The sequence below is a fragment of the Alphaproteobacteria bacterium LSUCC0396 genome (genome assembly GCA_041228345.1).
Taxonomy (GTDB): Bacteria; Pseudomonadota; Alphaproteobacteria; order Puniceispirillales; family Puniceispirillaceae; genus UBA3439.
Map to the genome: position 1 here is coordinate 1,295,001 of CP166131.1, position 57,671 is coordinate 1,352,671.

The 57,671-nt window shown below is 53.6% G+C and carries 55 protein-coding genes and 1 tRNA gene (2 of these 56 cut by a window edge); 23 read left to right on the plus strand and 33 right to left on the minus strand.

Annotated features, from left to right (window positions below):
- On the plus strand, positions 1-736 hold the 3' portion of the coding sequence (locus AB8881_06230) for a peptidoglycan DD-metalloendopeptidase family protein (protein ID XDZ64472.1). 683 nt of this gene lie to the left of the window's left edge; only the last 736 of its 1,419 coding nucleotides appear in the window; its start codon lies beyond the left edge, outside the window; the stop codon is at positions 734-736.
- Positions 737-838: 102 nt separating this feature from the next.
- Positions 839-1,603 (plus strand): MOSC domain-containing protein, encoded by a 765-nt coding sequence (locus AB8881_06235; GenBank protein XDZ64473.1) that lies wholly within the window; start codon positions 839-841, stop codon positions 1,601-1,603.
- Positions 1,604-1,686: 83 nt separating this feature from the next.
- On the opposite strand, the gene AB8881_06240 is transcribed toward AB8881_06235, so the two are convergent.
- The 7 genes from AB8881_06240 to AB8881_06270 form a co-directional block, all read right to left on the minus strand.
- Positions 1,687-2,370 (minus strand): DUF4167 domain-containing protein, encoded by a 684-nt coding sequence (locus AB8881_06240; GenBank protein XDZ62158.1) that lies wholly within the window; start codon positions 2,368-2,370, stop codon positions 1,687-1,689.
- 220 nt (positions 2,371-2,590) lie between these two features.
- On the minus strand, positions 2,591-3,580 hold the full coding sequence (gene prmC, locus AB8881_06245) for a peptide chain release factor N(5)-glutamine methyltransferase (GenBank protein XDZ62159.1): 990 nt from the start codon (positions 3,578-3,580) through the stop codon (positions 2,591-2,593).
- Positions 3,564-4,640, minus strand: coding sequence for a peptide chain release factor 1 (gene prfA / locus AB8881_06250; protein ID XDZ62160.1), 1,077 nt, complete (start codon positions 4,638-4,640; stop codon positions 3,564-3,566). Before prfA ends, prmC begins: the two co-directional genes overlap by 17 nt.
- 84 nt (positions 4,641-4,724) lie before the next feature.
- A complete protein-coding gene (gene hisS / locus AB8881_06255; GenBank protein ID XDZ62161.1) occupies positions 4,725-5,993 on the minus strand; it encodes a histidine--tRNA ligase in 1,269 nt (422 codons plus the stop codon).
- Between the two features lie 5 nt (positions 5,994-5,998).
- Entirely contained in the window at positions 5,999-7,135 is a 1,137-nt protein-coding gene (ispG, locus tag AB8881_06260) for a flavodoxin-dependent (E)-4-hydroxy-3-methylbut-2-enyl-diphosphate synthase (protein ID XDZ62162.1), read from the minus strand.
- Positions 7,136-7,429: 294 nt separating this feature from the next.
- A complete protein-coding gene (locus AB8881_06265; protein XDZ62163.1) occupies positions 7,430-8,641 on the minus strand; it encodes a RodZ domain-containing protein in 1,212 nt (403 codons plus the stop codon).
- A 203-nt stretch (positions 8,642-8,844) separates the two neighbouring features.
- Entirely contained in the window at positions 8,845-10,068 is a 1,224-nt protein-coding gene (locus AB8881_06270; GenBank protein XDZ62164.1) for an aspartate kinase, read from the minus strand.
- A gap of 71 nt (positions 10,069-10,139) precedes the next feature.
- On the opposite strand from AB8881_06270, the gene ubiG reads away from it, so the two are divergent.
- A complete protein-coding gene (ubiG, locus tag AB8881_06275; GenBank protein XDZ62165.1) occupies positions 10,140-10,892 on the plus strand; it encodes a bifunctional 2-polyprenyl-6-hydroxyphenol methylase/3-demethylubiquinol 3-O-methyltransferase UbiG in 753 nt (250 codons plus the stop codon).
- 44 nt (positions 10,893-10,936) lie between these two features.
- On the opposite strand, the gene AB8881_06280 is transcribed toward ubiG, so the two are convergent.
- Both AB8881_06280 and secA read right to left on the minus strand, forming a co-directional pair.
- Entirely contained in the window at positions 10,937-11,473 is a 537-nt protein-coding gene (locus AB8881_06280) for a DUF1178 family protein (protein XDZ62166.1), read from the minus strand.
- Between the two features lie 27 nt (positions 11,474-11,500).
- Entirely contained in the window at positions 11,501-14,122 is a 2,622-nt protein-coding gene (gene secA / locus AB8881_06285; GenBank protein XDZ64524.1) for a preprotein translocase subunit SecA, read from the minus strand.
- A 356-nt stretch (positions 14,123-14,478) separates the two neighbouring features.
- On the opposite strand from secA, the gene AB8881_06290 reads away from it, so the two are divergent.
- Genes AB8881_06290 through AB8881_06300 form a run of 3 tightly spaced genes read left to right on the plus strand, consistent with a single transcriptional unit; the run spans position 14,479 to position 17,013 of the window.
- Positions 14,479-15,348 (plus strand): peptidylprolyl isomerase, encoded by an 870-nt coding sequence (locus tag AB8881_06290; GenBank protein XDZ62167.1) that lies wholly within the window; start codon positions 14,479-14,481, stop codon positions 15,346-15,348.
- An 8-nt stretch (positions 15,349-15,356) separates the two neighbouring features.
- Entirely contained in the window at positions 15,357-16,595 is a 1,239-nt protein-coding gene (gene argJ / locus AB8881_06295) for a bifunctional glutamate N-acetyltransferase/amino-acid acetyltransferase ArgJ (protein ID XDZ62168.1), read from the plus strand.
- Positions 16,558-17,013 carry a (deoxy)nucleoside triphosphate pyrophosphohydrolase gene (locus tag AB8881_06300; GenBank protein XDZ62169.1) on the plus strand — a complete coding sequence of 152 codons (456 nt, stop codon included), beginning with the start codon at positions 16,558-16,560 and terminating at the stop codon, positions 17,011-17,013. Before argJ ends, AB8881_06300 begins: the two co-directional genes overlap by 38 nt.
- 24 nt (positions 17,014-17,037) lie before the next feature.
- On the opposite strand, the gene AB8881_06305 is transcribed toward AB8881_06300, so the two are convergent.
- Complete coding sequence (locus AB8881_06305) at positions 17,038-17,940, minus strand: methyltransferase domain-containing protein (GenBank protein ID XDZ62170.1); 903 nt, start codon at positions 17,938-17,940, stop codon at positions 17,038-17,040.
- Positions 17,941-18,086: 146 nt separating this feature from the next.
- Here AB8881_06305 and AB8881_06310 point away from each other — a divergent pair, with 146 nt between their 5' ends.
- From AB8881_06310 to AB8881_06320, 3 genes are all read left to right on the plus strand, one after another.
- Complete coding sequence (locus tag AB8881_06310; protein ID XDZ62171.1) at positions 18,087-18,848, plus strand: ComF family protein; 762 nt, start codon at positions 18,087-18,089, stop codon at positions 18,846-18,848.
- 144 nt (positions 18,849-18,992) lie between these two features.
- Positions 18,993-19,256, plus strand: a complete 264-nt coding sequence (grxC, locus tag AB8881_06315; GenBank protein ID XDZ62172.1) for a glutaredoxin 3 — start codon at positions 18,993-18,995, stop codon at positions 19,254-19,256.
- Between the two features lie 53 nt (positions 19,257-19,309).
- Positions 19,310-20,137 carry a carbon-nitrogen hydrolase family protein gene (locus tag AB8881_06320; protein ID XDZ62173.1) on the plus strand — a complete coding sequence of 276 codons (828 nt, stop codon included), beginning with the start codon at positions 19,310-19,312 and terminating at the stop codon, positions 20,135-20,137.
- A 20-nt stretch (positions 20,138-20,157) separates the two neighbouring features.
- Here the strand turns inward: AB8881_06320 and AB8881_06325 are convergent, their stop codons facing one another.
- The 5 genes from AB8881_06325 to AB8881_06345 form a co-directional block, all read right to left on the minus strand.
- The gene (locus AB8881_06325) at positions 20,158-21,114 is read right to left on the minus strand and encodes an acetyl-CoA carboxylase carboxyltransferase subunit alpha (GenBank protein XDZ62174.1); all 957 of its coding nucleotides are present in this window, start codon (positions 21,112-21,114) and stop codon (positions 20,158-20,160) included.
- Positions 21,115-21,229: 115 nt separating this feature from the next.
- Positions 21,230-22,177, minus strand: a complete 948-nt coding sequence (locus tag AB8881_06330; GenBank protein ID XDZ62175.1) for a tyrosine recombinase — start codon at positions 22,175-22,177, stop codon at positions 21,230-21,232.
- Positions 22,161-24,308: a hypothetical protein gene (locus tag AB8881_06335; GenBank protein ID XDZ62176.1), complete on the minus strand. Its 2,148-nt coding sequence runs from the start codon at positions 24,306-24,308 to the stop codon at positions 22,161-22,163. The genes AB8881_06330 and AB8881_06335 overlap by 17 nt, the downstream gene beginning before the upstream one ends.
- Before the next feature lie 73 nt (positions 24,309-24,381).
- The gene (locus AB8881_06340) at positions 24,382-24,519 is read right to left on the minus strand and encodes a hypothetical protein (GenBank protein ID XDZ62177.1); all 138 of its coding nucleotides are present in this window, start codon (positions 24,517-24,519) and stop codon (positions 24,382-24,384) included.
- On the minus strand, positions 24,516-24,695 hold the full coding sequence (locus AB8881_06345; protein XDZ62178.1) for a hypothetical protein: 180 nt from the start codon (positions 24,693-24,695) through the stop codon (positions 24,516-24,518). Before AB8881_06345 ends, AB8881_06340 begins: the two co-directional genes overlap by 4 nt.
- Positions 24,696-24,906: 211 nt before the next feature.
- Here AB8881_06345 and AB8881_06350 point away from each other — a divergent pair, with 211 nt between their 5' ends.
- From AB8881_06350 to AB8881_06365, 4 genes are read left to right on the plus strand one after another with little or no spacing between them, the layout of a single operon-like run.
- Positions 24,907-25,515, plus strand: a complete 609-nt coding sequence (locus AB8881_06350; GenBank protein XDZ62179.1) for a shikimate kinase — start codon at positions 24,907-24,909, stop codon at positions 25,513-25,515.
- A gap of 11 nt (positions 25,516-25,526) precedes the next feature.
- Positions 25,527-26,642, plus strand: coding sequence for a 3-dehydroquinate synthase (gene aroB, locus AB8881_06355; GenBank protein ID XDZ62180.1), 1,116 nt, complete (start codon positions 25,527-25,529; stop codon positions 26,640-26,642).
- The gene (locus tag AB8881_06360; protein ID XDZ62181.1) at positions 26,632-27,891 is read left to right on the plus strand and encodes an HlyC/CorC family transporter; all 1,260 of its coding nucleotides are present in this window, start codon (positions 26,632-26,634) and stop codon (positions 27,889-27,891) included. The genes aroB and AB8881_06360 overlap by 11 nt, the downstream gene beginning before the upstream one ends.
- Positions 27,892-27,909: 18 nt before the next feature.
- Complete coding sequence (locus AB8881_06365; protein XDZ62182.1) at positions 27,910-28,509, plus strand: DUF2889 domain-containing protein; 600 nt, start codon at positions 27,910-27,912, stop codon at positions 28,507-28,509.
- Positions 28,510-28,577: 68 nt separating this feature from the next.
- On the opposite strand, the gene AB8881_06370 is transcribed toward AB8881_06365, so the two are convergent.
- On the minus strand, positions 28,578-28,835 hold the full coding sequence (locus AB8881_06370; protein ID XDZ62183.1) for a BolA family protein: 258 nt from the start codon (positions 28,833-28,835) through the stop codon (positions 28,578-28,580).
- A 65-nt stretch (positions 28,836-28,900) separates the two neighbouring features.
- On the opposite strand from AB8881_06370, the gene AB8881_06375 reads away from it, so the two are divergent.
- The 3 genes from AB8881_06375 (at position 28,901) to cobT (ending at position 32,442) form a co-directional block, all read left to right on the plus strand.
- The gene (locus tag AB8881_06375; protein XDZ62184.1) at positions 28,901-29,476 is read left to right on the plus strand and encodes a DnaJ domain-containing protein; all 576 of its coding nucleotides are present in this window, start codon (positions 28,901-28,903) and stop codon (positions 29,474-29,476) included.
- A 35-nt stretch (positions 29,477-29,511) separates the two neighbouring features.
- Positions 29,512-30,519: a cobaltochelatase subunit CobS gene (cobS, locus tag AB8881_06380; GenBank protein XDZ62185.1), complete on the plus strand. Its 1,008-nt coding sequence runs from the start codon at positions 29,512-29,514 to the stop codon at positions 30,517-30,519.
- 72 nt (positions 30,520-30,591) lie between these two features.
- A complete protein-coding gene (gene cobT / locus AB8881_06385; GenBank protein XDZ62186.1) occupies positions 30,592-32,442 on the plus strand; it encodes a cobaltochelatase subunit CobT in 1,851 nt (616 codons plus the stop codon).
- 131 nt (positions 32,443-32,573) lie between these two features.
- On the opposite strand, the gene rpmB is transcribed toward cobT, so the two are convergent.
- On the minus strand, positions 32,574-32,861 hold the full coding sequence (gene rpmB / locus AB8881_06390; protein XDZ62187.1) for a 50S ribosomal protein L28: 288 nt from the start codon (positions 32,859-32,861) through the stop codon (positions 32,574-32,576).
- A 337-nt stretch (positions 32,862-33,198) separates the two neighbouring features.
- On the opposite strand from rpmB, the gene AB8881_06395 reads away from it, so the two are divergent.
- Positions 33,199-33,537: a ribbon-helix-helix domain-containing protein gene (locus AB8881_06395; protein ID XDZ62188.1), complete on the plus strand. Its 339-nt coding sequence runs from the start codon at positions 33,199-33,201 to the stop codon at positions 33,535-33,537.
- Here the strand turns inward: AB8881_06395 and AB8881_06400 are convergent.
- Together AB8881_06400 and AB8881_06405 are read right to left on the minus strand one after the other, a co-directional pair.
- A complete protein-coding gene (locus AB8881_06400; protein ID XDZ62189.1) occupies positions 33,503-34,615 on the minus strand; it encodes a quinone-dependent dihydroorotate dehydrogenase in 1,113 nt (370 codons plus the stop codon). The genes AB8881_06395 and AB8881_06400 overlap by 35 nt on opposite strands.
- Positions 34,615-36,255 (minus strand): lysine--tRNA ligase, encoded by a 1,641-nt coding sequence (locus AB8881_06405; GenBank protein XDZ62190.1) that lies wholly within the window; start codon positions 36,253-36,255, stop codon positions 34,615-34,617. Before AB8881_06405 ends, AB8881_06400 begins: the two co-directional genes overlap by 1 nt.
- Before the next feature lie 221 nt (positions 36,256-36,476).
- Between AB8881_06405 and AB8881_06410 the strand changes: the two genes are divergently transcribed.
- Positions 36,477-39,287, plus strand: coding sequence for an ATP-dependent DNA helicase (locus tag AB8881_06410; protein XDZ62191.1), 2,811 nt, complete (start codon positions 36,477-36,479; stop codon positions 39,285-39,287).
- A gap of 87 nt (positions 39,288-39,374) precedes the next feature.
- Here AB8881_06410 and groL read toward each other — a convergent pair whose 3' ends face one another.
- Positions 39,375-41,033, minus strand: coding sequence for a chaperonin GroEL (groL, locus tag AB8881_06415; GenBank protein ID XDZ62192.1), 1,659 nt, complete (start codon positions 41,031-41,033; stop codon positions 39,375-39,377).
- Positions 41,034-41,092: 59 nt separating this feature from the next.
- Positions 41,093-41,380 carry a co-chaperone GroES gene (groES, locus tag AB8881_06420; protein ID XDZ62193.1) on the minus strand — a complete coding sequence of 96 codons (288 nt, stop codon included), beginning with the start codon at positions 41,378-41,380 and terminating at the stop codon, positions 41,093-41,095.
- Between the two features lie 268 nt (positions 41,381-41,648).
- On the opposite strand from groES, the gene AB8881_06425 reads away from it, so the two are divergent.
- The gene (locus tag AB8881_06425) at positions 41,649-42,713 is read left to right on the plus strand and encodes a COX15/CtaA family protein (GenBank protein XDZ62194.1); all 1,065 of its coding nucleotides are present in this window, start codon (positions 41,649-41,651) and stop codon (positions 42,711-42,713) included.
- A 6-nt stretch (positions 42,714-42,719) separates the two neighbouring features.
- Here the strand turns inward: AB8881_06425 and aspS are convergent, their stop codons facing one another.
- The 4 genes from aspS to AB8881_06445 all read right to left on the minus strand — a co-directional run bounded on the left by aspS (position 42,720) and on the right by AB8881_06445 (position 46,627).
- Positions 42,720-44,492 carry an aspartate--tRNA ligase gene (gene aspS, locus AB8881_06430; protein ID XDZ62195.1) on the minus strand — a complete coding sequence of 591 codons (1,773 nt, stop codon included), beginning with the start codon at positions 44,490-44,492 and terminating at the stop codon, positions 42,720-42,722.
- 181 nt (positions 44,493-44,673) lie between these two features.
- Positions 44,674-45,693 carry a betaine--homocysteine S-methyltransferase gene (gene bmt, locus AB8881_06435; protein ID XDZ62196.1) on the minus strand — a complete coding sequence of 340 codons (1,020 nt, stop codon included), beginning with the start codon at positions 45,691-45,693 and terminating at the stop codon, positions 44,674-44,676.
- Positions 45,694-45,818: 125 nt separating this feature from the next.
- The gene (locus AB8881_06440) at positions 45,819-46,064 is read right to left on the minus strand and encodes a DUF1289 domain-containing protein (GenBank protein XDZ62197.1); all 246 of its coding nucleotides are present in this window, start codon (positions 46,062-46,064) and stop codon (positions 45,819-45,821) included.
- A 38-nt stretch (positions 46,065-46,102) separates the two neighbouring features.
- Positions 46,103-46,627 (minus strand): DJ-1/PfpI family protein, encoded by a 525-nt coding sequence (locus AB8881_06445; protein XDZ62198.1) that lies wholly within the window; start codon positions 46,625-46,627, stop codon positions 46,103-46,105.
- A gap of 394 nt (positions 46,628-47,021) precedes the next feature.
- Here AB8881_06445 and AB8881_06450 point away from each other — a divergent pair, with 394 nt between their 5' ends.
- Positions 47,022-47,837: a dienelactone hydrolase family protein gene (locus tag AB8881_06450; GenBank protein ID XDZ62199.1), complete on the plus strand. Its 816-nt coding sequence runs from the start codon at positions 47,022-47,024 to the stop codon at positions 47,835-47,837.
- 160 nt (positions 47,838-47,997) lie between these two features.
- Here the strand turns inward: AB8881_06450 and AB8881_06455 are convergent, their stop codons facing one another.
- Entirely contained in the window at positions 47,998-48,240 is a 243-nt protein-coding gene (locus AB8881_06455; GenBank protein XDZ62200.1) for a CDGSH iron-sulfur domain-containing protein, read from the minus strand.
- Positions 48,241-48,381: 141 nt separating this feature from the next.
- Positions 48,382-48,457: transfer RNA gene (locus tag AB8881_06460), tRNA-Gly, on the minus strand.
- A 329-nt stretch (positions 48,458-48,786) separates the two neighbouring features.
- Here AB8881_06460 and folE point away from each other — a divergent pair.
- On the plus strand, positions 48,787-49,431 hold the full coding sequence (gene folE / locus AB8881_06465) for a GTP cyclohydrolase I FolE (protein XDZ64525.1): 645 nt from the start codon (positions 48,787-48,789) through the stop codon (positions 49,429-49,431).
- Positions 49,432-49,502: 71 nt separating this feature from the next.
- Positions 49,503-50,948, plus strand: a complete 1,446-nt coding sequence (locus AB8881_06470; protein ID XDZ62201.1) for a TrkH family potassium uptake protein — start codon at positions 49,503-49,505, stop codon at positions 50,946-50,948.
- Here AB8881_06470 and AB8881_06475 read toward each other — a convergent pair.
- The 6 genes from AB8881_06475 to AB8881_06500 all read right to left on the minus strand — a co-directional run bounded on the left by AB8881_06475 (position 50,945) and on the right by AB8881_06500 (position 57,249).
- Entirely contained in the window at positions 50,945-51,538 is a 594-nt protein-coding gene (locus AB8881_06475; GenBank protein ID XDZ62202.1) for a hypothetical protein, read from the minus strand. The genes AB8881_06470 and AB8881_06475 overlap by 4 nt on opposite strands.
- Positions 51,539-51,721: 183 nt before the next feature.
- Positions 51,722-52,738 (minus strand): Hsp33 family molecular chaperone HslO, encoded by a 1,017-nt coding sequence (locus AB8881_06480; protein ID XDZ62203.1) that lies wholly within the window; start codon positions 52,736-52,738, stop codon positions 51,722-51,724.
- A 66-nt stretch (positions 52,739-52,804) separates the two neighbouring features.
- Positions 52,805-53,713, minus strand: coding sequence for an ornithine carbamoyltransferase (gene argF, locus AB8881_06485; GenBank protein ID XDZ64526.1), 909 nt, complete (start codon positions 53,711-53,713; stop codon positions 52,805-52,807).
- Between the two features lie 52 nt (positions 53,714-53,765).
- Positions 53,766-54,980 (minus strand): aspartate aminotransferase family protein, encoded by a 1,215-nt coding sequence (locus AB8881_06490; protein ID XDZ62204.1) that lies wholly within the window; start codon positions 54,978-54,980, stop codon positions 53,766-53,768.
- 209 nt (positions 54,981-55,189) lie between these two features.
- Positions 55,190-56,305 carry a 2'-deoxycytidine 5'-triphosphate deaminase gene (locus AB8881_06495; protein ID XDZ62205.1) on the minus strand — a complete coding sequence of 372 codons (1,116 nt, stop codon included), beginning with the start codon at positions 56,303-56,305 and terminating at the stop codon, positions 55,190-55,192.
- A gap of 41 nt (positions 56,306-56,346) precedes the next feature.
- Positions 56,347-57,249 (minus strand): ABC transporter permease, encoded by a 903-nt coding sequence (locus AB8881_06500; GenBank protein ID XDZ62206.1) that lies wholly within the window; start codon positions 57,247-57,249, stop codon positions 56,347-56,349.
- Positions 57,250-57,427: 178 nt separating this feature from the next.
- Between AB8881_06500 and AB8881_06505 the strand changes: the two genes are divergently transcribed.
- Positions 57,428-57,671: the 5' portion of a regulatory protein RecX gene (locus tag AB8881_06505; GenBank protein XDZ62207.1), read on the plus strand. 341 nt of this gene lie beyond the right edge of the window; only the first 244 of its 585 coding nucleotides appear in the window; its start codon is at positions 57,428-57,430; the stop codon falls past the right edge of the window.

Sequence of the window (57,671 nt, forward strand, 5' to 3'; positions counted from 1 at the left end):
CTTTTCAGTCGATTTCCAGCGTGAAGTTCGCACTGGCGACCGGTTTGAATTGCTCTATGAAGTGGAGCGTGACGGCATTGACGGCAAAATAATTGGCGGCCAATTACATTATGCAGGCCTGCTTCTCTCGGGCGAGCAATTGGGTTTCTTCCGCTACAATGGCGATAATGACGCGATTGGCTGGTATGATGAAAATGGCAATTCGGCGGCGCGAACACTGATTCGCACCCCAATTTCAGGCGCGCGCCTGTCGTCATCGTTTGGCCATCGCAAACATCCGGTTAGCGGCTTTAACGCGATGCATAAAGGTGTTGATTTCGCCGCGCCGCGCGGCACACCGATTATCGCCGCAGGATCTGGCGTGATTCGCGAAGCCGGGTGGAAAGGCAGCTTTGGCCGCTATATCCGCATTCGGCACAATGCGACCTATGATACAGCCTATGCCCACATGAGCCGTATCGCGCCTCATATTCGCCCGGGCACCCGCGTCAAACAGGGCGAAATTATCGGTTATGTTGGCTCGACCGGCAAATCAACCGGTGCCCATTTGCATTATGAAGTCATGGTCAATAACCGGCAGGTCAATCCGATGACAGTGCGCCTTCCAACGGGCGAGCGAATCAGTGATCAGCACCTCGAGGCCTTTAAGGCAACTGTTGCCGCGATTGACCGCGAAGTATTATCGCATGGCACAATCCGTTTTGCCGGTGCCGTTCCGGTGAAAAAGGCCCAATAGCGCAAAAAGCCAGCTTTCAGGAAAAATCTGTTTTGGCTTTTATGTCTCGCTTAATCTCGCCTAGCATCAGCCACGGACACTGACAACCAAAAGAGGGTCATCATGCAAATCCATACGCTTTGGCATTATCCGGTCAAGGGATTTGGTGGCAGCCAACTTGACAAGGCCGCCCTGACCGCAGGCGGCTATTTTCCCAATGATCGGCGGTTCGCCCTTTCGATTGGCGGCGATAAGATCGCAAATGCCAGCCCTGGAACATGGTTTCCAAAGGCGCATTTCCTGCAATTAATGTCACATGAGGCCATGGCCGATTATCACTGCCGCTTTACCAGCGATGCAACGCCGTCGCGTCTCGAGCTTTACCACCATGGCAATCTTTGTCTTTCCGTTGATCCGGAAAACCCTGACGATTGTCGCCGGTTTGAAGATATGTTTAGCGACCTCTTTGCCGATAAATTACGCGGACGGCCGCGCCTGATGCAGATGAACGAACAGGCCTATAGCGACCAGTCGGCGCCATTAATCAGCCTTGCCAGCACAGCATCACTGGCCGCTTTTGCAGCCGCCACCGGCACCAAGGCTGACAGCCGCCGGTTTCGCATCAACATCATTATCAATGCAGATGAAGCCTTTGCCGAAACCGGCCTTATCGGCCAGACATTACGCTGCGGTGACGCATTGTTGCTGGTAAAAGAACCCGTTGGCCGGTGCGCCGCGATCAATGTCGACCCGGCTACGGCACGGCGTAACCCAGATGATTATGTGCGGTTTATGCGGGCGCATTTTGGCCATAGCAATCTTGGCATTTTTGCCGAGGTGTTGAATGGCGGCACGATTAAAATCGGCGACGAGTTGCGCCCCGTTTAGGTCACCCGTTTGGGTCACCCGTTTAGGTAAAAAGACGGAGCCGCAAAACATATGGCAGAAAAATAATGGTCTCGCCGGCTATTTTAAGAGACTTGATCGCTATCTTGATCACTTTGAACAGCCTCGGCCAGCTGGGCTGGTGACAGATTCGTGCGGTCTTCTTCCGAAGGTTTCGCACCATCACTTTTAGCAGCGCCGTTTTTAGCAGCCAAGCGGCGCTTTTTTGGCGCAGGCTCATCCTGGGTACCATCAGCACCAGCGGCATTAAAATCAGCGCCATTCACGTCGGCACCATTCCCGTCGGCGCCATTCCCGCCCGCGCCATTGAAATCGACACCACGGGCATTGGCATGGCCATTTGCAGCCCCTGCTGCATCATTGGACTCGCCCTGATTATCACCCGTTGCACTGGCTGCCTCATTATCGGGTTTTGACGGCGACGAAACCTCGTCATCATCGACCTCAGCATTGGCCTGTTCCTGCTGGCGTTTGGTTTCAGCAACGCCAACAGCCGCTTGATGCAGACGAAAATAATGATCAGCAAATTGCGTGTACGCCTCTGCCGAAATCCGCTCGCCCGATGTCGCCGCGTCATGTGCCAGCGCCATATATTTTTCATGCAATTGCTGGGCATTACCACGCAGCTTTACATCCGGGCCATTCGATTCATACGAGGTGTTGCGGTTCGGCACATGATTGTGATTGCCGCTATTATTACCACGACGGCCACGACCACGGCCGCGTTTAGCGTTTTGAGGTTGTCTCATTTGGTTTAATACCACATTGGTTATTAACAACAATAATCGATAATTAAATTCATTTCGGTTGCGCTTAGTCTACCAACTAAACGTCGGCCCTAAGCCGATGCAAGCGATCCCATTTTCATTCGGAAAAGCGCTGGCGTTTCGGTGACCAGAGCCACCCCGCCGCGAACGACTGTACCATAACGTCGGGCTTGTCTGAATATCAAGCGAAATCTAACAGATTTTACATTTTAATTGAAAACTGCAAACAACGCGTGATGCCGGCTAGATCCTGATGGCTGTCGACAAGCCGGAGATTAACCTTTGCCGCCTCGGCCGCGACCATGTTTTCCTGTCCCTGACCAATTTCAACAAAGGCCGCGCCATGCGGCTTAAGCACTGCGGCCAGCCGCGGCAGCAAACCTTGCCAACAGGCCATACCATCACCGCCACCATCAAGCGCCAATGCCGGATCAAAGGATTTCACATCCACCGCCAAATCATCAATATCGCGGGTCGGAATATAAGGCGGGTTTGACAAGATCACATCAAACATCCCAAGCGGGCCAAGATCATCGGCAAAGCTGTGGCAGATAAATTCAGCACGATCAGCAAGCCCCAAACTTGTCGCATTCTCAACCGCAGTGACAAGCGCATCCGGATTGATATCAATGCCGATGCCGGTGGCGTTGGGCATCTCGGACAATAGCGCCAGTAAAAGACAGCCGCTTCCCGTTCCAAGATCAAGGCAGCGCAATGCTGGGGGGCGCAATCTACCGTCACGCTCTCCGTCACGCTCACCTTCACGGCCAATTTGGCGCCCAATTTGGTGATCATCGCGAACAATCGTACCCGCCCAGCCAAGCGCGACCTCGATCACGGTTTCTGAATCCGGGCGCGGGTCAAGCGTGGCAGCAGATAAAGAAAAGCGAAGTGACCAGAATTCACGCCAGCCACGGATCCGGCTAATCGGTTCACCGGCCAGACGGCGCGTCATTAAAGCTGCCAACCGCGCCTCGCCAGCTTCGGTTAACGGCGCAATATCCTCGTGCGGCAATACCGGCATATCACGCCCCAATGCCAACCCAAGAAGGCAACGCGCATCTGATTTTGCGCTGGCAATACCCGCCGCGGCAAGCGCCTGTTCTAATGGCTGCAGATTTTTACGAGCTTCGTATTTCAACGGCCGATCTGTCATGCCTTCGTCGATCTCACGTTCAGCTGCCTTCGGCAAGTCGCCGTGCCTGATCTTCTGAGACAAGGGCATCAACAACCTCGTCAAGCGCCTCACCAGCAATCACACGATCCAGCTTGTACAGCGTGAAATTAATCCGGTGATCGGTAACACGGCCTTGCGGAAAATTATAGGTGCGGATCCGTTCCGAGCGATCGCCAGAGCCCACCTGCCCCTTGCGTTCGGCGGCACGCTCTGCCTCCAAGCGGGCACGCTCAGCATCATAAATACGAGCCCGCAAAATCTTCATCGCCTTAGCCCGGTTCTTATGCTGAGATTTTTCATCCTGCTGGCTAACCACAATACCTGTTGGCAGGTGGGTAATCCGCACTGCCGAGTCGGTGGTGTTGACCGATTGACCGCCGGGGCCAGATGCCCGAAACACATCAATCCGCAGGTCAGATTCGTCAATCTGGATATCGACATCCTCGGCCTCTGGCAATACCGCGACGGTGGCGGCTGATGTATGAATCCGTCCGCCAGCTTCAGTTTCGGGAACCCGCTGCACCCGATGCACACCCGATTCAAACTTCAACCGCGCAAATACATCATTACCTGAAATGGTGGCGGTCGCTTCCTTATAGCCGCCAATGCCGGTTTCCGACACTTCCATCACCTCAAATTTCCAGCCATGCTTGGCCGCAAAACGCTGATACATTGAAAACAGATTAGCCGCGAATAACGCCGCCTCATCGCCGCCGGTGCCAGCGCGCACTTCCAAAATAGCGTTACGCGAATCATCCTTATCTTTTGGCAGGAGCAAAAGCTGCAATTGAGCGCGCGCTTCGGGAAGCTGGTCTTTCAGCAAATCCGCTTCAGCTTGCGCCATTTCCAGCATATCCGGATCGTCACCCGCCTCGTCGACCATTACCAGCGCCTCGGCCAGCTCAGCCTCGACCCTGCGCACCAGCTCGATTTGTTCGCAAACGGGTCGCAAGTCAGACAGCTCACGCGAAAATTGCGCTAGTTCGGCATTGTTCATGGTGGCCGAGTCTGAAAGTCGAGCCTCAACCTCCCGGCGGCGCTCTAATACTTTATCCATTGATGAGTCGAGGCTCATGCCAAAACTCCTTATCCGGTAATGTTGCAGTCAGTGAAAATTTGGCAGATCAAAACCACGGATGCCAGCCCGAATATTGCCGCGCTATGGCACCAAAAGGCTTTTGGCAATCGCCGCTGCCAGACCGCTGCTATCAGCGAGATCAAGCGGTTGTTCCTGCTGGCTGCCATCTTGAAGGTTGCGCAGCTGAACAATGTTGTTGGCCAGCTCGTCACTGCCCATAATCACCGCCATGCAGATACCGGCCTTATCAGCTTTCTTCAGCTTTTTGCCCATCGCGCCACTGGTCGGCAAATCAATATCAATGCCCGCATCGCGAAGCTGTTCAGCAAGCCGGAAGGCCGCCAGACGTGCCCCATCATCAGCCGTTATAATCGCCACTTTTGGGCTATTAACAGTGGCCGTCTCGACAAGCATCGCCAGCCGTTCAACACCAGCCGCCCATCCAACACCGGCAACCTGAGGCCCGCCCAGCATTTCAGCCAGCCCATCATAACGCCCACCACCCAGAACCGTGCCCTGCGCACCAAGCGATGTTGTGACAAATTCAAAGGCGGTATGACAATAATAATCAAGCCCGCGCACCAATAACGGGTCAAAAACCCACTTAACACCTGCCGCATCAAGTGCCGCCGTCAAATCAGCAAAATGCGTCTTTGACACGTCGCTCAGATAATCCTGCAATTGCGGCGCATTTTGTAAAATCTGCCGGTCGCCGGCGTCTTTAGAATCCAGAATCCGTAGCGGATTTACGGCGAGGCGGGTTTTGCTATCATCTGACAGTTGATCGGCAAATGTCTCAAGATAGGCAATCAGTGCCGCCCGATACGCCGAACGGCTATGCGTATCGCCAAGTGAGTTCAGATGAAGTTCGCAATCATCTAGCACACCCAATGCCGCTAAAAACCGCGCCCCACAGGCAATGATTTCAGCATCGGCAAGCGCATCATCAGGCCCGAGATATTCGACTCCTACCTGATGAAACTGGCGCATCCGGCCCTTTTGTGGCCGCTCATAACGGAACATCGGCCCGGCATAAAAATATTTCAACGGCAGGCTTTGGGTCAGCCCCCCCGAGATCATCGCGCGCACGACACCGGCGGTGTTTTCCGGCCGCAATGTCAGCATTTCGCCGCCTCGATCCGCAAAGCTGTAATTTTCCTTCGTAACGATATCGCTGCTCTCACCAAGCGGGCGCGAGAACACTTCGGAAAATTCGAAAATCGGCGTTGCCATTTCCTGAAATCCGTAAAGTGCCGAGGCTGCACGCGCCGCCTCGATCACCAAACGATGTTTGGCCATGCTATCGGGAAGAAGATCAGCTGTACCGCGGGCAGGTTGAAGTCGTGACATGAGCCTTAATCTGCTTTTATGCTTGGGTTGACGCCGCTTTTTGCAGCCTTTAATTCGGCAACACGGGTTTCGACAAGCGACACCACATGTTCGACAATATCACCATTTGACAGGCGGTGGTCGGCCATGCCTGACAGGTAAATCTGATGCGTTCCCTTGCCGCCACCGGTCAAACCGATATCGGTTTCCCGCGCCTCACCTGGCCCGTTAACCACACAGCCAATGATCGACACGGTAATCGGCATATCAATATGCTCGAGCCGATCTTCGATCACCTGCACAGTTTTGATGACGTCAAATTGCTGGCGCGCGCAAGACGGACAGGAAATCACCGTTACCCCGCGACGACGCAGGCCAAGCGATTTCAGGATTTCATAACCGACTTTGACCTCTTCAGTTGGATCAGCCGACAGCGATACCCTGATTGTATCCCCAATTCCTGCCCATAGCAGATTACCAAGACCAATTGCTGATTTGATCGTTCCCGCCCGCAGCCCACCAGCCTCGGTTATGCCAATATGTAGCGGGCAATCAATGGCATCGGCAAGCTGTTGATAGGCGGCCACAGCCAGAAACACGTCTGACGCTTTGACCGAGATTTTAAATTCATGGAAATCATTATCCTGCAAAATCTTGGCATGTTCGAGCGCCGATTCAACAAGCGCTTCGGGGCAGGGCTCGGCATATTTTTCCAAAAGATGCTTTTCCAGCGAACCCGCATTTACCCCAATCCGCATCGAGCAACCATGATCACGAGCTGCCTGTACAACTTCGCGGACCCGCGCTGCACTGCCGATATTGCCCGGATTAATCCGCAGGCAGGCTGCACCCGCCTCGGCCGCCTCAATGGCGCGGCGATAATGAAAATGGATATCTGCAACGATGGGAACTGGGCTTTGCGCACAGATGGTCTTTAGCGCGGCGGTACTATCCTCATCAGGACAAGACACCCGCACAATATCAGCCCCAGCCGCCGCCGCCGCATTGATTTGCGCCAAGGTGGCCGCTACGTCACTGGTCAGGCTGTTGGTCATCGTCTGAACCGAAATCGGCGCACCACCGCCAACCGGAACTGACCCGACCATTACCTGACGGCAGCGGCGACGCTCGATTGTTCGATAAGCCCGATAAGCGTTTGACACGGTTAAACTCCAAATTACGGCGCAATGAGCACCGGTTAAATATGCCCCATTCTATACCCTGTTCGGCCGCCAAGCGCCAGATCAATGCGTCACTTTAGTTTAGATGATAACAGCCACGAAAAACGGCGGCAGCGATCCTGAGTTCGGATGACACACGCCCAGACCAGCCACCAGCAGCATGATATGATGTAAGATTTGACCCCGCAACAATGCCTAGCGGCGATCCAGCGCCGCCAGATACTACCAAAAAAGTGAAGGGATAAAAAATTGGGGCGGTGAAAAAAGTGAGGGAGGCTATCGCACCTCACGCAATTTATCGGTAACAAGCGGCAGATCGCGCACGATTTCACCAATATCACCCAAGGCACGCGGCTTATCACTGCCGACCTCGATCGTCAATCCGCCCGCATTGCCGGTGGTAAGGTAAAGACGTTCATTGCCGCCAATCACCTGACTGTCGCCGGCCTGCATCAACTTGGCGATAACTTCTTCGCCGTTATCGCGCACAATTTCAACCCAGCTTGCGGTAACCGCACGAATTGTAATTTCTTGTGCCGGATCGCGTAAATTAGCAATCGCGGCATTTACACCCGGACTATCCACCGATAGATCAGCCGACGACGACGCAACCACAGCCCTAGCCAAACCGCCCGACAATGCCCGACCATTCGCGGGCCCTGAATTTGGGGCTGGCGTTTTCAGGGTAGCCTCGGCCACAATGGTGTTGTCAGCGTTATTTTCGCCAACTTGCACCGGTGTTTCTGCCAACGGTTTTTTTCCAAGAGACGTTGTTGCGGCTGGCGCTGGAGTGCGTGTGCTAGCCGGCGGTTTTGCCGCGCCCGTATCCGCGGGCAGTACCGGGCTTGTGGCGGCAGTGATGATTGGGGTTACGTCTCGCAAATTATCACCCCCGGCATCACCTTTGAGCGACGTTCCGGCCTGAGTTGAATCCTGAGTCGATTCCTGTCTGCGGTTAAAAAGCTGATCTTCCTGATGACTACTGCCTTTAATGGCGAGTGGCACAGAAAGCCCGCTAGCCCGCTCCCCACTGGCAATTTCAGCCGGCGCCATCGTACCCTGATCGGCCTGATCAGTGCCGTTCAGCCAATACCAACCACCATAACCTATGCCTGCAAAAACCAGCAGCATCGACACGATCGCCGGGGCGGACCGCTGCGGCGGCCGTGCTCCCATCGGCATCTTATATTCTGGAACCACTGTTTCTTCGCCAGCAATGGCCGCATAACGTGCCACCAGAGACAACGGATCAAGGCCAAGAAACTGGCCGTAGCTGCGCAAGAACCCCTTCACATAGGCAGGCGCTGGCAATTGATCAAACGCACCACTTTCCAAATGTGAAAGGTAATCACCTGAAATCCGCAGTTGCTGCGAAACATCAAGAATTTTGACGCCCTGACCACGGCGCGCAGATTTGAGCGTCGAACCTATCTGTTCGAAGCTGTCATTTGCAACCAACGGCTCATTTTCTGTTAGGTGAGCGCGCAAATAATGTCTCCACTTGGCGTTGAATAATCAAAAGCCACCAGATATTTTCGACAATTGCAAACAAAATCCTCATTTGCCAAATGATACATCTCAATCAGTCGTCTGATAACATTAAATTGTTACGAACTTGTTACGGTTCAGCATTTGCGCCGTTTACCACATAAATTCCGATTGATAAATATCAATTTAGTACCAGTCAGGCGTTAAATCTCGTCATCCAGCCCGTAGGCAGTATGCAAGCTTCGTACCGCCAGCTCGGCATATTCAGCATCAATCAAAACCGAGATTTTAATTTCGGATGTCGAGATAACATGCAGGTTCACACCCCTTGCCGCCAGTGTTTCAAACATGGTCTTGGCAACACCCGGTTGCGTTCGCATCGCCGTTCCAACAACCGAAATTTTCGCTACATTCGGCGAAGCATCAACCGATTCAAATTCAAGAAGCTCTTTAATTTTATTAATAATATCAACAGCTTTATTTAAATCAGCGCGGCAAACAGAAAAGCTGATATCAGTCTTTTTGACTGCACTTGATGCGCTTTGAACGATCATATCGACATTAACATGATGATCGGCCAGCGCGCCAAAGACAGCGGCCGCAACACCCGGCCGATCTGGCAGGCCAACGATTGTGATCTTGGCCTCATCTGGGCTGTAAGCAATACCGCTAATGGTTTCTTGTTCCACGACTGAATCCTCATTTACGACTAAAGTACCTGGTGCATCATTGAAACTTGAGCGCACCTGCAGATTGACATTATGGCGCATCGCCATCGCGACTGATCTCGTTTGCAAGACCTTGGCGCCAGACGACGCCATTTCCAGCATTTCTTCAAAGGTAATCCGGCCTAGTTTACGCGCTTTTGGTGCGATTCGCGGGTCGGTTGTGTAAACCCCGTCAACATCTGTGTAAATATCACAGCGATCAGCCTCCAGCGCCGCGGCAATCGCCACTGCTGACGTATCCGAGCCACCGCGGCCAAGCGTGCTGATCCGGCCATCCGGGCCAATGCCCTGAAATCCGGCAATGACAGCAACCTGTCCCTGTTTCATCCGCTGACGGATCGCACTGCCGTCAATCTCGTCAATGCGAGCAGCGCCATGCACGCTATCTGAGCGAATGGGCACCTGCCAGCCAAGCCATGACCGCGCATCAACCCCAATATTCTGCAACGCTATCGCCAGCAGACCAACGGTAACCTGCTCGCCCGTCGCGACAATCGTATCATATTCGCGTGCATCATGCATCGGGCCAATATCAGACGCCCAGGCAACAAGCTGGTTTGTTGTCCCCGCCATGGCCGAGACAACGACCGCCACCTCATGGCCGGCATCAACTTCGGCTTTTACCCGCTGTGCAACGTTGCGTATGCGATCAAGATCGGCCACTGAAGTGCCGCCAAATTTTTGAACAATCCGTGCCATTTGCTGTATGCTGTTTCCAATGAATATAATTTCACGCAGCTATAGCGATTACCAGCCGCCGGGGCAAGCCCATGATGACAACTGCAGACCAAACTGAGATTGATAATTTTGCCGCCCTATCCGACCAATGGTGGGATCAGCGGGGGCCGATGGCACCTTTGCATGCTTTTACGCCCATTCGGGTGGATTATATTTTACGGGCAATTGGTCGCTTCTTCCCGATCAACGCAGGCGGACAGCCCTCCAAACAATCAGCAACAAGGCCGTCATTGGCGAGGCTACGCATTCTAGATATTGGCTGCGGCGGGGGCTTATTGGCCGAACCGATGGCGCGGCTTGGCGCCAACGTTACAGGCATCGACGTCACGGCGCCCGCAATCCATGCCGCAAAGGCGCATGCCCAAACCATGCAGCTGGATATTGATTATCGTGTCATTACCGCTGAAGATCTCGCTGCGACTGGCGCTAAATTTGATGTGATTTACGCCTCAGAAGTGATCGAGCATGTGGCCGATCGACCGCTCTTTATCACGGCGATTGCCGAGATGCTGAACCCCGATGGCGTTGTTATTGTCACCACGATCAACCGCAGCCTTCCTGCCCTGTTATTTGCCAAGATCGCCCTTGAATATATTGTCCGGCTGGTGCCGGCTGGCACGCATGATCCGCGCAAATTTGTTAAGCCAGCCGAATTACGCGCCGAATTTGCTGCTGCCGGTATTCTGCTTGATGATATGACCGGTTTTGCCCCGCGCCCGGGCGGCGGCTTTATGCCGGTTGGATCACTGGCGGTGAATTATGCTGCCAGCGGTGGCTTTCGCTAGCGATCAAGCTGGCACAAACCGATCAAACCGGAACCGCGCGCCGCTTAATGTTCGGGCGGCAGCCACGGCATCGCGACAACGTCAATTCCCTCATCGGCAAGCTGCTCGCGCTCTTCGGCAGTTGATTGGCCGTAAATATTTTCGGCCAGACTATCGCCATAATGAATTTTGCGGGCTTCGGCGGCAAAATCGGTGCCAACGTCACGGCATTCGGCCTTGATCTTGCGCTGTAGCTGGCGCAATTGCGCCATTGCCTCGCCAAACGCAGCCGCAGTCATGGCGGCTTTTGGCGGCGATGTCGGCACCGGTTTTTGCGGGCTTGATGTTGCCGCACTTGGGGCCGCACCGTGGGCCGTGTTGGGGGCCGCACTGATTTGGGGCGGCGCCTCAATTGTGACAGGGTCGCGGCGGCGTTTTGGGCTTGCAATATTAGGCGTCATCAGCGCGCGACGAATTTTAGCGCTATCGCAAACCGGGCAGGTAACAAATCCGGCATTATTCTGCTCGTCAAACGCAGTGCTGGTTTGAAACCAGCCTTCAAATTCATGGGTCATCTCGCAGATCAATTGATATTTGATCATTTATTTGCTCTCACCGCCCCAGCTTGTTTAAAGGGCACCATGACAATGTTTGAATTTCTTGCCCGATCCACATGGGCACGGCGCATTACGCGACACCTTGCCGCCAGCTGTTGCAGCATTGCCAGCATTATTGCCAGCATTATTAGCTGGCGCAGCGCCTCGGCTGTCGGCATCTTCCGGTTGGCGGATTTCGACATGGGAGAGAACCATACTGGTAGTCTCACGCATCGTGGCCAGCATATTTTCAAACATCATAAAGGCTTCACGCTTATATTCATTTAGCGGGTCCTTTTGCGCATAGGCACGCAATGTGATGCCTTGGCGCAGCTGATCAAGCGTAAATAGGTGTTCTTTCCACTGCTGATCAAGCACCTGCAACAGCAAGTTCTTTTCCGCCATCCGCATGATATCAGGGCCAAGCCGAACCGCCTTTTCCGCCATATGCCGGTCGGCAGCATCAATCAACCGCGCTTCGATCTCAGTTTCAGCGATGCCGTCCTCGGCAAACCATTCAGCGATCGGTGCCTCGACACCCAAAACACGGCGGGCATCAGCATCCAGCGTTTCCGCATCCCACGCATCATGGTAGGAGCCAGCGGGGATGGCGCGCTCGACAATCAGAGCTGCCGCTTCATGGCGCATATCAACAACGGTTTCATGAACATCATCGGCGCGCATAATTTCCTTGCGCTGGTCAAAAATCACCCGGCGCTGGTCATTCATCACATCGTCATATTTCAGCAATTGTTTGCGGATTTCAAAATTGCGGGCCTCAACCTTGGATTGGGCCTTTTCGACGGCCTTGTTAATCCAGGGATGCATAATGGCTTCACCTTCTTCAAGGCCCAGCTTGACCAGCATACTATCCAGCTTTTCCGAGCCGAAGATACGCATCAGATCATCTTGTAGAGACAAGAAAAATTTCGACGCGCCCGGGTCACCTTGACGACCAGTCCGGCCGCGCAACTGATTATCGATCCGGCGCGATTCATGACGTTCGGTACAAATCACATAAAGCCCGCCAGCCGCCAGCGCAGTGGTCTTTGCCGCCTCAATTTCGGCAATAATCTTATCCCTTTGCTTGTCGGTGACAGTCTTGCCCGTTTCAGCCAGCGCAGCCAGCCGCATATCAAGATTGCCCCCCAGCTGGATATCAGTGCCGCGCCCAGCCATGTTGGTCGCGATTGTAACCGCTCCCGGCACGCCCGCATCGGCAATGATTTTCGCCTCCTCAGAGTGAAACCGTGCATTGAGAACCTGATGCTCGATTTTACGCTTTTTCAATTCGGCAGACAGACGCTCAGACTTGTCAATACTGATCGTGCCAACAAGAACCGGCTGTTGGCGTGACCGGCATTCAAGAATTAACGCAATCACCGCCTCGTCGCGTTCGGCGCTGGTGCGATAAACCTCATCATCATGGTCAATACGCGCAATATCGCGGTTGGTTGGAATTGCCGTGACCTCAAGGCTGTAAATCTCAGAAAATTCCCCAGCCTCGGTCATTGCTGTACCAGTCATTCCGGCCAATTTATCATACATGCGGAAATAATTCTGGAACGTAACCGACGCTAATGTCTGGTTTTCCGCCTGAATGGCAACGCCTTCCTTGGCCTCGATTGCCTGATGCAATCCATCAGAGAACCGCCGGCCTTCCATCGCACGGCCAGTGAATTCGTCAATAATGACAACCTCGCCGGCTTTCAGCATATAATGCGTGTCACGAGCAAAAAGCCGGTGGGCGCGCAGCGCCTGATTGACGTGGTGCAACAGCCCGACATTTTCAATGTCATAAAGCGTTGCCTCGCCAATCACACCATGATCGCGAAGCAGGGTTTCTGCATGCTCGATACCGGCCTCACTTAACGAGACACTATTGCCCTTTTCATCGAGATCGTAATCTTCTTCAACCAGCTGTGGGATGATTTGATTGGCAACCACGTAATGTTCTGAGTTTGTTTCGGCCGGGCCAGAGATGACCAGCGGTGTGCGCGCCTCGTCAACGAGGATCGAGTCAACCTCATCAACAATCGCAAAGTTGAAATCACGCTGCACCATATCATCGAGGCTGAATTTCAAATTATCGCGCAGGTAATCAAAGCCGAATTCATTATTCGTTCCATAAGTAACATCGCAGCGATACGCGGCACGGCGTTGATCATCATCAAGCCCGCCAGTAATACAGCCAACGCTCAGCCCAAGAAATTCATAGACCTGACGCATCCAATTGGCATCGCGCGAGGCCAGATAATCATTCACCGTAACCACATGAACGCCGCGACCATCAAGCGCGTTTAGAACCACCGCCAAGGTGGCAACGAGGGTTTTCCCCTCACCAGTTTTCATTTCGGCGATTTGTCCACGATGCAGCGCAATACCGCCCATCATCTGCACATCAAAATGGCGCTGACCTAGGGTGCGCTTGGCGGCTTCACGAACCAGTGCAAATACATCAACAAGATGATCATCCTTGTCGGCACCATCGGTAATCTTTTGCCGGATATCGGCAACCATCGCACGCAACGCGTCGTCATCAAGGCCGGTAAAATCGGCTTCACGGGCATTGATGTTCTGCACCACTGACTGCATGGCCTTAACCGCCCGATCATTCGAACTGCCAAACAGGTTTTTTGCAAAAGACCCAAACATCATAACTCCCCAGCCATTAGGCGAACGCACTGCCGGACGGCAGATATGAAGGCGGTGCAACAAGCACTTGATTGGACATAGGTATAGACGCGAATTTTGTCAATTGTTTGAGCGTTCTTTTCACATTTACCGCAACCACTGCAAAACCGGCACGACGCTGCAAACCCCCGTCTTTAACGGCGCGTAATCTTGGCGATTTTTCAAGCGCGGGCTTGCTCTTGGGTACTAGCTTCGTTAACACTAGATGGGGCGCATCAGTCACCAGAGTCCGCTGCGCCGGTTTTAGATTTTTCCCGATTGTACAGCGGCCCAGCTATGATTACCTTGGGTCAGCATCATTTAAAGAGGATTTACGCATGCGCAATGGTATTTTTGCCCGTCGGTTTATCACCCTGTTAACAGGTGCGGTTCTTTGTGCCGGTATCGGTACGACGGTTCATGCGAATGAGGGCGGTATTCCGGTTGGTACAGTCAATGGTGAAACGCTGTGGCTTGAGGATGTGATGCATCAGGCAGAACGCTTGCCCGATGAATTCCGGCAAACACCATTGGCCAATTATTTTGATCAGCTGGTCACCGATATGATTGATGCCCGCATTGCCGCCAATGCCGCGCGCGCAGCAAAGCATGACACCAAGAAGGATGTCGCCAGCGCGATGCGGATTGCCGCTGACCGTGTGCTGGCCGAATCATGGCTTGGCGAAACTGTCGCGGCTGAAGTTACCGATGCCGCGATTGAAAATGCCTATCAGAAATTTGTGGCTGACACCGCATCGCGTGAGCAGGTGACCGCATCACATATTCTTGTTGAAACCGAAGATGATGCCAAAGCCATCATCACCTCACTCGAGGGTGGTGCCGATTTTGCTGAATTGGCGAAAAGCAAGTCAACTGGCCCAAGCGGGCCGAATGGCGGGGCGCTCGGCACATTTGGCCGTGGCCAGATGGTGCCAGCATTTGAAAACGCCGCCTTTGCACTGGCCGATGGCAGCTTTAGCAAAACCCCGGTGCAGACGCAGTTTGGCTGGCACGTCATCAAGCTTGATAAAAAGGATGTTGCACCGGCCCCGACGCTTGAGGCAATGCGTGATCAACTCGTGCAAAATCTTTCAAGCCAAGCCCTTGGCCGTGTTCTTGAGGAATTACGTGCAAAGCAGGATATTAAAATCCGGAGCTTTGACGACATTCGCAAAGACGCTATGGCCACGGGCAACGCCAATCAATAGCCCCCGCCATGACCATATCTCCTCTAGCGCCTGAGCATTTTCCCGATCTACCCTCAATTGCCGGTATCGGACTTGCGACGGCAGCAAGCGGCATGCGCTATAAGGGCCGCGATGATTTGCTGCTAATTACGTTGGCCGCTGGCAGCACTGTTGCCGGGGTGTTTACCCAGTCCGATACGGCGGCAGCGCCGGTGATCTGGAGTCGGAACATTGCCGATACTGGACAGGCAACTGCAATCATCACCAATGCTGGCAATGCCAACGCCTTTACCGGCAGTCGCGGCGACACGGCTGTCAAAGAGATGACCAGCGGTCTTGCCAAGCATCTTGATTGCCCGGCTGACACCATCATGGTGGCGTCGACCGGGGTGATTGGCGAGCCTTTAGACACTGCGGCGATGCTGCCCCATTTTGCTGCACTGGTTCATGATGCGAACAGTGATGGCGCAAATGCCAGTTGGCATGTTGCTGCCAATGCCATCCGCACGACTGACACATTTGCCAAAGGCGCCCATGCGAGCTGTATGATTGACGGGGTTGCCATCACCATATGCGGTATTGCCAAAGGGTCGGGCATGATTGCGCCGAATATGGCGACCATGCTTGGCTATATCGGCACTGACGCGGCCTTGCCATCGGACGTTCTGGCACGGTGCCTGCGCAGCGCAAACGGTGATAGTTTTAATTCGATTACCGTTGATAGCGACACCTCAACCAATGACAGCGTTTTCCTGATGGCAAGCGGCATGGCGGGCAACCGGCGCATTGCCGATACTGATGATCCGGCGTTAAAAGATTTCCGCAAGGCACTTGCCGCGGTTATGAACGATCTGGCGATCCAGATTGTTCGTGATGGCGAAGGCGCAACCAAACTTGTCACCATCGATATTACCGGTGCCAAAGACAAGGCTACTGCCCGTAAAATCGGGCTTGCGATTGCGAATTCGCCGCTGGTCAAGACTGCGATTGCTGGCGAGGATGCCAATTGGGGCCGAATTGTCATGGCAATCGGCAAATTGGGGATTGGCATTCCGTCGGATGCTATCAGCATTGATATTGGCGGCTATAGCGTGGCGCGTGATGGAATGCGCGTTGCCGAATATAACGAAGCGCCGATTGCCGCCCATATGAGGGATCAGATGATTGATCTTGCGGTGTCGGTTGGCGATGGTCTTGGCGCGGCACGGGTGTGGACCTGCGATCTGACGCATGGCTATATCTCGATCAATGCCGATTACCGAAGCTAGGCCGACAATGCTGTTAGTAAGCGCGGTAGCGCTGGTCGATATTGATGGACGCGTATTGCTGGCACAGCGCCCCGAGGGCAAACCCATGGCTGGATTATGGGAATTTCCGGGCGGCAAAATCGAAGCCGGCGAAACCCCTGAATCCGCACTGATACGTGAACTCCGCGAAGAGCTGGGCATCGACACTGCCGAATCTTGCCTCGCGCCGCTAAGCTTTGCCAGCCATCATTATGAGGCCAGCGATGATCGGCAAGCGTTTCACCTGTTAATGATGCTGTTTGTTTGTCGGCGCTGGCAGGGCAGGCCGCAACCGATCGAAGGCGGTGCGTTAAAATGGGTTCGCCCGCAGCAGTTGCGCGATTACCCGATGCCCGACGCCGATATACCGCTGATTTCAGCGATACAAGACCTCTTATAGACGAACCGCTACAATGATCCCTTACTAAGGGCTGATTTCGGGGTCCTGTTCATTACCGCCAATCGCGCTGGCAAGGCGGCTGGTTGCTGATCCTGGCCGCAGCGGCTTTTGCTGGCTTTCATGCGGTGCCCAGCCGGTAAGGGTAATAATCTCGAAGCTGGCTGGTATAGATCCATCATCTAGACCAAATCGTTCTTGGTAAATTTCGGCCGCGCGCATGAAAACAGCACGCCTTGTCGGATGACGCAGCCGCCCTAGCATGGCATTTTGCTCGCCCATCCCGCGAAGGTCAGCCATCAGACGAAACAGGTTCGGATAGGTCACGGTCAACCGGTCGCTATCAGCCACCGGAAGCGCCAGACCAGCCCGCCCTAGCAGCCCACCAACATCCCTGATATCGGCCATCGGCGCACAGCGTGGGCTAAAGCCGCCGGTTATATCCTGTTCAGCCGCAATCAGCGCGGCACGCAATTCGGTGAGGCTATTACCGCCAAGAAGGTTAATGAGACATAACCCGTCGGGACGAAGCAGCTGCCGAATTTGCACAATCAGGCCGGGTAAATCATCAACCCAATGGAGGTTCAAACACGAAAAGACCGCATCAAAACTGCCCGCGGCAAATGGCAAATTGGCAAAATCATGAACGGCAAAGGGCTGGTCAGTCTGTGATGCAAATCCGGCCGCAGGGTCGCTTTGCAGCATCATGCCTATTTTTCCGGTTGGCGCCAGCTGCCGCAACAGCCGACCATCATGTGCGCCAAGATCAAGACACAGGTCAAAATCACGTCGCATCAGCTCAACCCGGTCAGCAAGGCGCAATGCGGCCTCATCCTTTAGAAACGCAAAATCGGCATAGGATGCGGCGGCCCGTTGCCGGTAACGGCGTTGGGCAAGTGGATCAAAGAGCTGTGGCATCGGATCGGTCATAATAAACGCATCTTTTAAGCGCTGGGCGCAAAACCGCAAGCGCTAAATAACCGCAAGATTGACCATAGGGGCGTGAACAGCTTTACCAATTCTTTACCATTTGCCAGCTAGGCTGAAGGTCAAAGCGTTTCATATGGAGGCCGCTGATGCCCTTTCGACAATGGTCCCAAAGCCCCGGTTTCGTCCGGCGGTATTCGGCGGCGATGCTTGATCTTTTATTGCCGCAACAATGCCCGTTATGCAGGCGGTTTTGCTTTGATAACGGTCTCTGCGCTGAGTGCTGGAGGGAACTGGTTTTCATCACCCCGCCATTATGCGGCTGCTGTGGGCGGCCGCTTGGCTATGCCATTGGTGATCACCTGTGCGGTGCCTGTCTGCAAACGGCGCCGCCGTTAACTGAAATCCGCAGTTGCTTTGTCTGTAATGACCAGTCACGAAAATTAATTCTGAAATTCAAACATGGTGATGCGTTACATCTGACCCCGCTTTTTAGCCGGTTTCTAAAGATGCATTTCACCACGTTAGCACAGGCCAATCATCTGGTTGTGCCCATCCCTTTGCACGCAAGGCGATATTGGCACCGGCGCTATAATCAGGCGGCCGAGATGGCACGGATGCTGTGTTGGCATCATGACCAAGATGCGTTTTGCCCGGATATATTAAAACGGCCAAAATCAGGGCCATCCCAAGCAGGCCTTTCCCGTCACCAACGCCAGCGCAATCTGGCCGGCGCCTTTTCTGTGCCAACGGCCAAGCGTGACCGCCTAGCGGGGCAACTGGTGCTGTTGATTGATGATGTAATGACCACTGGTGCCACCCTCTATGAAGCGGCGCGAACATTACGGCGGGCCGGCGCTGGGCAAATTCGCGCTCTGGTGCTGGAGCGTGTTCTACGAGATAGCCTATAACCGTGATACCCCCTCTTTCAGGCGCTATTTTTTAACAATAGAACACTATGAAATGCACCGCATTTTGCGGTATAATATGGCTGTTTCAAAATCCAAATTACCAGATTGCTGCACCCGATCAAGGCGGCGTCCCGTGAGGTGAAAATGGCAAAAGTTGAAATCTATACGGCAATGGCCTGTCCATTTTGCAGCCGCGCGGTGAAATTGCTGAACGCAAAGAATATCGTCTTTGAAGAAATTGACGTGACGTTAAGCTCGGCCAAACGTCAGGCGATGCAAAGCCGCGCCAATGGCAGAACATCAGTGCCGCAGATATTCATCAATGATGACCATATCGGGGGCTGCGATGATCTGTTCGCGCTAGATCAGGCCGGCCATCTTGACCAGCTGCTCGCAGCCGCGTCCTAGCCCGCCATGGTGCCAGCAATCATGTTTAGCCCCGATTATGTCTAGCCCCAATTATGTTTAGTGTTGCCGCAGTTCAATATTGCTCGAGCGACAGCGCCGAAGAAACATTGACGCGCATCCGTCCATTGATTGTTGCCGCCGCACAGCAGGCCAGATTTATCACCCTACCAGAATGCGCCAGCTATCTTGCCGCCAGCCGTGAACAATTAGCGACCCATGCCGAATGGGAAGATGACAGCTATAGCCAGCGATGGCTGGCTGATACGGCAAAACAGCTTGGCATCTGGCTGTTGGCCGGATCGTTAATGATGCGCCGACGCGATGACAAACGATTGGTCAATCGCGGCCTGTTATTCGGACCGGACGGCAGACAAATCACCAGCTATGACAAAATTCATATGTTTGACGCCAATGTTGGTGATGGCAAAACCTATGAGGAATCGGCCAGTTTTACCGCTGGCAACTCGCCGGTCATTGCGATGATTGACGATATGCCTGTTGGCCTAAGCATTTGCTATGATCTGCGGTTTCCGCATCTTTACCGACAGCTTGCCCGTGACGGCGCCAAGCTGTTAATGGTGCCAGCGGCTTTTACCGCTGTTAGTGGCAGGGCGCATTGGCACGTTCTATTGCGCGCCCGGGCGATTGAAACTGGCTGTTTTATCATTGCCCCGGCCCAATTTGGCACGCATGCCGATGGGCGGCAGACCTATGGGCATTCGTTGATCGTCAACCCATGGGGCGAGATTATTGTCGAGGCTGATGACGGCGATGCAGTAATCGCCGCAATGCTTGATATCGATGAGGTTGATAGGGCGCGTCGGGCAATCCCGTCACTGCAAACCAATCCTGTGATCGGGACAACCCGTCTAATCAAATAGACATTGCCCTCCGAAAAGGATCAATCAAGGCCGTTATCGCCAATCCGCATATATTTATCGTTACGATCCGCGATTAGCGCGGCCGCATCCATGCCAGCCATTGACGAAAGCTGCGCGGCAAACGCATCGCCAAGCGCGTCAATCGCCACCACCGGATCACGATGCGCCCCGCCAAGCGGCTCGGTCACGACCGCGTCAACAACCCCAAGCTTATGCATCCAGTCGGATGTGATGCGCATCGCCTCGGCGGCCTCACGCGCATGATCCGCACTGCGCCATAGAATTGACGCGCACCCTTCGGGGGAAATAACGCAATAGATTGCATGTTCATACATCACAACCCGGTTCCCAGTTGCCAGCGCAATCGCACCGCCCGAACCGCCCTCGCCAATAATTGCCGCAACCATCGGCGTCGGCAATTTCAAACAGGCGCGGATGGCACTGGCAATCGCCTCGGCCTGACCGCGTTCTTCAGCACCGCGCCCGGGATAGGCACCGGCAGTGTCAACAAAGCTCAGCACCGGCAGACCATAACGGCCGGCCAGATCCATCAGCCGCGCCGCCTTGCGGTACCCCTCGGGTCGCGCCATGCCAAAATTGCGCTTAATCCGTTCTTCGGTATTGGTGCCTTTTTCGGTGCCGATAACCATAACCGACTGACCCCGAAACCGCGCCATTCCACCAATAATAGCATGGTCTTCGGAAAAGTTACGATCGCCGGCAAGCGGCGTGAAATCGTCAAAAAGCTGATCAAAAATCGTGCGGATTTTTGGCCGGTCAGGGTGGCGTGCAACCTGCACTTTTTCCCATGCGCCAAGCTTTTCATAAGTTTGTTTTAATTCCCGCTCGATACGGCTCTGCAATTTGCCAATTTCATCGGCAATATTGATGCTGCCATCGTTACTCATATGGCGAAGCTCTTCTACCTTTCCCTCGAGATTGGCAATCGGCTTTTCAAAATCAAGAAAATGTCTCATTCAGGAATCATTCCATTCTTTATTTGGCCACTTTGTATTTGGCCACTCTAAATCCGCCAGATGCGCATTTCGAATTGCCGTACGGGTTCGGCGTGATTTTTAAAACTGGCGTAGTTTACCGATCTTGACGGCGACTGGCAAGCGGATGCGCCGTTGACACCAATCCGGCCAGCCGGTCGGGGCGGCTAGCGGTATAGATTTGTGTTGTTGAAATATCAGCATGGCCAAGCAGGCTCTGCAAACTTCGAAGGTCGGCGCCCCGATTTAACATATGCGTCGCAAAGGAGTGGCGCAGCTTATGCGGGCTTACCCGCGCCGCCTCGATACCCGCCGCCAGCGCCAGTTTCTTTAGCATCTGGGCAAATTGATGCCGGGTCATGGCCGTGCCATCATTGGCCGGAAACATCATGTCGGAAAGCACAAAAACATCAGTCTCATCACGGCATTCAAGCCAACGTGCCGCCGCCGCCCGCGCCGTATCGCCAAGCGGTACCACGCGTTCCCGCCCCCCTTTACCGGTTACCAAAATGGTTTCAGGGTTGCGCCGAAACTGCGCCACCAGCAAGCCAACCAGTTCCGAAACCCGCAATCCGGTTGCATAAAGAATTTCCAGCATAGCAAGTGCCCGCAAGGCCGCCAGATCAGGCGTCATCGCCGCCGCCGCCTCAAGCAGCCGGATAATTTCACCCTCGCTAAGGCTTTTTGGCAGCGCGGCAGGCAGGGACGGATTGTCAATCCAGCGGGTCGGGTTATCCGCCCTGATGCCATCCTCGACCGCCCATCCCATAAATTGCCGCAAGGCGCTAAGCCGGCGCGCGACCGACCGCGGGGATAGCGCGCGCTGATGCCACCAAACGATTAGCTTTCGCAACGCATCTGCGTCACAGGTTGCAAGATCGCTATCGATGCGCTGAAGGCCGGTCTGGCAATCCATTAAATCCCGCCGATACGCCGCCAGCGTATTTCCCGACGCCGCGCGCATGGCCGAGATTGCCTGCAAGAAGCCGTCGATTAACGGGTCGCCATTGGCGGCGGTTTTACCAGTCCTAGCTTTGCGTGCCATCCGGTACCATTGCAGCAAGCTGCTGCAGCAGATGTGCGACGACAATCTCTTGTGCAAAGCCCTTGGCGACTTCATTTTGACCAATCATATCAAGCGCCCGAATGACCGCTGCAAGATCAGCCGGATTAACTTTATCAAGCGGCAAATCGTGCAACAGCCACTGTGCCAGCAAGATTGTTTCAGCAACATGACGGCTTTCCGCCGCCGCCATAACCGCCTTTAGTAACAATGGTGGCAATCCGATAAAGGCCTGTTTAGGCTCGGGCTCACCCTTGACCAGATCAAGCCATGCCTGATCTTCGATGGCCACGCCGGTCGCCTCGAGAACTGGCAGCATATGCCACAGTTTCAGGCCGCCGATTGCCGCCGCATCAACCGCACCATCAGACAGGCCACGCAATAATTCAGCCACCTTGAGCGCATCGCCATTGCCGGCAAAAGCGGTTAGAGTTGAGGTGTCTCTTGGCTGATTTATCGCCAGCATAAACGCCATTTTTGGCGCAACATCCAAATCGTCGAACCGCATATTTGCAGCCACCGCCTCGTCGGCAAGCGCGTTCCGCACCAGCTCGGCATATAGCGGCAGCAGAACAGCGCCGTTACCGGCAGCAATCTCGGCCTTGAACGCCTTTGCGACCAGCGCCAAACGGTCAGATCGCGTATCCGCATCAAGCGCGCGCCATGCCAACGCCGTGGTCAGTGCATCGGCCCTTTCATCCAGACGCGCCAATGCCAGTTGCGCATCATCCGCGCCCTGTCCGGCATTGCGCCATAATTTACCGGCTTGGCGATGCGTAATTAACCCACGACGCAACCCGTCATAGGTTGAAACCATGCGTGCATCCGGCCCCAAAAACTTTAACTTCATGATGGTTTCGGCCATCTGCTTTGGCAAAACAGCCAACCCCTCCAGCGGGATCGGCCGGTTCGCCACATCCATCAGCACAATATGCGCCGAGTCCAATTTTGCCGGATCAATCACATTCGCCGGAGACTTGTTCAGAACCTCGTCCACCAGACCAAAGAAAATGGGATCATCAACACCGTTTGCCGCCAGAATATCAGCGCCAAATCTTGCCCCAACAACATTGCCCTGAACCGCCTGACAGATCACATTTGACTTGTGCCAGAACGGATCCATCGTTTGCGTGACCTGACGGCTGACAATTTCACAAGCAGCAACATCATCACGAACCATCAGATAATGCTCGGTCAACCAACGCCGCCAGTCGGCCCATTTATCTGCCTCGGGAAGCTGGGAAACAAGCAAGGCAAGGTCGCCAGACCGGCCACCATTTGCCAGAAAAGCCAACCGTGCCTCAACCAGATCGGCCGCAACATTATTCGCCCCGCTTGGCGGGATTGATTGCCGCGCCACGACCTCATAAGCAAGCCCACTGATCACCTGTGAATGGCTGGCAACCGCTGCCTTTTGCAGCAAAAACACTGCATCACGCGCCGATGTGCCGCGCCAAATCAAGCTGTCGAGCTGGCGATTGCCGGTATTGCCAACACCGATTGCAGCAAGCCCGACATCAGAAATTTTCCGGCGGCCAATTTTCGCACTGCCATAAGGATCATTTACCACTGAGAGGTCGCTATTCGGCGACGGGTCGGTTTCCCCAACCGATGCCGGTATATCGGTCTTTAAATCATCGGTCGCCTCGTTTTGGGCACGGTTTAGAGCGTCATTTTCTTGTTCGCTCTGATCCGGTATCAGATCTCGCAATTTACCATTATAAGCATCCGCGCGACCAATAATCGCCGGTTTTGCACCCCCCTTATTAAGGTCGGTACTTGAGGCATTATTTGGCGACATTGCGAGGTTAGATCCTTCCCCGGCATCACTGGGCTGTTTAGCCCCTTCGCGTTGGTCTAGGCCTTCAGCGTTCACGGCCTGATCAACGGCTTGATCGATACTGATCGGGGTATCTGTTCCGGGTGTGGGGGGTATCGACAGTAAATTAACCGGCTCGTTCTGCTGCGCGGCGGCTGGTGTAGCTACCAAGGTTACGGCCAGCGTCATGGCCAAAGGGATCGCCGGTGTCCAGATGAGGGATAAACCCAGCCAGCCGGCTGTCAACATGCCGAGGCCGCGCATATTTTTTGCGCGCATCTCTTTTGCGGGCATTGGCGCCGCGCTCAAATTAGTATGAAAAAAAGACCCCGGCCCGGATAAATGGCGCGAATATGGGGAATTTGACTTATTTTGGAAGCGTTTCATTCGAAATAACCTTGTTAATAGCAACCGTCGGGGCGGGAATTTGCCAATTCGACAAAACAACAAGACCGACCGCGGTTAGGCCAGTCAAAACAAAAAACAAAACTGCAAATCGTGTCATTTCATCCCCATATTTTCTGGCTGGCCTGTCATTTTGGCCCCGCCCATTTTGATCACGCCCATTTTGATCACGCCCATTTTGGTCACGCCACTAATTTGGACCACACCACTAATTTGGATCATTGCGTATCGTCCCGATAGCGCCCAGTACCTGATGTTAAGCGGCGTTGATGCCATGATTAATACAACCATTGGCTGATTTGGCCCGTCGCCTATACTGGTTTTAGAAACCAAGCTTCAGAAACAAGGTATTTATGACAATATTATGTCGGCAATTAGGCAAAGTCACAAGCCACCTCATATTTTCGTTCGGCTTTTCATCAAATCTTGACTGATCAGACTGCTTATTTTATTCCCCTTGGCCTGTTGCATTGTTATGATAGCCGGCATGGAACCAACGCCAAAACCATCGGTTAATCAAGGACACCAAAAGCCCAGCCCCGCGGCCAAACTCGGCAATAGCGTTGCTGCCCGACTTGACCGACCTGTGGCACTTGTTGGCCTTATGGGAAGCGGCAAATCAGCAGTTGGTCGGCGCACGGCCAAAATGCTTGGACTAAATTTCGAGGATAGTGACAAGCATATCGTCAAAAATACCGGCATCAGCATCGCTGAAATTTTTGAGCTGGCAGGCGAGACAAAATTCCGTGAAATGGAGTTAAAAACGATCAGGGCTTTATTGTCAGTCCGTCCGCAGATCGTCGCCACTGGCGGCGGCGCCTTTTGTCACGGTATGACTGCAAAATTGCTGTTAGAGACTGCATTAGTGGTATGGTTAAAGGCACCACCCGAAACATTGTTATCACGGATTGGCAACACCAAATCGCGGCCTTTGCTGCATAATGACAACCCGCTGGCAACCTTGACACGACTGAACCAGCAGCGTTCACCCTATTATGAAAAGGCACATATCCATCTGGATACTGACGGTTTATCAACACATAAGGCGATGATGGCGCTGCTGCACGCGCTTGACAGTCATCTGCCAAGACAGTAGGTCACTGGAATATGCAACAGAAAACACTAACCGTGGGTCTTGGCGATCGCGCCTATGACATCATCATCGGCGCTGATCTGATTGATCGTGCTGGCAATATGCTTGGCCCGATTGCGGCCAATCGCCATATTGTCATTGTCAGCGACAAAACCGTTGCGGCGCTTCATCTTGACCGGCTGACAGCCGGGCTAAAACCCGCCGCGCGTCAAATTGATCATTTTGAAATCGCCGCCGGTGAGGCCAGTAAATCCATGCAGGTGCTAGCACGTCTGCTTGATGATATTCTGGCAGTCGGAATTGACCGGTCAGTAATGCTGATTGCCTTTGGCGGCGGCGTTGTTGGCGATCTTGCCGGCTTTGCCGCGGCAAGCCTGTTACGCGGCGTCGATTTTGTACAGATTCCAACCAGCCTGCTAGCCCAGGTCGATAGTTCAGTTGGCGGTAAAACCGGCGTCAATGCGGCAGCGGGCAAAAACCTGATTGGCGCCTTTTATCAACCAAAGGCCGTGCTTGCCGATACTAGCCTTCTGGCCAGTTTGCCGCCGCGAGAGCTGCGCGCGGGCTATGCCGAAGTGGTGAAATACGGGCTGTTGGGCGACGCCAAATTTTTTGACTGGCTAGAGATCAATAATGCGGCAGTGCTGGCACTAGACCCTGATGCAATCATGCACGCCATCTACACTTCCTGCCTTGCCAAAGCGCGGATTGTTGAGGCTGACGAGCGCGAGTCTGGTAAACGTGCTTTACTCAATCTCGGGCATACATTCGCCCATGCCTTTGAGGCCGAAGCTGGCTATAATGGCAGCTTGCTTCACGGCGAAGCCGTTGCCGCTGGCATGGGGTTAGCGTTTGAGCTGTCGGCTGATCTGGGATTTTGCACAGCTGCTGATGTGGCAAAATGCAAGGCGCATTTGCACGCCGTTGGACTGCCTGCGGGTCAGGCTGATCTTAGTGCGGGCAATGCCCCAGCATCGCAATTGATTGACCATATGAAACATGACAAGAAAATGCGCGACGGCCGGATGTATTTCATTCTTGCCCGCGCGATCGGTGACGCATTCGTAAGCGGCGACGTGCCGCCAGATGCGGTTAAAACGCTGCTGCAACGAGGTGAAAATGGCGTCTAGCCTGTGGCTTTTAGCCCTCATTATCATCCTGTTGATCCTCGCATCGGCATTTTTTTCCAGCGCCGAAACGGCACTGACCGCGGCATCAGACGCCCGCATGCGCCAGCTTGCCAGCAAAGGCAATGATCGGGCCCGTATCGTCGAGGCGTTGCGCGCCGACCGTGAAGGCCTGATCGGCTCGATTCTGATTGGCAATAATGCCGTCAATGTTCTTGGCTCGGCATTGGCGACAAGCATTGCGATCTCGCTGTTTGGCGAAGGCGGCCTTGTCTGGGCAACCATTGCCATGACCGTTTTATTGGTCGTGTTTGCCGAGGTGATGCCAAAAACCTATGCCTTTACCTATGCCGATCAATATGCGTTGAAGATTGCGCCGGCCCTGCAATTGGTCGTGCGGCTGTTAAGCCCGCTTTCGCTTGGCCTGCGGCTGCTTGCCAGCCAGATGATCCGGCCGCGGCTGGACGATGATCATGACCGTGAAGAAGAATTGCGCGGATTGATTGAATTACAGGGCAGTAACGGTAATGCCGATGACCGCGAACGCAAGGCAATGTTGTCATCGATCCTTGATCTGAACGAATTGTCAGTGGATCAGATCATGACCCATCGTGGCACCGTAAGCATGGTTAATGCTGACGATAATATCGAGGATATTTTGCGTTTTGTGCTTGGCTCGCCGCATACCCGCCATCCGGTTTTTTCCGGCAAGCCTGACAATATTATCGGCGTTCTGCACGTCAAAGATTTGCTGCGCGCGTTGCGTGAAACCGAAACCGGCAGCAAGAAAGCGAATTTACCGCAACTGGTGCAGAATATCGCCAGTGATGCTTATTTCATTCCCGAAACCACTTTGCTGTTCGACCAGTTGCAGGCGTTTCGCACACGGCGTGAACATTTTGCCGTCGTTGTTGATGAATATGGTGATTTTCGCGGCATCGTCACCTTGGAAGATATTCTTGAGGAAATCGTTGGCGATATTGATGATGAACATGATATCGGGCTGGCCGGTCTTAGCGCACAGGCCGATGGGTCGTGGCTTGTTGACGGCAATGTGACAATTCGCGATTTGAACCGTACGCTTGGCTGGCATCTTCCCGATGAGGATGCCTCAACTCTGGCCGGATTGGTGCTTTTTGAAAGCCGCACAATCCCCAGCCCGGGACAGGAATTCCGGTTCCATGATATCCGCTTTCGTATTGTGAAACGCGAAGGCAACCGCCTGACAAGCCTGCGCCTATGGGCAAGCTAAAATCAATGAAAGATCAAGATGATGAGCCGAGCTAACCCACAAGCAAATCCCGCAATTCACACGCCTTACGGCGCGGATCATTCAACCGAATTAAGCCCGCCGGCGGTCGAGCGCGAGCTGGTTCATCAACGCCAGATCACGCTAAATGGCTATGTGCGCAATGATGGGCTGTTTGATATCGAGGCCGCGCTGACCGATCATAAAACCTATCCGTTTCCCAGTGATTTTCGCGGCGAGGTTACGCCTGATTTGCCGGTTCACCATATGATCCTGCGCATCACCATTACCAAGGAACGCGTCATCACCGCGGCCGAGGCCATCACGGTAACCGGCCCTTATGCGGTTTGCCCCAAGGCCAATGAAGTGTTTCACGAGCTTGTTGGGCTGAAGATTGGCCCGGGATGGCGGCGTCAGGTTCAAGCAGCAATCGGCGGACGGCACGGCTGTACGCATATTACCGAATTGCTGGGCCCTGTTGCGACCATCGCCTATCAGACAATGTATGGGCAAGAGGCGCGTGAACGGCGCACCGGCGCAACATTCACCGATGCCGACAAGCAGCGCGAGCGCAGTCACCTGCTGAATAGTTGCGTTGGCTATGCCGATGACCGCGAATAGCCGGTATTAATAGCGGAACACGGCGAAACACGGGCTTGGGCGGCAAAAGTTTTTAAGAGACGGCTGGCCTAGTCGCTTAGATGCATTTCGAGCGCATGAATGCTGTTGGCAAGATCGTCAGCCAGCACTGCATTAACCATCCGGTGCCGCTGTAGACGGGATTTGCCAGCAAAGGCCGCAGCCTTGATGGTAACCTCAAAATGCGTGCCGCCACCCTCGCGCCAGCCAGCGTGACCTGCGTGCTTATGACTGACATCCTGCACGTCAATTTCCTGCGGATTTAACCCGGCGGTCAATTTTTGCGCTATAGTATCTGCCGTTGCCATGTGCTATCTCCATGTTGGGGGGCTACGTTTGCTTGTAAAGACACTGATTTTAAGTGGATCATAGGATGAGACGCGCCACCGTACCAGAGTTTAAGATTGATCAGCGGCAAAATGATAGCGAGCCGCGGCGCTGTGCGGCTATTGGCTGCCGCGATGAGGGCGTTTATCCGGCGCCAAAATCGCGCGATGCACTGCGCGATTACATCTGGTTCTGCCTTGACCATATCCGCGCTTATAATAAATCATGGAACTATTATGACGGGCTTCAGGGCGCCGCACTTGAAGCTGAAATCCGGCGCGCGACAACTTGGGAGCGGCCAAGCTGGAAATTTGCCACCGGCCAGCCAAGCGAAAATCATTTCGATGACCCGTTGGGATTGTTTGATTTCGACAATCGGGACGAGGCAAAATCGAGGCGTAAATTAACCGCTGAAGAACGTGCCGCATGGAAAACCTTAAACTTGGCACCGATCGAGGATTTTGATATTGTCAAAAAACAGTATAAGCGTCTGGTAAAGGAAAACCACCCTGATAAAAATGGGGGTGACGCACATGCCGAAGAACGGCTAAAAGATATTAACCTTGCCTATTCATTACTTCGGAAAACACTTGCCAATGGTGGCAAATCTGCCGCCAGCTAAACCTGAAATTTGCTTAATGTGGAGTTCTAACTGTTATGTCTGATAACGCGAAATTTGCGCCGACCCCAGCCCATCCTATGTCGGCGCCCGACATTACGGTCAATGCCAGAGATGTTTTTGGTATTGATGTCGATATGGAAGTTCCGGCTTTTAGCGAAGGCTCTGACTATGTGCCGGGTCTCGATCCGAACTATCAATTCGACACTGACACCACAATCGCTATTTTGGCAGGCTTTGGCTTTAACCGCCGGGTGATGATCCAAGGCTATCACGGCACCGGCAAATCGACCCATATCGAACAGGTTGCCGCACGGCTGAACTGGCCGTGTATCCGGGTCAATCTTGACAGCCATATCAGCCGGATTGATCTCATCGGCAAGGACGCAATTGTGCTGCGCGATGGTAAACAGGTTACCGAATTCCGTGAAGGCATTCTGCCATGGGCATTGCAGAACCCCGTCGCACTGGTATTTGATGAATATGACGCTGGCCGCGCCGATGTGATGTTTGTGATCCAGCGCGTTCTTGAGGTAGATGGCAAGCTGACCCTGCTGGATAGCAACAAGGTAATCCATCCACATCCACATTTCCGGCTTTTTGCAACTGCTAATACCGTTGGCCTTGGCGACACAACAGGCCTTTACCATGGCACCCAGCAGATCAACCAAGGCCAGATGGACCGCTGGTCAATCGTTTCTACATTGAATTATCTGCCACATGCGGACGAGGTCAATATTGTGACTGCGAAACTGCCACAATATGCCGACAAAAAAGGCAGTGAGCAGGTGGCCGCGATGGTTCGCATGGCTGACCTCACCCGAAAAGGCTTTATGTCAGGTGACCTATCAACCGTTATGTCACCACGTACAGTGATTACATGGGCGGAAAACACCAGCATCTTTGGCGATATGACATTGGCATTCCGGCTGAGCTTTTTGAACAAATGTGACGAAATCGAGCGGCCAACTGTTGCTGAATATTATCAGCGTTGTTTTGGCATTGATTTGCCCGAAGCACCAATCCGGCAAGCCACTGCCAGCTAGGGTTGATCTGCCCATAACCGCAGCAAAGAGGCCAGCCTTAACGCCGCCAAACAGCCACGGGAACAAAAGTATATGTCGTCATTTGACAAGGATGCACAATTTCTGAAATCAAACGCCGCAGCGATGCGGGCACTTGCTGGTGGCAAAGAACATCAGGTCACCTATGCTGGCACTGATACTCATGTTGGCAAGGATGATGTGCGGCTTCCGGCATTACCGCCAACCGCCACCGCTGCGCAAAAGGCCAGCCTTCGCGGGGCCGCGGATGGGGCCGCGCTATGGCTCGCCCATCACAACCCGATGACCCATAAAAAACATTGTCCGGCACCCGACGGCGCCAAGGCGATTTTCGAATCGGCTGAACGTGCCCGGGTCGAGGCGATTGGCGCGCGTCACATGAAGGGTGTTGGCGCGAATTTGGATGCCGCGCTAAATCAGCGTTATGAAAACCGGCAGATTGACGCACCGGGCAGCGCCGATGATGCCGGCATTGCCGAAGTTGTAAGGCTGTTACTGCGCGAAGAGCTGACCGGATCGCCGCCGCCGAAAAACCTTTCAATGGTGATGGATTTATGGCGGCCTTGGGTCAAGAGCCGGGCTGGCGACCTGATTGACGAGCTTGGCCAGTCGCTGGATGACCAGCCTGCCTTTGCCGAATTATCGCGCCGCCTGATTGGGGCGCTTGAGTCTGATCTTGGCGATGCGACCTCTGATGAGGATCAGGATTCGGACAATGAAGATGATCAGGACGAAGGCGGCGACAGCCAGTCCGAACAGGATGGCGAGCAATCTGCGGTTGGCGAAGATCAAAGCGAGGGCAATGACAGCCAGTCAATGGATGATGCTGGTGATGCCGGCGCGTCCGAAGATGGTGAGATGATGGATTCCGAAGGCGCCGATGATGGCAGCAGTGACGGCGAGTCTCCCAATTCCGATATGCAGGGCTATCAAAGCAAAAGTGGTGCGGCAACTGATGGTTACCGCATTTTTGAAACAAAGTTTGATGAGGTGATTGCCGCTACGGACCTTTGTGATGCGCAGGAACTTGACCGGCTTCGCGTGATGCTTGACCGGCATATGGAAAACGTCACCTCGATCGTTGGTAAGCTGGCAAACCGTTTGCAGCGGAAATTGATGGCGCACCAGAATCGCTCATGGGATTTTGATTTAGAAGAGGGCATGCTGGATGCAGCCAAGCTGCACCGCGTGGTCACCCAGCCATTAAGCCCGCTATCTTACAAGCAAGAACAAGACACAAAATTCCGCGATACGGTGGTGACACTCCTGCTGGATAATTCAGGATCAATGCGCGGCCGCCCAATTACCATTGCGGCCGTGACAGCTGATATTCTGGCGCGCACGCTGGAACGTTGCGGGGTAAAGGTTGAAATCCTGGGCTTTACCACCCGTGCGTGGAAAGGTGGTCAATCACGCGAATTATGGCAACAGGCCGGCAAGCCACCAATGCCCGGCCGTTTGAACGACCTACGGCATATCATATACAAGCCAGCCGATGTGCCATGGCGGCGGGCGCGCAAATCGCTTGGCCTGATGCTGCGTGAGGGCATCCTAAAAGAGAATATTGATGGAGAAGCGCTGCTATGGGCGCATGACCGGCTGCTGGCCCGCCATGAAGACCGGCGCATCATGCTGGTAATTTCGGATGGGGCGCCGGTTGATGATTCGACCCTATCAGTCAATAGCGGCAGCTATCTTGAAAAGCATCTGCGCGAAGTCATCGGCTATATTGAAGGACGCTCGCCAGTTGAATTGCTGGCCATTGGCATCGGCCATGACGTTACCCGCTATTACCGGCGAGCTGTCACCATCACCGATGTTGATCAGCTTGGCGGCGCCGTTGTTGGGCAATTGACCGATCTGTTTGACGAGGATGCCAATAAACGTAGTCGCCGCGTGGCCTGATTGCGCTTGATGATTGCACCTAACGATTACGCTTAATGATTTTTAGCTACCCAAATATCCCCAGATCAGAATTTCAGACAAAAAAACCCCGCAATAGGTTTGCGGGGCTAACCAGCTATTTAAACTGAATGTTATTCGCTAGCCTGTGCTGCGGTAATCTCACGCTTAAGCTCTTGGGCTTCAACGGCCAACTCGGCATTGCGTGCCTGCAGCAAATAGGCGTCAAGGCCACCATGCTTTTCTACTGTGCGCATAGCGCTTGTTGACACGCGCAGGCTAAACTGACGGCCAAGAATTTCGCTTTGCATACGGGTAGATTGCAGATTCGGCAGGAAACGACGGCGCGTGCGATTGTTCGCATGGCTGACGTTATTGCCAGACATCACAGTCTTTCCAGAAATTTGACAACGTTTTGCCATAACTAAGGCTCCATAATCAGCAGGCACAAAGGCACCGCGTTAGAAATTGATGGCTGGGTATAGGCCAGTATGGGGTCAAGGTCAAGCTCGAAAACCGGCTTTTGCCCTATCCAGCTTTGTCATGCCCAGCCAGCTATAGCCGTTGGCCGCCAGATCATATGCGCCAGGTGATATGCTTCGGCGGGATGGACAACCCTGTTAAGCCTTTTGGTTAATCCAAATAGAGTAATCCAAATAGACTATACGCCACGGGTTGATTGCTTTGACGTGGTTTGCGGCGGCGATTGGTGCGCGTCACCGTTCACGTCACTGATCAAAAGCAAGGGAACGCAAAAGGGTGAAGGTCAAACAAAACATAAAATTGGTGAACGTACGAACGTCGATTGTTTTAGAGGCCGCAATCTGGGACACAATTGGCGAAATTCTTGATCGAGAGAATCTCGACCTTAATAGTTTTTGCCAAATGGTCGATAAACGCCGTCGGGGGTATGACCTTACCTCGGCGATACTGGTCGTTGTTGTGATCTATTTTCGTAGTTGGGCTAACAACTGGCAATTCTCAGAGCTAGCCAGACCGGCGCACAACCAGTTTAACGCCCCCGATGCCGAACTGCCGCCAACACCGCTATTACCCAACGTCCTTAAATCTTTTCACAAAGGGCTTTCGCATATTTGATGGCAGCAACAGGATCAGCAATCTGGCCCTTAATCTGGTCGGGTGCTCCAACCCCGTCAGCATCCATCATCGCGGCAAGCTGGCGCAATATCTGGCCAGGCAAGTGCGGCCCTTCTAGGGCCAAGCCGCTGTAGAGCTGAACCAGATCAGCACCGACAAGGATTTTTGCATAAGCCTGCCAGCCATGCGCAACACCGCCAGCACCGATCAGCCCAAGCCGCCAGTTACTTAGGCGGCTGACATCAGCAAGGATCGCTGTCGCCGCCTCAAACAGGGGCGCCCCCGACAGGCCACCAACCTCATCAGCATAGGCACCATCGAGATATTCAGGCCGCGCCAGCGTCGTATTCGTGGCAATGATACCGCTGACACCAGCCTCGACACAGCTTTCAACAATCGCCGCCAGATCACCCGGATGAAGATCAGGCGCAATCTTCAAAAAGATTGGCTTGGCTGGCAACGCCGGATCAAGCCCTGCATCATCAAGCCCGGAACGCCCTGCCGCCAGCAAATCAGCAAGATGCTGCTTGGTCTGCAAATTACGCAATCCGGGCGTATTCGGCGATGAAATATTCAGCGTAATATAATCAGCATAGCGTGCCAGCCTTGCCACCGCGTGATGGTAATCATCAATCGGTGCGGGGCTGGTTTTATTTGCGCCAACATTAACCCCTAAAATACCTGTACGGGCCGCCGCCATCTGTTGCAGATTTTGCGCGGCGGCTTCCATGCCGTGGCTATTAAATCCATAGCGATTGATCACGGCCTTATGTTTTGGCAGTCGGAACACGCGCGGTTTTGGATTCCCGGGCTGGGGCTTTGGGGTGATAGTGCCCACCTCAACATGGCCAAAACCAAGCTGCATTGCGCCGTTAAAACAGGCCGCATTCTTATCAAAGCCTGCCGCCAGCCCCAGCGGATTGGCAAAATCGAGGCCAGCCACTGAAACCTTGAGGCTTGCCGTGGCTGTCAACGGGGCTGGACGCGGCCCCAGATTATGATGAAGCGTAATAACTGCTGCCCGATGTGCAGCCTCGGCTGGCAGGCATTTTGCCACTTTTGCCAGCAGCCCCCACATTAGCCACGATCCGCCGGTTGAACAAGCTTTCCAGCCAGCGCGTCCTCGATCAATTGGATGCTTTTTTCACGGCCATAAAGCGCAAAGAAAGAGCCCATTCGCGGCCCCTCAGATTGGCCGAGAAGCACCTCATAAAGACATTTGAACCATTCGCGTAAATTCTCGTAATTTGCCGCCTTGCCAGTGGCATATACAATCGACTGAATTGCCTCGGCGCCAGTATCATCATCCAGCGTGGCAAGTTGGGATTTCAGCGCGGTAAGATGGCCAGCCTCATCCGCATCGGCAAGCCGGTAAACCTTATGAGGACGCACCATATCCTGATAATAATTGACCGCATAGCCAATCATCCGGTCCAGTTCGGGATGGGTTTGCGCGGTGACATCACTGGCGTAATCGCTGACATAGGCCCAGACGATTTGCGGATCTTCAGCATGACAAACCGCCGCCAAATTTAACAGCAAGGTAAAGCTAACCGGCAGACCTGTCTGGCTTGGCACCCCGCTATGAATATGCCACAGCGGATTTTCCAGCTGTTCGGCATCACTCTGTTCGGGCAATTTGCCAAGATGCTGGTAATATTCATCAACCGTCTTTGGAATCACGTCAAAATGCAGCCGCTTGGCGCGCTTTGGCTGGCTATACATAAACAGCGACAACGATTCAGGGCTGCCATAGCGCAACCAATCTTCAACCGACAGGCCATTGCCTTTCGATTTGGAGATTTTTTCGCCATTCACATCAAGGAATAATTCATAGGAAATGCCGGCTGGCGGGGTGCCGCCCAAAGCCCGGGTAATCTTGCCCGACTGGGTTACCGAATCAATCAAATCCTTGCCACTCATTTCATAATCAACACCTAGCGCAAACCAGCGCATCGCCCAGTCACATTTCCACTGTAATTTGGTTTGACCACCAGTGATGCCGATTTCACGTTCGGCGCCACTATCGGGGTCAATATAGGTGATTGTGCCAGCGCTGACATTGCGATCAATGACCTTGGCCTGCAGCACTTTACCGGTATCGGGGCAGATCGGGAAAAACGGGCTGTAGGTTGCCTGACGTTCGGGCCCAAGAGTTGGCAGCATGATATCCATAATGGCGTCATACCGGTCCAAAACCTGCAGCAAGGCGGTATCAAATTTGCCGGCACAATAGCAATCAGTCGAACTCATGAATTCATAATCGAAACCGAACGAATCGAGAAACGCCTGCAAACGCAGGTTATTATGCTGGCCAAACGAAGGCGCCGTCCCAAACGGATCTTTGACCTTGGTCAGCGGCATATGGAGATAGGCCGCCAGCATGTCGTGATTGGGCACATTGTCAGGTATTTTGCGAAACCCGTCCATATCATCGGAAAAACAGATCAGACGGGTTTTCTGGCCGGTCAGCGTTTCATAGGCATGCCGTACCATGCTCGTGCGGACGACCTCACCAAAAGTGCCAATATGCGGCAAGCCTGATGGTCCATAGCCGGTTTCAAACAGCACTTCATCTTTACTGCCCTGACCATTTTTACCCCTTGAGCTAGCCAGCTTTTCCATACGGCTAGCAAGGGCACGAGCTTCGGCAAAGGGCCACGCCTTGGCATCGGTTGCAATCTCTTGCATTTTCGCGATTAGGTCACTCATCATCATGCTTTCTCACATCATGGGGCAGGTCGCTGGCTACGTATCATCCTGTGATAACCTCAAACCCAGCAGCACCGCGTCAAATGCCGACAAGCTAGGGCGAGCAGCGATCAAGGTCAAGGGGCAAGCACCACCTGCAAGTGGTTGGCAATAAAGCCAGCATTTAGTTTGCCCAAAGCGATGCGCAAAGCTGGCATGGCCGGCAGCGGCAAGCTATAACAACGGTGATGCATGATCCAAATTCCATATCACTTCCCGATCTTCATGGTGTGCCGGTATTCTATCCGCATGGTACCCAGCTCATCTGGATTAGTCAGAATGGCGAAATCACCCACCCCAACCGGTCGGCGCTTGCTGCTGAGCTGGCTTTGGGGGTGGTGCTATTATGTCACCGCCGCTGGAGCGCCGCGCGCGCAGGTGTCGAAATTGATCATTACCTAGATGTGATGGAACTTTTTGCCTTTGTCCGGCCGGCACGATTTGCCCTGCCAACACCGGCAGGACTTGCCCAGCAATTAGGCCTGGCACGTCCCCAAAATGGTGAGGACATGGCGGCGTTGTTGCCGCAAATCGCCTTTCGCCTGCTTGACGATCTGGCCGCAGCCCCCGATGACGCCCACCAGGAAGCCGGCAGGATTGCCACCATGATGACCGCTGGTGGCTGGAATTGGGGGCCTTATATTCTGGCGCATTTGGGACTGCCAATGCCGCCAGCAGGCCCACCCGACAGCCGCCTTGCGATGATCTGGAACCGGCTTGCTGATTATACTGATTATACCCCTCAAGCCGAACCCGGCACCCAGCCAGTGCTTCCCGATGCAGCACGTCAGCGCCTTGCTGAAATGCTTGGCAGCAATTCTGAATTACGCGAACCGCAGGCGGATTATGCTGCCGCCGTCGCCGCCAGTTTTGACCGGCCTGATGCAGGGCCAGCCCCGGCGATGGTGCTGGCCGAGGCCGGTACGGGAACCGGCAAAACGCTGGGTTATCTTGCGCCCGCAACATTATGGGCCGAAAAAAATGGCGGTACTGTCTGGATTTCGACCTACACGCGCACGCTGCAACATCAAATCGCCGATGAATTAACACGGCTTTATCCCGACGCCAATACGCGCGCATCAAAGGTGGTAATCCGCAAAGGCCGCGAAAATTATCTGTGCCTGCTGAACCTTGAAGAAGCGCTGATGCAGATGCCCGGACGACCGCGCAATGCCACCGCATTGGGGCTAATGGCGCGCTGGGCAGAGGCAAGCCGCGATGGTGATCTGACTGGCGCCAGCTTTCCAGCATGGTTGCTGGATTTACTGGGGCGGGCACAAACGATCGGGCTTGCTGACAGACGCGGCGAATGTATTCATGCAGCCTGCACGCATTACAATCGCTGCTTTGTCGAAAAATCAATTCGCGGGGCCAAACGTGCTGATATTGTTGTTACTAATCATGCGTTGGTGATGGTGCAGGCAGCCTATGCCGGCAAGGATGACCGGCGCACACCAACGCGTTATGTGTTCGATGAGGGGCATCATGTTTTTGATGCTGCCGATAGTGCCTTTTCTGCCTATTTAAGCGGACGTGAAGCAGCAGAATTGCGGCATTGGGTTCGGGGCGGTGAAGATGGACGGCGCGGGCGCGCCCGTGGGTTAAAACGGCGGCTGGAAGATATTGTCGCCGGTGATGATCGCGCACTGGCCGATATCGAGGCCGCGTTGGAGGCGGCGCGCGCGCTACCCGGACAAGGCTGGGAAAATCGGCTATCATCTGCCCAGCCCCTTGGTGCTGGTGAAACATTTTTCATGCATCTTCGCGCCGCGATTTATCTTCGGGTGAGTGACCCCGACAGTCTTTATGATCTGCAAAGCGAGCTTTATCCGGCACCGGATAATGTTGTTGCTGCCGCGCGCGATTTCGCCGCTGCATTAGCGGCACTTGCGGCGCCCCTGACGCAGCTGGTTAAGTGGCTGGTCAAATATCTTGATGATAATGCCGATCAACTGGACAGCATCCAGCGCGCGCGAATTGAAGGGGCTATCCGCGGATTGGAATTGCGGGCAGGTGGCCCGCTTGGCGCATGGCAGACCATGCTTGCTGATGTTGGTGGCGGTGCGCGTGACGGATTTGTTGATTGGATGCAAATTGACCGTCTTGACGGGCAGGATCGTGATGTTGGGCTTGCGCGGCACTGGCTTGATCCGACAATTCCATTTGCGCACAGCGTTCTTGATACAGCGCACGGGGTCACCATCACATCGGCAACCTTGCAAGATCATGCCGCTCCGCGGCAATCATCAGACTCTGTATCCAGCGCTGATAACTCTATCCAGCCCGTCGCGCCAGCCGGTAAGCCGCCACATGATGGCTGGCAATCAGCCATTGCCCTGACAGGTGCGGCACATATGGATCATGCCGCGATGCGGGTTAGTTTTTCATCGCCATTTGATTACGCCAATCAAACCCGCATTCTGGTGGTCAATGATCTCGACCGTGACCGCCCCGAAGCCACCGCAAGCGCGATGGCAGCATTAATGATTGCAGCTGGCGGCGGCGGTCTTGGGCTGTTTACAGCAATCCGGCGGCTGTGCGCTGTTTATCCAGCATTGGCGAGCCGCTTGGAGACCGCAGGGCTGCCGCTTTATGCCCAGCATATTGATCAAATGAACCTGCAAACGCTGCTGGCAATGTTCCGCGAAGACCCGGCAAGCTGTCTGCTTGGCACGGATGCGGTGCGCGATGGTATTGATGTGCCCGGAGCGGCATTACGGCTGATTGTATTTGACCGGATGCCGTGGCCGCGAAGTGATATTCTATTTTCCGCCCGGGCAAAATGGCAGGGGCGTGAAGCCTGGACCGAGCGGCAAACACGCCTAAAGCTTCGGCAGGCGTTCGGCCGCCTGATCCGGCGCAACGATGATCGTGGCGTATTTGTGATGCTGGATAGCCGCCTGCCAACCCGCATGACAACAGCCTTTCCCCCTGATGTGGATGTGCAGCGTATCGGGCTTGCCGAGGCGATTGCCCAAACTAAAGATTTTCTTGGCTAAGTCACAGATAGGCACGCTAATAAGAAAAGCCAGAGAATGCTTACACCCTCCGGCTTTATTGTTTCGTGATGGGATGGAGGCTGTGGCTTAGAAGCCCATACCGCCCATACCGCCCATGCCGCCCATGCCGCCCATATCAGGGGCACCAGCGCCGGCATCTTTCGGCTCAGCCTTTTCTGCAACCATGGCTTCGGTGGTGATCAGCAGGCCAGCAACAGACGCTGCGTTCTGCAATGCTGAACGAACCACCTTAGTTGGGTCGATGACACCAGCTTTGATCATGTCGGTGAACTCATTGTTCTTTGCGTCATAACCGACATTATCATCTTTGCCTTCCAGCAGTTTGCCAACCACCACAGCACCTTCAGCACCAGCATTCTGAGCAATGTAGCGAGCTGGGGCGAGCAAAGCGCGACGGATGATGTCGATACCGACTTCCTGGTCACGGTTTGATGGTTTCAACTTGGCAAGAACACTGGTCGAACGAACAAGAGCAACACCGCCGCCAGGGACAATGCCTTCCTCTACAGCCGCACGTGTTGCGTGCATCGCATCATCAACACGGTCCTTGCGCTCTTTTACTTCAACTTCGGTTGCGCCGCCAACTTTGATCACGGCAACACCGCCAGCCAGTTTGGCAAGACGCTCCTGCAGCTTTTCACGGTCATAATCTGATGTTGATTCTTCAGCCTGCGCACGAATTTGGTTGCAGCGAGCCTCGATTTCGGTCTTTGCACCAGAACCATCGACGATGGTTGTTTCGTCCTTGGTGATCTCGACACGCTTGGCGCTACCAAGCATATCAAGGGTCAGGCTATCAAGTGCGATACCAACTTCTTCAGACACAACAGTGCCGTTTGTCAGGATTGCGATATCTTCCAGCATAGCCTTACGGCGATCGCCGAAACCAGGGGCCTTAACCGCAGCCACTTTCAAGCCGCCGCGAAGACGGTTAACAACCAGCGTTGCCAATGCTTCGCCTTCGATGTCTTCGGCAATGATCAGCAATGGACGACCAGACTGAACAACCTTTTCCAGAATTGGCAGCATGTCCTGGAGGTTAGACAACTTCTTTTCATGCAGAAGGATGTATGGCTCTTCCAGAGTTGCCCGCATCTTTTCCGCATCAGTGACAAAATATGGTGACAGATAACCACGGTCAAACTGCATGCCCTCAACAACATCAAGCTCGGTTGCCAGGCTCTTGGCTTCTTCAACAGTGATGACACCTTCATTGCCAACACGCTCCATAGCTTCAGCGATCATCTTGCCGATTTCTTCTTCGCCATTGGCTGAAATAGTGCCAACCTGTGCGACTTCGTCAGATGTCGAGATTTTCTTTGAGCGTGCGACCAGTGACTCGACCACAGCCTCAACAGCCATGTCGATACCGCGCTTCAGGTCCATCGGATTCATGCCTGATGCAACAGCTTTTGCGCCTTCCTGAGCGATGCATTGTGCCAGCACAGTTGCCGTTGTTGTGCCATCACCAGCAACATCATTTGCCTTTGACGCAACTTCACGCACCATCTGTGCGCCCATATTTTGGAACTTGTCTTTCAGTTCGATATCTTTAGCAACAGTCACACCATCTTTGGTGATGCGCGGTGCGCCAAATGATTTCTCGAGAACAACGTTACGACCCTTTGGGCCAAGCGTTACCTTTACGGCATTTGCCAGGATATCAACGCCTTCAAGCATCCGTGTTCTGGCGTCTGAGCCGAATTTGACTTCTTTAGCAGCCATGTTTCAATTTCCTTTGTTTATATTGTTGGGTGGTTGAATTCTGATAAACCGGTGGCGGTTTACTCAATCACACCCATGATGTCTGATTCCTTCATGATCAAATATTCCTGACCATCGATCTTGACTTCGGTGCCTGACCATTTACCGAATAAAACGGTATCGCCAGCTTTGACGTCAAGCGGTTGGACCTTGCCGGTTTCATCACGCGCACCAGCGCCAACGGCAATCACTTTGCCTTCCATTGGCTTTTCTTTGGCAGTGTCGGGGATGATAATCCCACCAGCAGTTTTCTGTTCTGATTCAATGCGCTGTACAACAACGCGGTCGTGAAGAGGCCTGAATTTCATGCCTAGTTTCTCCTCCAAAAAAGTCGGTTACCTGTCGGTTAGCACTCATCGACCGAGAGTGCCAAACTGACGCTTTTGGTAATTGGGATATGCGCAATGATTTGTCAAGGGAGCGGAATCAAAATAATTAAAAATCTGCTCGGCGACTGCCCCTGCGGCAAAGCGCCAATTTGCAGTCCCCTTGCGCCTTGCTATAGAAACATTCACATGAACCGTCCGACGCCAATTATTGCCGTCGGTCAACATCACATATCAGAAGGCCCGTCTAATGACCGTAGAAACGCCAAGCTGGATTTCACGCAACGCCACCCCCGCGAGCAATCAGACCGTCGCCAAATGGCTGTTTGGCATGACATTGCTCGTGGCGATGATGGTGGTAATTGGCGGGGTTACGCGGCTAACTGGATCGGGCCTGTCGATGGTGGAATGGCGGCCACTGATGGGCACCTTGCCGCCGCTCACCACCACCGAGTGGGACCGCGTTTATCAGCTCTATCGCGAATCGCCTGAATACCAGCAATTGAATTACGGCATGACGCTGGCAGCCTTCAAAAACATTTTCTTCTGGGAATATTTTCACCGGCTTTGGGGGCGGCTATTGGGCGTGGCCTTTGGCCTGCCTTTCCTGTTTTTTCTGCTAATGGGGCGCATCCCGCACGGCTATGGGTTACGCCTTGGGCTGTTGTTATTGCTGGGCGGGTTTCAAGGGGTCGTCGGCTGGTGGATGGTAAAATCCGGCCTGACTCAAGATGCCAGCGTGTCACAATATCGGCTCGCAACGCATCTTGGCGTCGCGTTGGTGATTTTCAGCCTGTTAATCTGGACTGCATTTGACCTGCGCGACGGGCGATCAAAAGGGCCAGCCGGTCATGCATTGGCCAGTCTGGTTTTGCTTGGTGTGACAATTCTTGCCGGAGCGCTTGTCGCGGGGATGGATGCCGGCCTGCTCTATAATCATTACCCCTTGATGGGTAACGGGCTGGTGCCGGTCGAATATGGCGATCATGGCCTTATGGATCCATTTGACAATCCGGCATCGGCGCAGTTCCATCATCGGTGGATTGCGGCGCTTACCTTTGGCGCGGTTGTTGTGCTGGGGTTAAAGGCACGAAAAGGCCAGATGAAACGCCGTGCAAACCTAGTGCTGGCAGCCGTATCATTGCAATTTATTCTCGGCATCGTCACCCTGTTACAAGGGGTGCCGGTCTCGCTTGGCGGTATGCATCAGGCTGGCGCAGTTGTTCTGCTTGGTTGTTTGCTGGCTCTGATCCATGGCAACGGTAAGCCCGCGTTAAATCGCCAAAACAATCTGCCCGACAACGCCCAAGCCTAGTCGCCACTAATCCTTTTTCTTGATCTGTGGCACGCGCCGGATATGCAGTTCGGCAAGGGCGCTTTCATCCACCTCGGACGGTGCTGCCATCATCAGATCTTCGGCTTTGCCGTTCATCGGGAACAAGATCACCTCGCGGATGTTCGGCTCGTCGGCAATCAGCATGACCATACGGTCAATACCGGGGGCGATACCGCCATGCGGCGGCGCGCCAAACCGAAACGCATTGATCATCGCCGGGAATTTTTCATCAACTGTGCTGTTTGGATAACCGGCAATCTCAAAGGCCTTATACATCACCTCTGGAAGATGGTTCCGGATCGCCCCTGACGATAATTCAACACCGTTACAAACAAGGTCATACTGCCATGCTTTAACGGTCAGCGGATCTTGTTCTTCCAGCGCTTTCATGCCGCCTTGCGGCATCGAAAACGGGTTATGCGAGAAATCGATTTTGCCGGTCACCGGATCGGCCTCGAACATTGGAAAATCGACAATCCAGGCAAAGCGAAACAAATTGCGGTCGATCAAATCCTGATCCTGACCAATTTTTACCCGGGCGCGTCCAGCGAGGCTTGCCGCTTCATCAGCCGGCGCGCAGGCAAAAAACACCGCATCACCATCGCCAACACCGGCGGCAATCCGAATTGCCTCGGCGTTTTCAGCACCAAGCGCTTTTGCCACAGGCCCACGTGCTTCACCTTCTCCATAGATAATATAGCCCATACCGGGTGCTCCTTCGCCCTGTGCCCAGCTATTCATCCGGTCAGCGATTGCACGGCTGCCACATTTTGGCCCGGGAACCGCCCGAACAACGGCGCCCTTTTCGATATTCTTGGCGAAAATCGCAAAATCCGATCCACGGAAAATATCAGTCACGTCGCAAACCTCGAATGGGATCCGCAGATCAGGCTTGTCATTGCCATATTTCAGCATCGAGTCGGCATAGGGGATATGCACAAAATCTGTATCAACAATCTTGCCAGAAAACTCTTCAAACACGCCTTTTATGACCGGCTCGACCGCGGCAAATACGTCCTGCTGTTCGACAAAGCTCATCTCAAGGTCAAGCTGATAAAACTCGCCCGGGCTACGGTCGGCGCGGCTATCCTCATCACGGAAACAAGGCGCAATCTGGAAATAGCGGTCAAAGCCACTGACCATGATCAGCTGTTTAAATTGCTGCGGTGCTTGCGGCAATGCATAGAATTTGCCTGGATGCAGACGTGCCGGCACCAAAAAGTCGCGCGCACCCTCTGGCGAGGAGGCTGTCAAAATTGGTGTTTGAAACTCGGTAAAGCCTTGTGCCACCATCCGCGCCCGAATTGACTGGATGATTTTTGCCCGCAACATGATATTGGCATGTGGCCGGCTGCGACGCAGGTCAAGATAGCGATAGCGAAGTCGCGTTTCTTCGCCCGAATCTTCATCTGAATTGACCTGAAGCGGCAATGTGTCAGCGGCCGACTGCACCTCGAACGCCTCGATGCGAACTTCGATTTGTCCGGTTGGCAAATTGGCATTAATGGTCTCGTCGCTGCGCTTTAGCACGGTGCCAGTAATGGTCACAACCGACTCAAGCCGCGTTGCCTCAACCAGCACAAAACTTGCGTCAGATGCATCCGCAACACATTGCGTCAGACCGTAATGGTCGCGAAGGTCGACAAAGACCAGCTGCCCATGATCACGCTTGCGGTTAATCCAGCCGGATAATCTGACCTGCTGGCCAACATTGGCTTCGGACAATTCGGCGCAATTGTGGGATCGATAGGCGTGCATGATGTTAAGGCTCCACTATGAATGACCATTGCTGGCCAATGATATCCGACAACCGGACCGACAGCCGCAAAACAACAGCCATCAAAAACGCGGCGAGTATGCAAAGATTGCGCCCGTGACGCAACCAGCTTTCGGATCAAACATTGCTGATTTCGGCGATTTTATCGGCGCATGATCCGTTTTACGATGAACGACGACGCCCGCGACGCCCGCGCCGGTCGTCGCCACCGGCATTATTGATATTCACATCGGCCCACGCTTCGCCAAGCGCGGCAGTCATTGCAGCCGCATCAAACGGGCGCACCGGTGTAGTTTCAAGCGCCTTTGTCATGGCCGCAACATGCGCCGGGCTGGTGCCGCAACAGCCACCAATAATCTTGGCGCCCATATCGCGCGCAAAGAGCGCGTAATCAGCCATCAATTCCGGCGTCCCATGATAATGAATAGCGCCCTCAACATAGGCTGGAATGCCGCAATTGCCCTTTGCCACAACGGGTACATCGCCCGATTGGGTCAAAATACCATCTACTGAATGCAGCAATTCGGCAAGCCCAATGCCGCAATTGGCGCCAATGAAACTGGCACCAGATGCGGTGGCGAAACTGGCAAAATCAGCTGGCATGACGCCCATCATTGAGCGGCTTGCCGTATCAAATGTCATCGTGGCACAAATCGGCAGGCCCGTGGTTTTGGCCGCTTCAATCGCTGCCGCAACCTCTTCATTAGATGACATGGTTTCGATCCACAAAACATCTACACCGCCCTCGGCAAGCGCTGTGGCCTGTTCGGCAAAACCGGCGACAGCCGCGTCATGGGTCAGACTGCCAAGCGGTTCAAACAGCTCGCCTGTTGGGCCGATCGAACCGGCAACAACGGCGCGCTTGCCAGTAGTGGCAAAATGCGCATCAACCGCGCGACGTGCGAGTTGCGCCGCCGCCACATTCAATTCATGCACCCGGTTTTGGGAATCATGGAGCTTGAGCCGGAATGAGGTACCGCCAAAACTGTTCGTTAAGATCAGGTCAGAACCAGCTTCAAGAAAGCTATTATGCAGCCATAAGATATCATCGGGGCGTTCTACCGACCATAATTCCGGCGGATAACCGGTTTCAAGGCCACGCCCAAACAGATTGGTGCCAGTCGCACCATCAGCAACACACCAGCCCTTCGCGGCGATCAGATCAGATAGGATATTGCTCATTGGCTTTGGCTTCCTCAACTATCAATATTAGGAACTGCCAATATTAGGGATTTCCTATATTAGGAGCTGCCAATATTGGAAACAGCAACAGGGCCATTATCTGACCGCTGAAATTTAACCTTGGGTTATACGCTCAGGCGTTTTGTATCCCGCCGCGATGGCCGGCGGCGAACGCCAGTTGCCTTGGCGCGCCGATCTTTCAAAATTTCCAGCAACTCAAGCTGATCATCTTGATCCATACTGCGCCAGGCAGCAATCTCGGCGCGCGTGCGATAACAGCCAAGGCAAACGCCATCTTGCGGATCCATCTGACAGATCGACACGCATGGTGACGGCAGTTTGGTTACAGGTGGATCATTCGGTGATGCCATGGCTGTCTTACCTTTTAACGCTCTCGCCTCTTAACGTTTTAGGCCGCGCGGCTTTCGCCTTTGATGTTCGCCATTGCATCATTCATTGCAGACAGCTCAACAAGCTGTTCTGATGCCGCCGCGATTGTGACCAGATTGCGGTCAACAATTGGGGCGTTATCATCAGCGGCCGCCGGTGTCCGGTCAGCTGCTTCGTCAATCAATGACAACAATGAAACGGCCTCGCCTTGGAGCAGAATCGGCATATCTTCACGTAGAAAGGCGCGCAATACACGCTTGGCATGAGCCTCGTTTTTCAGGCTTTCGACATGACGATTGCCAGCCGGCACGATCAGCGCATCATAATCAACCGCAAGCGCGGTCGACAGGGTTGCGTCAGCTGGATAAGACATGCCCCAGCCAGTGCCGTTCCACGCATTGGTCAATCCAGCTTCCCGAGACACAATTTTCAATTTCGCGCCTGCGTTCATCATGGCGCGCTGAATGGTGATAAACCCGGCTTCATCAAACCCGCTTGCCACCATGATAGCGATTGTTTTCCCAGAGAAATTGGATAGTTTCATAAGACTGCTCCTTAACATAAATTGCACAAACGCCCCGGGCTTGGACATAGTATATCAGCCGCCACGAGGAGAGTTACGCCGGACCGCGTCTACCGGTCCGCCGGTTGCGCTTGTCCTCGTAAAAAATAGGATTGCGCCAGCGTATACATGGCTTTGCTAATTTGTTCAAGCGTTACTCGCCTTGGTCTTGTTCTTACCAGCGGTGACGTGCCAAAAATCAGCGGAAAAAAATGATCACTGAACCCAATTTCTGGATTTGCAGTCGGCATAGAAAGGCATAGAATAGTCGGCAATGCATAATCCATGACCCGGCATTACCAGCCGGCCTTATGGGACTTTTTGAGAGTGCCTCTGCATGGGGCATTATGCAGTTTTTTCAATGGAGAAAAATACTATGTGCGATTTGGAAACCTGCAATCCGAACGATCACCGCCGTCCTGCCGTTTCGGCAACCGACCGCCGACTTTTTCTCGCCGGTGCCATGGCCTTGCCACTAGCGACCATTCTTGGCCATGTTGACCTTGCCGAAGCTCAGGCCAGCAAGGGCGTTACCATCAGCCAAACGACCGCAGATGGCCGTTCTGTCAGTGCCTATTTTGCCGAGGCTGACAAAAAAGATGCACCGGTGGTGATTTTGATCCATGAATGGTGGGGGCTGAACGACAACATCAAGACCATGGCTGAAGACATCCGTGCCAAAGGGTTCCACGCCGTTGCGATTGATCTGTTCAATGGCTCAGTAGCAACCAATCGCGATGAAGCCAAAGCCCAGACCAGTGCGGTTAAAGCTAGTGAAGCTAATGCAACCCTTGCCGCATGGGTAGAGTGGGCCAAGACCAATGGTAATGGTAAGGTTGCCACGCTTGGTTGGTGTTTTGGGGGCGGTTGGAGCTTGTCAGCGGCGTTAAATACCCAGATTGATGCGGCGGTAATCTATTATGGGCGGGTCACGTCTAAGGCCGACAGCCTGAAAAAACTCAACGCACCAATCTTGGGGCATTTTGGCACATTGGATAAATCCATCAATCCGGAAATGGTCGGTGCGTTCCACAAATCACTTGCCGAGGCTGGAAAAAGCGATCTGATGACGACGCACTGGTATACTGCCGGTCATGCTTTTGCCAACCCGACAGGGGGGCGCTATGACGAGGATGATGCGGCGCTGGCATGGGCAAGAACGCATACGTTCCTTGCCGCAAATCTTCGGTAGCTATTTCAGTTTTTGACTGATGAGCAGTAACCATTAATCGAACAAACGGGCAGCATCTTTTACCGAAGCTGCCCGTTTTTTAATGGTGTTTATCTAGTGAGTTGCCCGTGTCAGGCGGGCGTCAAGACTCAGGAAACTGCCCCGCCGCAACAGGTGCTGATCAATCCAGCTTATTGTGGCTACCATCGCAAAGCGGCGCCTTTGCCGAATATTTACAACCACAGAAAAACACTTTTTTCGACGCATCTGCTGTCATTTTAACTGGCGCGATGCCTGTATCCTTGTGACTGCCATCACAAAAAGGCTGTTTCGCACTCTTACCACAGGCGCACCAGAAATAGGTTTTACCTTCTTCAACATCAACAGGCATCGGCGCCTTTTGAAAAATAACCGGATCAGACATTAAGAGACGTCCTTTTCTAAAAGAGAGACAAAATAAAGAAAGAGAGCCGGTGTTCATCTGCGGCCCATTTCCCTTGGACCCAACGCCCTTGGAACCGACGCCCTTGATAGATGTCAAGCAAGACAGATGTCACCGGATGAATGGAGCGGGCAACGGGGTTCGAACCCGCGACCCCGAGCTTGGGAAGCTCGTGCTCTACCAACTGAGCTACACCCGCAACATAGCGATTGCTAAATAGATTTTTTCCATTCTGCAAGATTTTCTTGTGCGGTTATGCAGATTTCCCGGTCACACAGATTTAATGGGCGTTTATTTGCGGTGGTTTCTACCTAATAAAATGATTGGCAAATTGAGTGGCGAAACGGCTAGTTAACTTTGGGCAAGTGATTGTCATCTGGTTTCATCTGATTGGCCGATAGATGTTCATTTCTGCCAATTAAAGTTGCTTTTCTGGGCTGTTTTCGTCATATACTCAGGCAGCAGCCACCGGCAGTAACAGCCGGCACGTAATGGCGGCACTTTTAAAACGGTTTGGCAACGCACATGATGACTCCATACGACACTAGCGAGACAAAAGAGACATCCGATCTATCGGATACTGCTTCAGACAAGCCGAGAATTATAAAGCCAAGCCAAGAAGACGCCGAAGCTGCGGTTGATGTCCTGTTGCGCTGGATTGGTGAAGACCCAACCCGCGAGGGATTGGCCGGCACACCGGGCCGTGTTGTTCGTGCCTGGCGAGAATTTTGCAGCGGCTATGACGAAGACCCTGCAAAGATTCTGGCCCGCACCTTTGAAGAGGTGGAGGGCTATGATGACATGGTGATGCTGCGCAATATCCGGCTGGAAAGTCATTGCGAACATCATCTGGTGCCAATTCTGGGCGTTGCGCATATTGCCTATATGCCCGATCGGCGGGTTGTTGGTATTTCCAAGCTGGCGCGCGTGCTTGATGGTTTTGCGCATCGTTTGCAAACCCAAGAAACCCTGACCGCGCAAGTTGCCGATTGTATCCAGAATATATTGCAGCCAAAGGGCGTGGCGATATTGATCGATGCCCAACATCAATGCATGACAACCAGAGGCGTTCGCAAACCTGATGTCTCGATGATCACCACGCGATTTACCGGAATCTTCAAAGAGGATGAGTCCCTAAGCCGCCGTTTTTTGGATCAAACAAAGCTCGGCTAACAACAAGCGTCATGGCGGCCAGCGATAATCAGAACCGCAGATGATGACTTGGTAACCAAAACCGGATTATTATGCAGCTATCACCCGTGCTCAATATCCTGGGACTTTTAGCAACCATCTTGGCGGCAGCAATGCTGATTCCAATGTTCGTCGATCTTTATGCCGGATCCAGCGACTGGCAGGTTTTTGCACTTTCTGCCTTGTTGACCGGCTTTGTCGGTGTTTCAGTTTGGCTGGCGACAAACCGGCGCGAAGCCCTCGATTTGGGGCTGAGACAAGCATTTCTGCTAACCAATGGTTCATGGGTGATGATCGGCATTTTTGGCGCATTGCCTTTCATGTTCAGCGAGCTTCACCTTAGCGTTACAGACGCAGTATTTGAATCCGTTTCTGGCATTACCACAACTGGGTCAACGATCCTTGTCGAGATTGAGCAGGCATCACCGGGCATTTTGATCTGGCGGGCGTTGCTGCAATGGCTTGGCGGGGTTGGCATCGTGGTTATGGCGATGGCGGTGCTGCCAATGCTGTCGGTTGGCGGGATGCAGCTTTTCCGCACCGAATCTTATGAGCGTCCGGAAAATGTGGTGCCACGGGCAACCCAGCTTGCCGGCGGTATTGGTCTTGTCTATGCGGGGCTTACGGCGCTGTGGGCAATCATGCTGGCAATGGCCGGGATGGATATGTTTGACGCCGTGGCGCATTCAATGACAACGCTTGCCACCGGCGGCTATTCAACCCGAACCGCATCAATCGGCGCGTTCGATTCGGTTGCTGTTGAGTGGATTATCATCACCGGCATGATTGTTGGCAGCTTGCCATTTGCCCATTATCTGGCGCTGGTACGCGGCGGCTGGCGCAGCTTGTTAAATGACCCCCAAGTGCGCTGGTTCCTGATCCTTGCAGTAGGGCTTGTTCTGCTATTGATCTGGCATTTGATGCAAACCGGCCTTGGTTTTGGCGAGGCAGTGCGCCAAGCCAGCTTTAATGGTGTCTCGATGATGACCGGAACCGGTTATGTCAGCGCTAATTTTTCGGCATGGGGCGGCTTTGCCACAACGATCTTGCTGATTGTCATGTTCATTGGCGGTTGCGGCGGGTCCACTACCTGCGGGATTAAGGTTTTCCGTTTGCAGGTTCTTGCCAGTACGGCCAAGGTTCAGGTCAGCCGTTTGCTGCGCCCACACGCCGTCGTTCTGGCCTATTACAACAAACGGCCGGTGTCGGTTGAAGTCATGGATTCAGTGATGGGATTTTTCTATCTCTTTATTCTCGGCTTTGTCTTGGTTGCCATCATGCTGGGCATGGCCGGTCTTGATTTTGTGACAGCATTATCCGGTGCGGCAACGTCGATCAGCAATGTTGGTCCGGGACTTGGTGAGGTCATTGGCGCTGACGGTAATTTCTCATCACTTCCCGATAGCGCAAAATGGATCATGTCCTTTGCGATGCTGCTTGGTCGATTGGAAATCTTTACAGTATTGGTGATGCTGAGCCCGGCATTCTGGCTGCGTTAAGGCAGAATAATCCGGTCGATCCGGGCCAGCTCGCGGCGCATCTGGCTATCAAGGCGGACAAGTGCCCCTCGCAGGCTTTCATTGATAACTCTGCTAACCTCGCTCGCCGTTGCGGACTCGCGAACGGTGATCGAATGTGATGCCCCCAGATCAGCCAATGCCTGTGTTCCCCCAACCGGCTGCAGCCACATAATCTTGGCTTTTATCTCGGCAGTGACTTTACGGCTTTGCTGGTCGGTGAATAATCCATCAATCCCAACTTTTTGCGGCAAATCGGTCATCGTGACCGCGACCCGTTGCATATCAAAAACAACCTCGCCACTGCCGCCGGCAGGGCGCAGCACATACGATACCCAATCGGCCAGAATATTGCTTGGCAAAGGGTCAATCCGGTGTCCAACATAGGGCGCGGCGACCGGCATTTGCCAGTTATCAATAATTTCAAGACGGCGTGCATTGATTGCTAGCGGCTGATAAGCGTCACTTTGAAAAACAGTAACTGGCGGCGTGTCTGGCGCAGTCTTGCAGGCGGCAAACAGCCCCCCAACAAACATCAAAACCAATCCTGATATCACTTTTGAACGGAACATCGCCAAAGCCCTTTTCCTTTGTTTATCTGTCTAGATCTTGCTCAACAGGATCATGCCACGTTGATGGCTGGATATTGCACCCACCCTAATTATGCCGCAATTTTGAACAAGGCGCCATAATCCTCTTGCCGGGATCGCGCCCCTTTAAAAAATATCCCTGAAACAGATGATCGAACAGCCGGGTTATGACTGCGGAATTGCGTCTCTATGATAAGCGCGGTTCGTTTTACAAAATTCACAAGTAACCGTCAGATTACCATTATCGTCGGCTAGATCATCAATCTTGTCAGGGGCAAGCTGCGCTAGCATCGCCTCGACCTTATCGACATTACACCGGCAGTGATCGACGACCGGACGGGCGGGCGCGCTATGCGGTGCCATACTGTTAAACAGCCGGAAAATGATGTTTTCAGGCGTCAAGGCAGGGTCAAGCAATTCATCACGCGTGATCGAGCCAAGCAAGGTCTTGGCCGTATGCCAGGCATCATCACTGGCGGCACGGGCATCGGCACTAGATTTTACGGGCACCCCGCCAGCATCATTGCCCACATCGCTGCCCACATCGCTGCCCACATCATTACCAGCATCATGGCCACCTTCCGCTGCGATACGTTGGAGCATCAGCGCCACCGCCTGCCAGCCATTTGCACCCTGTTCAGCGGCACAAAGAACAACCGTGTCAAGCTGCTCAGAATTTTCATACCAGCGCATTGCCGCATCGCTTAAATGCCGCTCATCCAGTTCAACAATTCCCTGATAGCGCCCGTTGGTACTGCCCTGATCGACGGTAAAAGCAATATAGCCGCCGCCCATCAACGGGCCCAAACGAACCGCACTCGATGGATCTTGCGCCAAACTTGCCGCCTGAAGGCCAGTTGGATTATCTTCCATCGCACAATAGCCGCGAAGATGGCCTGCCTCGGTAATATCGGCAAATAACGTTCGCACCAGCCCATCGCCTTTCGCCTGCAAGGTAAAAACCCCGTCAAACTTTAACGTGCTGGAAAGACACGCAGTTAACGCCAGCGCTTCGGCCTGAAGATTTGCCACCAGCGACGGGTAATTATGCCGTTCCAATATGGTGTTGGCAGGCCCACCGACCGAGGCTATCCGGCCTCTGATCAAGGCTACATCATCTGATCCATCAGCCAGATAAAATGGTAAAATCTGCGCGTCGGCCGGTAAATTATCATTCAACATTGTCATATCCTTACAGCCGCCCATAGCCGGGCGCCGGTTGTTTCGGCACAAAAGCCCGCAACAGGCCTAATTGCCACCAACACACCAAGCTAGAATGGCCTTTTGCGCATGAAGCCGGTTTTCCGCCTCTTCAAAGACCACCGATTGCGACCCGTCGATAACCTCGGCAGTGACTTCCATACCGCGCCATGCAGGCAGGCAATGCATGAAGATAGCATCGCCTGCAGCGGCCTTCATCAAATCGGCATTGACCTGAAATGGCGCAAAGTCAGTACGGCGGCTGCCTTCATCATTGCCCATCGAAATCCATACGTCGGTCACCACATTTTGCACTTGATCAATCGCAAGGCCAACCTCGTCAGTTAAAATAATATCACCGCCATTTGCCCGCGCCCAAGCCAGCAAATCGGCCGGCGGTGCATATTTCTGTGGTCCGGCAATCCGCAGCTGAAAGCCAAAGCGTACCGCCGCCTCAATCCAGCTAACCGCAACATTATTACCATCACCAAGCCATGCAACAGTTTGCCTAGCAAGCGGGCCATGATATTCAATCATCGTCATCAGATCAGCCATAAGCTGGCATGGATGCGAGCGCTCGGTAAGCGCGTTGATCACCGGCACGCTGGCATATTCGGCAAGGGTCAAAAGCGTTTCATGCTTGAAACAACGAATCATAATCGCATCGACATAGCGCGAGAGAACACGCGCCGTATCCTCGACCGTTTCACCACGGCCAAGCTGCAGATCATTTGTCGAAAGAACCAGCGGCGTGCCGCCAAGCTGGGCGATACCGACCTCGAATGACACACGGGTGCGGGTTGACGGTTTTTCAAAAATCATCGCCACCGTTTTACCAGCCAACGGTAATTCATGGCCCGCGCCTGATTTCTGCGCAGCCTTCATGCGCAATGCATCATCAAGCAAGGCCTGTAGATTATCCGTTGAAAAATCCTTTAAATCTAGAAAATGCCGCATCGGCTTTATCTCGTCCTTTTGCATATGTTCGGCAAAGAATTGCTGTGGTCGGTCAGGCCTTGACCGGGGTGATCGCGGCAAGTGCGCCGCCAATCTTGGCAACGGCAAGATCAATTTCATCCCGTTCAATCGTCAATGGCGGTAGCAATCGCAAGGTGTTATCGGCAGCTGGTACCGTCAATAAATGATCATCACGCAACGCACCGACAACGCCCGCCAGATCTACCGATTCAGCCAGCCGGATACCTCTTAGAAAGCCGCGACCGCGAAGCTCGCTGATCAGTGCCGGAAATTGCGCCTGCAACCCAATTAATGCGGCATCAAGATAGGCGGCACGCTCGCGCACACCGGCCAGAAATCCATCCTCGCTTAGAACCTCAAGAACCGTCTGGGCCGCCGCCATTGCCAGCGGATTGCCGCCAAATGTCGATCCATGCGTTCCCGGTGTCATCGCGCTGCCAACAGCCTTGCTGGCAATGACGGCACCGATTGGAAACCCACCAGCCAAGCCTTTTGCCAATGCCACAATATCAGGCTTCATAGCTGTATCCTCATAGGAAAACAGCCGACCCGTCCGGCCAATACCGGCCTGCACCTCATCAGCAATTACCAGCGCACCAAATTCATCAGCCGCTTCGCGCACACCTGCAAGATAACCATCTGGAACCTGTTTTGCGCCGCCTTCACCTTGAACGGACTCGACCATCACCGCGGCAACATGCGGCCCCAAGGAATCGCGAAGCGCGTTCAGATTACCAAAGGCAACATGGTCAAAACCGGCGGGCATCGGGCCAAAGCCGGTACGAAAAACCGGCCTGTCCGTGGCCGCAAGCATACCTAATGTCCGGCCATGAAACGCACCATTGGCACAAAGAATTGTAACCCGCTCAGGCTCGCCTTTTTCATAGGCGGCACGGCGTGCAATCTTCACCGCCGCCTCGGTGGCCTCGGCACCCGAATTACAGAAAAACACCTGATCGAGGCCGGACAGGCTTGCCAACATCTTGGCGACAATTTCCTGACCGGGAATCCGGTAAAGATTTGATGTATGCCATAATTTTCCAGCTTGCTCGGTTAAGGCAGCGACCAGCCGTGGATGACTGTGACCCAGCGTATTAACCGCAATGCCACTCGCACAATCGAGATATTTTTCGCCAGAGACAGATTCAAGCCAACAGCCAACACCGCGCACAAATCCAATTTCGGCACGGCCATAAGTTTGCATCACAGCTGTATCAGCTGCGTAATCCACGGCTTTTTGGTTCATATCAAAACCACCCGGCTTGTCGGCGTCATGCTGGTGGTTTCACCGCGGCAAACGCGCCCAAATATAGCTCCAAAAATCAAACCACCAACGCGCTTTTGATCGTTGGTGGCCCCAGTGGCGCGTAACAGCGCCCGTATCAAGCGTGAACTTTCGCTATTTTCCGGCCGATTGTCAAGATGTCAGCCCGCAAAGAGAAATTCGCCAACCGGTTAATCCTGAATGAAATGCTTGGCCAGACGAAGACCCTGTGACTGATAGTTAGATCCCCCCGCGCCATAAAGCGTTTTCGGCACTGCAATCATCGGCTCATACACCAGCCGGCACACTGTTTGACCCTGTTCGATCAGAAACGGCACATCATGCGAGCGCACCTCCAAAACAGCGCGCGTTCCTTCTGCGCCCAGTTCGGCCATGCCAAAGCCGGGATCAAAAAAACCTGCATAATGCGCTCGAAACTCGCCAACTCTGGTATCATAGGCGCGCATTTCAGCGGCATGATCCTTTGGCACGGTGACAAATTCACGGCTTGCCAGAATGTAAAACTCATCCGGGTTCAGCACCAGCCCGCCCAATGTCAGATCCGACGGCGTCACCCGTTCCCAAAACGCATCAACCGGCTGGCTGGAAGCCGCATCAATATCAATCAGACCCGCATGTTTGCGCGCACGCCAGCCAATCATACCGCTTTTTTCATCAGGCTCCAGATTTACACTAAGCGCAACACCATCGCGGATATCAGTTCGTTCAGCCCCATGCACCAGCCCGACGGTCGATTGCAGCGATTGCATCAAAAGGTCGGACGGGGCACTGGTTCCACGCCGCAGCCGCAATTGCGATAACCGCGATCCAGCCCGCACCAGAACCGAAAAGGTACGCGGCGAAATCTCGGCATAAAGCGCGCCAGTATAGCCATCAGCAACGGACTCAAATTCAACCGCCCCATCAGTGATAAGCCGGGTGAAAATATCCAGCCTTCCGGTCGAGCTTTTTGGATTTGCCATCGCCGAAACACCTGCTGGAAGCCGCAGATTTTCCATTAGTTTCACAATATAGACACAGCCGCGTTCCAGCACTGCCCCATCGCTGAGGTCAATTTTATGCATACCAAATTTGGCCAGCTTATCCGCGACAGTCAGGTTTTTACCCGGTAAAAAGCTAGCCTGTACCCGCCATGCCTCGCGGCCGAGACGCAAATCAAGGCTGGCCGGCTGTAACTGGCCCGGCTCGATCGGTTGATCAGCCGCAATAACACCACCAGCAATTGCCTGTTCAAGGTGCTGGACGGACAAAATACCGTTTTCAAGATCGTCGGCTGGCATGGTCATTCCTATCCTAAAATTCTGCTCGTAACGTCATTGGTCAAACGCTAACTTTTCAAACGATACCCCGAACGAAGGGCGTTGTAACATAAAATTGCCAAAACAACATTCACCGTAACAAGACAGTAGAATCCGGTCATAAGCGACCGGTCAGCAACCCCGATCATGCCATAGCGAAATCCGTCAATAGTGTAAAAGACCGGATTCAAGCTGGCAATCAGATCGAACGGCGCAGGCAAACGATCAACCGAATAAAAAGTGCCCGATAAAAAGGTCAGCGGTTGCACCACAAAATTGGTAATCGCGGCTAGCTCGTCAAATTTATTGGCCCAGATTCCGGCAAGAATACCGGCAAATGACAGGGCAAATGCCCCCAAAGTCAAAAAGCCCAGCGCGATCATCGGATGCGGCGGCCATGTCCCACCGCCAAGCATGACCAACACAACCGCGGTCACAACCCCAACGCAAAGCCCGCGTGTCATGCCCGCCGCCGCCAGCCCAAACAGCAATTCACCCGGGCCAAGGGGCGGCATCAGCAAATCAACAATATTGCCTTGCACCTTTGAGACAACAAGCGAGGATGAGGTATTGGCAAAGGCATTTTGCAACACATTCATCATCACCAATCCGGGCACTAGGAACGTGACAAAATCAACGTCGCCGACAAAATTTGCGCGCTCGCCAAGCGCCACCGAAAAGACCATCAGAAACAACACCGAGGTAATTACCGGCGCGGCCAATGTCTGCGTGGCGATTTTTAAAAACCGCTGCACCTCACGTTGATAGAGCATTGCAAGACCGACCCAGTTAATCGGGCCAATATAGACCGGACGGCGTAATCTATGCACCGTGGCCGTATCCGGGGCCGGAGGTATGGCAGGCGCCTGATCGGCGATCGGTACTGCAGTCTGAGAAGCTGATGATTTCGTCGTCGCGTCAAGATCGTTCATGCGGTCAAAATAGGCTGCAATTTGGTCAGGCGCAATGGGGCAAAGGACAGCTTTTGCCTTTCTTGTGAAAACCACTTAGTCTGAGATCTAGCGCGAACCGGGCACATTGCTGTTCTGACCAATCTTATGTCCAGTTTATGGCCCTAACGTGACCATCAAAAAGCATCGTTTCAACATCATGGCAAAAGCACCTATCGAAACAAGATTGATGAATAAGGCGGTTGATTATCTTGGCCGCTATGCCAGCTCGCAGCAACGTCTAAGCGAGGTACTTGGCCGCTTTGCCACGCGTAAATTAGACCAGCATGACCCTGATGAAATTGCCGCAGCCATTGCGGCAACGGTCACCCGCTGTCAGGCGCTTGGCTATGTTGATGATGATGCCTTTGCCCAGTCACAAGCCCGCAGCCACCGCCGCCAAG

Bases quoted from the DNA above. Each gene is read 5' to 3' on its own strand.
- AB8881_06235 (XDZ64473.1), top strand. From the start codon at position 839: ATGCAAATCCATACGCTTTGGCATTATCCGGTCAAGGGATTTGGTGGC.
- AB8881_06240 (XDZ62158.1), bottom strand. From the start codon at position 2,370: ATGAGACAACCTCAAAACGCTAAACGCGGCCGTGGTCGTGGCCGTCGT.
- prfA (XDZ62160.1), bottom strand. From the start codon at position 4,640: ATGAGCCTCGACTCATCAATGGATAAAGTATTAGAGCGCCGCCGGGAG.
- hisS (XDZ62161.1), bottom strand. From the start codon at position 5,993: ATGTCACGACTTCAACCTGCCCGCGGTACAGCTGATCTTCTTCCCGAT.
- AB8881_06270 (XDZ62164.1), bottom strand. From the start codon at position 10,068: ATGGCACGGATTGTTCAAAAATTTGGCGGCACTTCAGTGGCCGATCTT.
- ubiG (XDZ62165.1), top strand. From the start codon at position 10,140: ATGATGACAACTGCAGACCAAACTGAGATTGATAATTTTGCCGCCCTA.
- AB8881_06280 (XDZ62166.1), bottom strand. From the start codon at position 11,473: ATGATCAAATATCAATTGATCTGCGAGATGACCCATGAATTTGAAGGC.
- secA (XDZ64524.1), bottom strand. From the start codon at position 14,122: ATGTTTGGGTCTTTTGCAAAAAACCTGTTTGGCAGTTCGAATGATCGG.
- AB8881_06290 (XDZ62167.1), top strand. From the start codon at position 14,479: ATGCGCAATGGTATTTTTGCCCGTCGGTTTATCACCCTGTTAACAGGT.
- argJ (XDZ62168.1), top strand. From the start codon at position 15,357: ATGACCATATCTCCTCTAGCGCCTGAGCATTTTCCCGATCTACCCTCA.
- AB8881_06300 (XDZ62169.1), top strand. From the start codon at position 16,558: ATGGCTATATCTCGATCAATGCCGATTACCGAAGCTAGGCCGACAATG.
- AB8881_06305 (XDZ62170.1), bottom strand. From the start codon at position 17,940: ATGACCGATCCGATGCCACAGCTCTTTGATCCACTTGCCCAACGCCGT.
- AB8881_06310 (XDZ62171.1), top strand. From the start codon at position 18,087: ATGCCCTTTCGACAATGGTCCCAAAGCCCCGGTTTCGTCCGGCGGTAT.
- grxC (XDZ62172.1), top strand. From the start codon at position 18,993: ATGGCAAAAGTTGAAATCTATACGGCAATGGCCTGTCCATTTTGCAGC.
- AB8881_06320 (XDZ62173.1), top strand. From the start codon at position 19,310: ATGTTTAGTGTTGCCGCAGTTCAATATTGCTCGAGCGACAGCGCCGAA.
- AB8881_06325 (XDZ62174.1), bottom strand. From the start codon at position 21,114: ATGAGACATTTTCTTGATTTTGAAAAGCCGATTGCCAATCTCGAGGGA.
- AB8881_06330 (XDZ62175.1), bottom strand. From the start codon at position 22,177: ATGGCACGCAAAGCTAGGACTGGTAAAACCGCCGCCAATGGCGACCCG.
- AB8881_06335 (XDZ62176.1), bottom strand. From the start codon at position 24,308: ATGCCCGCAAAAGAGATGCGCGCAAAAAATATGCGCGGCCTCGGCATG.
- AB8881_06340 (XDZ62177.1), bottom strand. From the start codon at position 24,519: ATGACACGATTTGCAGTTTTGTTTTTTGTTTTGACTGGCCTAACCGCG.
- AB8881_06345 (XDZ62178.1), bottom strand. From the start codon at position 24,695: ATGGCATCAACGCCGCTTAACATCAGGTACTGGGCGCTATCGGGACGA.
- AB8881_06350 (XDZ62179.1), top strand. From the start codon at position 24,907: ATGGAACCAACGCCAAAACCATCGGTTAATCAAGGACACCAAAAGCCC.
- aroB (XDZ62180.1), top strand. From the start codon at position 25,527: ATGCAACAGAAAACACTAACCGTGGGTCTTGGCGATCGCGCCTATGAC.
- AB8881_06360 (XDZ62181.1), top strand. From the start codon at position 26,632: ATGGCGTCTAGCCTGTGGCTTTTAGCCCTCATTATCATCCTGTTGATC.
- AB8881_06365 (XDZ62182.1), top strand. From the start codon at position 27,910: ATGATGAGCCGAGCTAACCCACAAGCAAATCCCGCAATTCACACGCCT.
- AB8881_06370 (XDZ62183.1), bottom strand. From the start codon at position 28,835: ATGGCAACGGCAGATACTATAGCGCAAAAATTGACCGCCGGGTTAAAT.
- AB8881_06375 (XDZ62184.1), top strand. From the start codon at position 28,901: ATGAGACGCGCCACCGTACCAGAGTTTAAGATTGATCAGCGGCAAAAT.
- cobS (XDZ62185.1), top strand. From the start codon at position 29,512: ATGTCTGATAACGCGAAATTTGCGCCGACCCCAGCCCATCCTATGTCG.
- cobT (XDZ62186.1), top strand. From the start codon at position 30,592: ATGTCGTCATTTGACAAGGATGCACAATTTCTGAAATCAAACGCCGCA.
- rpmB (XDZ62187.1), bottom strand. From the start codon at position 32,861: ATGGCAAAACGTTGTCAAATTTCTGGAAAGACTGTGATGTCTGGCAAT.
- AB8881_06400 (XDZ62189.1), bottom strand. From the start codon at position 34,615: ATGTGGGGGCTGCTGGCAAAAGTGGCAAAATGCCTGCCAGCCGAGGCT.
- AB8881_06405 (XDZ62190.1), bottom strand. From the start codon at position 36,255: ATGATGATGAGTGACCTAATCGCGAAAATGCAAGAGATTGCAACCGAT.
- AB8881_06410 (XDZ62191.1), top strand. From the start codon at position 36,477: ATGCATGATCCAAATTCCATATCACTTCCCGATCTTCATGGTGTGCCG.
- groL (XDZ62192.1), bottom strand. From the start codon at position 41,033: ATGGCTGCTAAAGAAGTCAAATTCGGCTCAGACGCCAGAACACGGATG.
- groES (XDZ62193.1), bottom strand. From the start codon at position 41,380: ATGAAATTCAGGCCTCTTCACGACCGCGTTGTTGTACAGCGCATTGAA.
- AB8881_06425 (XDZ62194.1), top strand. From the start codon at position 41,649: ATGACCGTAGAAACGCCAAGCTGGATTTCACGCAACGCCACCCCCGCG.
- aspS (XDZ62195.1), bottom strand. From the start codon at position 44,492: ATGCACGCCTATCGATCCCACAATTGCGCCGAATTGTCCGAAGCCAAT.
- bmt (XDZ62196.1), bottom strand. From the start codon at position 45,693: ATGAGCAATATCCTATCTGATCTGATCGCCGCGAAGGGCTGGTGTGTT.
- AB8881_06440 (XDZ62197.1), bottom strand. From the start codon at position 46,064: ATGGCATCACCGAATGATCCACCTGTAACCAAACTGCCGTCACCATGC.
- AB8881_06445 (XDZ62198.1), bottom strand. From the start codon at position 46,627: ATGAAACTATCCAATTTCTCTGGGAAAACAATCGCTATCATGGTGGCA.
- AB8881_06450 (XDZ62199.1), top strand. From the start codon at position 47,022: ATGTGCGATTTGGAAACCTGCAATCCGAACGATCACCGCCGTCCTGCC.
- AB8881_06455 (XDZ62200.1), bottom strand. From the start codon at position 48,240: ATGTCTGATCCGGTTATTTTTCAAAAGGCGCCGATGCCTGTTGATGTT.
- folE (XDZ64525.1), top strand. From the start codon at position 48,787: ATGACTCCATACGACACTAGCGAGACAAAAGAGACATCCGATCTATCG.
- AB8881_06470 (XDZ62201.1), top strand. From the start codon at position 49,503: ATGCAGCTATCACCCGTGCTCAATATCCTGGGACTTTTAGCAACCATC.
- AB8881_06475 (XDZ62202.1), bottom strand. From the start codon at position 51,538: ATGTTCCGTTCAAAAGTGATATCAGGATTGGTTTTGATGTTTGTTGGG.
- AB8881_06480 (XDZ62203.1), bottom strand. From the start codon at position 52,738: ATGTTGAATGATAATTTACCGGCCGACGCGCAGATTTTACCATTTTAT.
- argF (XDZ64526.1), bottom strand. From the start codon at position 53,713: ATGCGGCATTTTCTAGATTTAAAGGATTTTTCAACGGATAATCTACAG.
- AB8881_06490 (XDZ62204.1), bottom strand. From the start codon at position 54,980: ATGAACCAAAAAGCCGTGGATTACGCAGCTGATACAGCTGTGATGCAA.
- AB8881_06495 (XDZ62205.1), bottom strand. From the start codon at position 56,305: ATGACCATGCCAGCCGACGATCTTGAAAACGGTATTTTGTCCGTCCAG.
- AB8881_06500 (XDZ62206.1), bottom strand. From the start codon at position 57,249: ATGAACGATCTTGACGCGACGACGAAATCATCAGCTTCTCAGACTGCA.